This window comes from Jiella sonneratiae, assembly GCF_017353515.1.
Lineage (GTDB): Bacteria > Pseudomonadota > Alphaproteobacteria > Rhizobiales > Rhizobiaceae > Jiella > Jiella sonneratiae.
In genome coordinates this window covers 1-56,823 of sequence record NZ_JAFMPY010000016.1, presented here as the reverse complement: position 1 = coordinate 56,823, position 56,823 = coordinate 1, and the positions used below count along the sequence as shown (strand labels likewise).

The 56,823-nt window shown below is 69.4% G+C and carries 49 protein-coding genes; 9 read left to right on the top strand and 40 right to left on the bottom strand.

Features of this window, described 5'->3' with window-relative positions; all coding sequences use genetic code 11:
- The first annotated feature begins 111 nt into the window (after positions 1-111).
- Both fabB and fabI read left to right on the top strand, forming a co-directional pair.
- On the top strand, positions 112-1,344 hold the full coding sequence (gene fabB / locus J1C47_RS15000) for a beta-ketoacyl-ACP synthase I (protein ID WP_207351591.1): 1,233 nt from the start codon (positions 112-114) through the stop codon (positions 1,342-1,344).
- Between the two features lie 17 nt (positions 1,345-1,361).
- Positions 1,362-2,210: an enoyl-ACP reductase FabI gene (gene fabI / locus J1C47_RS14995; RefSeq protein ID WP_207351590.1), complete on the top strand. Its 849-nt coding sequence runs from the start codon at positions 1,362-1,364 to the stop codon at positions 2,208-2,210.
- Positions 2,211-2,439: 229 nt separating this feature from the next.
- Here the strand turns inward: fabI and J1C47_RS14990 are convergent, their stop codons facing one another.
- The 3 genes from J1C47_RS14990 to J1C47_RS14980 form a co-directional block, all read right to left on the bottom strand.
- Complete coding sequence (locus tag J1C47_RS14990) at positions 2,440-3,210, bottom strand: Bax inhibitor-1/YccA family protein (RefSeq protein ID WP_207351589.1); 771 nt, start codon at positions 3,208-3,210, stop codon at positions 2,440-2,442.
- Between the two features lie 216 nt (positions 3,211-3,426).
- Positions 3,427-6,027: an ABC transporter permease gene (locus J1C47_RS14985; RefSeq protein ID WP_207351588.1), complete on the bottom strand. Its 2,601-nt coding sequence runs from the start codon at positions 6,025-6,027 to the stop codon at positions 3,427-3,429.
- Entirely contained in the window at positions 6,024-6,797 is a 774-nt protein-coding gene (locus J1C47_RS14980; protein ID WP_207351587.1) for an ABC transporter ATP-binding protein, read from the bottom strand. Before J1C47_RS14980 ends, J1C47_RS14985 begins: the two co-directional genes overlap by 4 nt.
- A 97-nt stretch (positions 6,798-6,894) precedes the next feature.
- Here J1C47_RS14980 and J1C47_RS14975 point away from each other — a divergent pair, with 97 nt between their 5' ends.
- A complete protein-coding gene (locus J1C47_RS14975; protein WP_207351586.1) occupies positions 6,895-7,638 on the top strand; it encodes an arylesterase in 744 nt (247 codons plus the stop codon).
- Positions 7,639-7,662: 24 nt separating this feature from the next.
- On the opposite strand, the gene J1C47_RS14970 is transcribed toward J1C47_RS14975, so the two are convergent.
- Positions 7,663-8,613, bottom strand: coding sequence for a DMT family transporter (locus J1C47_RS14970; RefSeq protein WP_425354565.1), 951 nt, complete (start codon positions 8,611-8,613; stop codon positions 7,663-7,665).
- A 194-nt stretch (positions 8,614-8,807) separates the two neighbouring features.
- Positions 8,808-11,129, bottom strand: coding sequence for a xanthine dehydrogenase family protein molybdopterin-binding subunit (locus J1C47_RS14965; protein ID WP_207351585.1), 2,322 nt, complete (start codon positions 11,127-11,129; stop codon positions 8,808-8,810).
- 263 nt (positions 11,130-11,392) lie between these two features.
- Here J1C47_RS14965 and pepN point away from each other — a divergent pair, with 263 nt between their 5' ends.
- Positions 11,393-14,047 carry an aminopeptidase N gene (gene pepN / locus J1C47_RS14960; protein ID WP_207351584.1) on the top strand — a complete coding sequence of 885 codons (2,655 nt, stop codon included), beginning with the start codon at positions 11,393-11,395 and terminating at the stop codon, positions 14,045-14,047.
- A 171-nt stretch (positions 14,048-14,218) separates the two neighbouring features.
- Entirely contained in the window at positions 14,219-16,600 is a 2,382-nt protein-coding gene (locus J1C47_RS14955) for a sensor histidine kinase (RefSeq protein WP_342591994.1), read from the top strand.
- A gap of 11 nt (positions 16,601-16,611) precedes the next feature.
- Here the strand turns inward: J1C47_RS14955 and J1C47_RS14950 are convergent, their stop codons facing one another.
- The 31 genes from J1C47_RS14950 to J1C47_RS14800 form a co-directional block, all read right to left on the bottom strand.
- Positions 16,612-19,569, bottom strand: a complete 2,958-nt coding sequence (locus tag J1C47_RS14950) for a bifunctional [glutamine synthetase] adenylyltransferase/[glutamine synthetase]-adenylyl-L-tyrosine phosphorylase (protein WP_207351582.1) — start codon at positions 19,567-19,569, stop codon at positions 16,612-16,614.
- Positions 19,562-20,980 carry a sensor histidine kinase gene (locus J1C47_RS14945; RefSeq protein ID WP_207351581.1) on the bottom strand — a complete coding sequence of 473 codons (1,419 nt, stop codon included), beginning with the start codon at positions 20,978-20,980 and terminating at the stop codon, positions 19,562-19,564. Before J1C47_RS14945 ends, J1C47_RS14950 begins: the two co-directional genes overlap by 8 nt.
- Before the next feature lie 91 nt (positions 20,981-21,071).
- Entirely contained in the window at positions 21,072-21,788 is a 717-nt protein-coding gene (locus J1C47_RS14940; protein WP_281065529.1) for a response regulator transcription factor, read from the bottom strand.
- A 166-nt stretch (positions 21,789-21,954) separates the two neighbouring features.
- On the bottom strand, positions 21,955-23,490 hold the full coding sequence (locus J1C47_RS14935) for a Do family serine endopeptidase (protein WP_207351580.1): 1,536 nt from the start codon (positions 23,488-23,490) through the stop codon (positions 21,955-21,957).
- 255 nt (positions 23,491-23,745) lie between these two features.
- Positions 23,746-24,240 (bottom strand): cytochrome c-type biogenesis protein, encoded by a 495-nt coding sequence (locus tag J1C47_RS14930; RefSeq protein ID WP_207351579.1) that lies wholly within the window; start codon positions 24,238-24,240, stop codon positions 23,746-23,748.
- Positions 24,241-24,244: 4 nt separating this feature from the next.
- A complete protein-coding gene (locus J1C47_RS14925; RefSeq protein ID WP_207351578.1) occupies positions 24,245-26,230 on the bottom strand; it encodes a heme lyase CcmF/NrfE family subunit in 1,986 nt (661 codons plus the stop codon).
- Positions 26,227-26,721 (bottom strand): cytochrome c maturation protein CcmE, encoded by a 495-nt coding sequence (gene ccmE, locus J1C47_RS14920; RefSeq protein ID WP_207351577.1) that lies wholly within the window; start codon positions 26,719-26,721, stop codon positions 26,227-26,229. The genes J1C47_RS14925 and ccmE overlap by 4 nt, the downstream gene beginning before the upstream one ends.
- Positions 26,718-27,980, bottom strand: a complete 1,263-nt coding sequence (gene ccmI, locus J1C47_RS14915) for a c-type cytochrome biogenesis protein CcmI (protein WP_207351576.1) — start codon at positions 27,978-27,980, stop codon at positions 26,718-26,720. Before ccmI ends, ccmE begins: the two co-directional genes overlap by 4 nt.
- A gap of 275 nt (positions 27,981-28,255) precedes the next feature.
- Positions 28,256-28,657 (bottom strand): hypothetical protein, encoded by a 402-nt coding sequence (locus J1C47_RS14910; protein WP_207351575.1) that lies wholly within the window; start codon positions 28,655-28,657, stop codon positions 28,256-28,258.
- 326 nt (positions 28,658-28,983) lie between these two features.
- Positions 28,984-30,312 carry an ATP-binding protein gene (locus J1C47_RS14905; protein ID WP_342591996.1) on the bottom strand — a complete coding sequence of 443 codons (1,329 nt, stop codon included), beginning with the start codon at positions 30,310-30,312 and terminating at the stop codon, positions 28,984-28,986.
- 113 nt (positions 30,313-30,425) lie between these two features.
- On the bottom strand, positions 30,426-31,097 hold the full coding sequence (locus tag J1C47_RS14900) for a response regulator transcription factor (RefSeq protein WP_207351574.1): 672 nt from the start codon (positions 31,095-31,097) through the stop codon (positions 30,426-30,428).
- A gap of 234 nt (positions 31,098-31,331) precedes the next feature.
- A complete protein-coding gene (locus tag J1C47_RS14895; protein ID WP_207351573.1) occupies positions 31,332-31,655 on the bottom strand; it encodes a hypothetical protein in 324 nt (107 codons plus the stop codon).
- A gap of 243 nt (positions 31,656-31,898) precedes the next feature.
- Positions 31,899-35,777, bottom strand: a complete 3,879-nt coding sequence (locus tag J1C47_RS14890) for a baseplate multidomain protein megatron (protein WP_207351572.1) — start codon at positions 35,775-35,777, stop codon at positions 31,899-31,901.
- Positions 35,778-35,780: 3 nt separating this feature from the next.
- Positions 35,781-36,212 (bottom strand): NlpC/P60 family protein, encoded by a 432-nt coding sequence (locus tag J1C47_RS14885; protein ID WP_207351571.1) that lies wholly within the window; start codon positions 36,210-36,212, stop codon positions 35,781-35,783.
- Complete coding sequence (locus J1C47_RS14880; protein ID WP_207351570.1) at positions 36,209-37,099, bottom strand: DUF2163 domain-containing protein; 891 nt, start codon at positions 37,097-37,099, stop codon at positions 36,209-36,211. Before J1C47_RS14880 ends, J1C47_RS14885 begins: the two co-directional genes overlap by 4 nt.
- Positions 37,096-37,731: a DUF2460 domain-containing protein gene (locus tag J1C47_RS14875; RefSeq protein ID WP_207351569.1), complete on the bottom strand. Its 636-nt coding sequence runs from the start codon at positions 37,729-37,731 to the stop codon at positions 37,096-37,098. The genes J1C47_RS14880 and J1C47_RS14875 overlap by 4 nt, the downstream gene beginning before the upstream one ends.
- Before the next feature lie 2 nt (positions 37,732-37,733).
- Positions 37,734-38,306 carry a phage tail tape measure protein gene (locus J1C47_RS14870; protein WP_210382333.1) on the bottom strand — a complete coding sequence of 191 codons (573 nt, stop codon included), beginning with the start codon at positions 38,304-38,306 and terminating at the stop codon, positions 37,734-37,736.
- Between the two features lie 39 nt (positions 38,307-38,345).
- Positions 38,346-38,594, bottom strand: coding sequence for a rcc01693 family protein (locus J1C47_RS14865; protein WP_425354567.1), 249 nt, complete (start codon positions 38,592-38,594; stop codon positions 38,346-38,348).
- A complete protein-coding gene (locus J1C47_RS14860; protein ID WP_207351567.1) occupies positions 38,591-38,953 on the bottom strand; it encodes a gene transfer agent family protein in 363 nt (120 codons plus the stop codon). The genes J1C47_RS14865 and J1C47_RS14860 overlap by 4 nt, the downstream gene beginning before the upstream one ends.
- A 1-nt stretch (position 38,954) precedes the next feature.
- On the bottom strand, positions 38,955-39,368 hold the full coding sequence (locus J1C47_RS14855) for a phage major tail protein, TP901-1 family (RefSeq protein WP_207351566.1): 414 nt from the start codon (positions 39,366-39,368) through the stop codon (positions 38,955-38,957).
- A 151-nt stretch (positions 39,369-39,519) separates the two neighbouring features.
- On the bottom strand, positions 39,520-39,924 hold the full coding sequence (locus tag J1C47_RS14850) for a GFA family protein (RefSeq protein WP_207351565.1): 405 nt from the start codon (positions 39,922-39,924) through the stop codon (positions 39,520-39,522).
- A gap of 42 nt (positions 39,925-39,966) precedes the next feature.
- Complete coding sequence (locus J1C47_RS14845; protein ID WP_207351564.1) at positions 39,967-40,377, bottom strand: DUF3168 domain-containing protein; 411 nt, start codon at positions 40,375-40,377, stop codon at positions 39,967-39,969.
- Between the two features lie 146 nt (positions 40,378-40,523).
- Entirely contained in the window at positions 40,524-40,745 is a 222-nt protein-coding gene (locus J1C47_RS14840) for a hypothetical protein (protein ID WP_207351563.1), read from the bottom strand.
- A gap of 2 nt (positions 40,746-40,747) precedes the next feature.
- A complete protein-coding gene (locus J1C47_RS14835; RefSeq protein ID WP_207351562.1) occupies positions 40,748-41,080 on the bottom strand; it encodes a phage head closure protein in 333 nt (110 codons plus the stop codon).
- Positions 41,080-41,637: a head-tail connector protein gene (locus tag J1C47_RS14830; protein ID WP_207351561.1), complete on the bottom strand. Its 558-nt coding sequence runs from the start codon at positions 41,635-41,637 to the stop codon at positions 41,080-41,082. The genes J1C47_RS14835 and J1C47_RS14830 overlap by 1 nt, the downstream gene beginning before the upstream one ends.
- A gap of 75 nt (positions 41,638-41,712) precedes the next feature.
- A complete protein-coding gene (locus J1C47_RS14825) occupies positions 41,713-42,963 on the bottom strand; it encodes a phage major capsid protein (protein WP_207351560.1) in 1,251 nt (416 codons plus the stop codon).
- A 39-nt stretch (positions 42,964-43,002) separates the two neighbouring features.
- Complete coding sequence (locus tag J1C47_RS14820; protein ID WP_245396585.1) at positions 43,003-43,485, bottom strand: HK97 family phage prohead protease; 483 nt, start codon at positions 43,483-43,485, stop codon at positions 43,003-43,005.
- A complete protein-coding gene (locus J1C47_RS14815; protein ID WP_207351559.1) occupies positions 43,469-44,683 on the bottom strand; it encodes a phage portal protein in 1,215 nt (404 codons plus the stop codon). Before J1C47_RS14815 ends, J1C47_RS14820 begins: the two co-directional genes overlap by 17 nt.
- Before the next feature lie 334 nt (positions 44,684-45,017).
- Complete coding sequence (locus J1C47_RS14810) at positions 45,018-46,364, bottom strand: DNA-packaging protein (protein WP_207351558.1); 1,347 nt, start codon at positions 46,362-46,364, stop codon at positions 45,018-45,020.
- Complete coding sequence (locus tag J1C47_RS14805; RefSeq protein ID WP_207351557.1) at positions 46,354-46,833, bottom strand: hypothetical protein; 480 nt, start codon at positions 46,831-46,833, stop codon at positions 46,354-46,356. The genes J1C47_RS14810 and J1C47_RS14805 overlap by 11 nt, the downstream gene beginning before the upstream one ends.
- A 144-nt stretch (positions 46,834-46,977) precedes the next feature.
- Positions 46,978-47,502, bottom strand: coding sequence for a YcgN family cysteine cluster protein (locus J1C47_RS14800; protein WP_207351556.1), 525 nt, complete (start codon positions 47,500-47,502; stop codon positions 46,978-46,980).
- A 167-nt stretch (positions 47,503-47,669) separates the two neighbouring features.
- Here J1C47_RS14800 and J1C47_RS14795 point away from each other — a divergent pair, with 167 nt between their 5' ends.
- From J1C47_RS14795 to J1C47_RS14780, 4 genes are all read left to right on the top strand, one after another.
- Positions 47,670-49,844 (top strand): transglycosylase domain-containing protein, encoded by a 2,175-nt coding sequence (locus J1C47_RS14795; RefSeq protein ID WP_207351555.1) that lies wholly within the window; start codon positions 47,670-47,672, stop codon positions 49,842-49,844.
- A 27-nt stretch (positions 49,845-49,871) separates the two neighbouring features.
- Complete coding sequence (locus tag J1C47_RS14790) at positions 49,872-50,456, top strand: DUF1214 domain-containing protein (RefSeq protein ID WP_207351554.1); 585 nt, start codon at positions 49,872-49,874, stop codon at positions 50,454-50,456.
- Positions 50,449-51,087, top strand: a complete 639-nt coding sequence (locus tag J1C47_RS14785) for a DUF1254 domain-containing protein (protein ID WP_207351553.1) — start codon at positions 50,449-50,451, stop codon at positions 51,085-51,087. The genes J1C47_RS14790 and J1C47_RS14785 overlap by 8 nt, the downstream gene beginning before the upstream one ends.
- Before the next feature lie 133 nt (positions 51,088-51,220).
- Positions 51,221-51,961: an SDR family oxidoreductase gene (locus tag J1C47_RS14780; protein ID WP_207351552.1), complete on the top strand. Its 741-nt coding sequence runs from the start codon at positions 51,221-51,223 to the stop codon at positions 51,959-51,961.
- A gap of 115 nt (positions 51,962-52,076) precedes the next feature.
- Here J1C47_RS14780 and J1C47_RS14775 read toward each other — a convergent pair whose 3' ends face one another.
- Genes J1C47_RS14775 through J1C47_RS14760 form a run of 4 tightly spaced genes read right to left on the bottom strand, consistent with a single transcriptional unit; the run spans position 52,077 to position 56,670 of the window.
- A complete protein-coding gene (locus tag J1C47_RS14775) occupies positions 52,077-53,183 on the bottom strand; it encodes an autoinducer 2 ABC transporter substrate-binding protein (protein ID WP_207351551.1) in 1,107 nt (368 codons plus the stop codon).
- A gap of 49 nt (positions 53,184-53,232) precedes the next feature.
- Positions 53,233-54,183 carry an ABC transporter permease gene (locus tag J1C47_RS14770; protein WP_207351550.1) on the bottom strand — a complete coding sequence of 317 codons (951 nt, stop codon included), beginning with the start codon at positions 54,181-54,183 and terminating at the stop codon, positions 53,233-53,235.
- Positions 54,184-54,199: 16 nt separating this feature from the next.
- Positions 54,200-55,150: an ABC transporter permease gene (locus J1C47_RS14765; RefSeq protein ID WP_207351549.1), complete on the bottom strand. Its 951-nt coding sequence runs from the start codon at positions 55,148-55,150 to the stop codon at positions 54,200-54,202.
- Positions 55,147-56,670 (bottom strand): sugar ABC transporter ATP-binding protein, encoded by a 1,524-nt coding sequence (locus tag J1C47_RS14760; RefSeq protein ID WP_207351548.1) that lies wholly within the window; start codon positions 56,668-56,670, stop codon positions 55,147-55,149. The genes J1C47_RS14765 and J1C47_RS14760 overlap by 4 nt, the downstream gene beginning before the upstream one ends.
- Between the last annotated feature and the right edge of the window lie 153 nt (positions 56,671-56,823).

Here is a 56,823-nt window from a genome sequence, read left to right as displayed (position 1 = left end):
CGCGGGCCGGGTTTCGGCCGCCCCGCCGCAGCACGCACGAGCTCTTCCCGGACGAGACGGATCGACCATCGTTCGAGGCGCGTTTTCGCGAGACAGAAAAGGACGCACGCGATGAGACGGGTCGTCGTCACGGGCATGGGGATCGTCTCCCCCATCGGAAACGATGTCGAGGAAGTCGCCCGGTCGCTGCGGGAGGCGAAGTCGGGCATTTCCTTCGCCCCGGAATATGCCGAGCTCGGCTTCCGCAGCCATGTGCACGGCAAGCCGAGCCTCGATCCGACGACGGTCCTCGACCGCCGGGCGATGCGCTTCCACGGCGGCGGCACGGCCTGGAACCACGTCGCGATGGATCAGGCGATCGCCGATGCGGGCCTTGCCGAAGCCGACGTCTCCAACGAGCGCACCGGCATCGTGATGGGGTCGGGCGGCTCCTCGACGATCTCCATCGTCCAGGCGGCCGACATCACCCGCGAGAAGGGCCCGAAGCGGGTCGGCCCGACCATGGTGCCGAAGGCGATGGCCTCGACCGCCTCGGCAACGCTCGCCACCTGGTTCAAGATCAAAGGCGTCAACTATTCGATCTCCTCGGCATGCTCAACGTCGAGCCACTGCATCGGCAACGCCGCCGAGCAGATCCTGATGGGCAAGCAGGACGTGATGTTCGCCGGCGGCTGCGAGGATCTCAACTGGTCGCTCTCCAACCTGTTCGACGCGATGGGCGCGCTCTCCTCCGACTTCAACGACCGGCCCGAGGTGGCCTCGCGCGCCTATGACGCCGCCCGCGACGGCTTCGTGATCGCCGGCGGCGCCGGCGTGCTGGTGCTCGAGGAATACGAGCGGGCGAAGGCGCGGGGCGCGACGATCCACGCCGAGCTCGTCGGCTATGGCGCGACCTCCGACGGCGCGGACATGGTCGCCCCCTCTGGCGAGGGCGCGGTGCGCTGCATGCGCCAGGCGCTCGCCGGCTTCGACGGCAGGCGCGGCAACGCCCCGATCGACTACATCAATCCGCACGCGACCTCGACGACGGTCGGCGACCGGATGGAGATCATCGCGATCCGCGAGGTCTTCGGCGAGGCCATCCCGCCGATTTCCGGCACCAAGTCGCTGACCGGCCACAGCCAGGGCGCCACCGGCGTCCACGAGGCGATCTACTCACTCCTGATGATGCGCGACGGCTTCATCGCCGAAAGCGCCCACATCGACGAGCTCGACCCGGAATTCGAGGGCATGCCCATCGTCCGCAGCCGGAAGGACGACGTGCGCCTCGACCGGGTGCTCTCGAACTCCTTCGGCTTCGGCGGGACCAATGCCTGCCTGGTCTTCCAGCGCGTCACCGACTGAAGAAGAGAGAGACCGCCATGGGCGATCTGATGCAAGGCAAGCGCGGGCTCGTCATGGGCGTCGCAAACCACAACTCGATCGCCTGGGGCGCCGCCAAGGCGCTCGCCTCGCAGGGGGCGGAGATCGCCCTGACCTATCAGGGCGATGCCTTCGGCCGCCGGGTGAAGCCGCTCGCCGCCGAGATCGATTCGCGGCTGGTCCTGCCCTGCGACGTCGAGGATCCTGCCTCGCTCGACGCGGTCTTCGACACCCTGAAGCGTGAATGGGGCTCGATCGACTTCGTGCTGCACGCCATCGCCTTTTCCGACAAGAGCGAGCTGAAGGGCCTCTACGCCGACACCACCCGCGAGAACTTCACCCGCACGATGGTGATCTCCTGCTTCTCCTTCACCGAGGTGGCGAAGCGCGCCGCGGCGATCATGGGGAACGGCGGCTCGATGGTGACCATGACCTATGGCGGCGCCGTGCGCGTCATGCCGAACTACAACGTCATGGGCGTCGCCAAGGCGGCGCTGGAGGCCTCGGTGCGCTATCTGGCGGCCGATTTCGGGCCGCGCAACATCCGCGTCAACGCCGTTTCGGCGGGACCGGTCAGGACGCTGGCGGGCGCCGGCGTCTCGGATGCGCGGCTGATGTTCAACTACCAGCGCCGCAACGCGCCGATGCGCCGCAACACCACCATCGAGGAGGTCGGCGGCGCCGTCCTCTATCTGATGTCGGAACTCGCCAACGGCGTCACCGGCGAGATCCACTACGTCGATTCCGGCTACAACATCATGTCGATGCCGGCGCTCGACGAGTTGAAGGAGCAGGAACGCCGCAAGGTGATGGTCGAGGGCGAGGACGACGGCGAAAGCCGCGACTGAGGTCAGCCTCCGGCGTTTCGCCAGCGCGGCATCCCCTCGGGACGCCTCCGGCCCGCGGCCCTCGCCGCACGCCACCCGCCGTCCTTCTTCCCCGTCCCGCTTCAGGTGCCGTTCCGCGACAGACCGGGACCGTTCCCCGAAAGCCGCAGGGATCATCACGCTATGCGCATGAAAAAAGGGCGGCCGCGCGGCCGCCCTTTCGTCGTTTCCCGAACCTTTCGGCTTCAGCTCAGTTGCGGTTGCCGAAGAGCTGCAGGATGAACAGGAACATGTTGATGAAGTCGAGATAGAGCCGCAGCGCGCCCATCACGGCCTTGCGGCCCATGACGGCCGAGCCGTCGCCCTCGTAGTACATCTCCTTGATCTGCTGCGTATCGTAGGCGGTGAGGCCCGCGAAGACGAGCACGCCGATCACCGACACGGCGAAGGCGACGGCGCCCGAGCCGATGAAGATGTTGACGATCGAGGCGAGCACCACGCCGATCAGGCCCATGAACAGGAACGAGCCCCAGCCCGAGATGTCCCGCTTCGTCGTGTAGCCCCAGAGCGACAGCGCGCCGAAGGCCGCGGCCGTGATGAAGAACACCTGGGTGATCGATTCCTGCGTGTAGACGAGGAAGATCGTCGACAGCGACAGGCCGACCATCGCGGCATAGGCCCAGAACGTCGCCTGTGCGGCCTGAACGCTCATGCGGTGCACGCGGAACGACAGGAAGAACACCATCGCCAGCGGCGCCAGCATCAACACCCACTTCAGCGGCGACACGAAGACCGTGTAGCCGAGGTCCGTCAGGAAGAGGTCGGGGCGGACCTGGTAGGCCGTCGGCTCGGTGGTGACCGACATGGCATAGAGCGCATAGGCGGCGATGCCGGTCAGCGCGAGGCCGCCCGCCATCAGGTTGTAGACCTTCAGCATGTAGCTGCGAAGGCCCTGGTCGATGTCAGTCCGGGTACCGGCAGCGGGTACGGACCGCACGCTGGCATTCCGATAGTCAGCCATGGATCGAATTTCCTTTCTGCGTGTCCCGTCCGGTGTCCGCGCCCGGGTTCATGCGGGCGGGGAGGCGCCGCTGGCGGGACGCCCAGCAGTCCTGGCCACAATATGCGGTTTGTGGATTTGCCGCACAAGGGCGCGGGAGGTGGCGAGCGCCGAAACTCCGGCAATTGGGATTAATTCTGCGTTATCTGGGCGGCCTCGCCGCCGCCCGGCGGGCGCTCAGAGATTGCGCAGCACCGGCGCCGCCTTCTGGCCGAGGATGCGCCAGGTGCCGAGGAGGCCGAAGCCGACGGTGAGGACGAGCGAGACGACGAGCGTCGTCAGCGCCACCGTCCAGTCGAAGACGAAGGGCAGCGTCATGATCGTGTCGACGACGAACCAGGAAGCCGCGGCGCCCGCCGCGACGGCGAAGACGCCGGTGGCGAGGCCGAGGAGCAGGTATTCCGTGGCGAAGGCCCGCACCAGCGTCGCGCGCGTCGCGCCGAGGGTCTTCAGCACCACCGCGTCGTGCATGCGGCCGCGATTGCCGGCGGCGAGCGCGCCGGCGAGCACCAGCACCGAGGAGACGAGCGCCACCGCGGCGGCGACGCGGACCGCCAGGGCAAGCTGGGCGATCAGCTGGTTGACCGCGTCGAGCGCCTCCTTGACCCGCACGGTCGTCACCGCCGGAAAGGCGTTGGTGACGCCGTTGACGACGCGCTTTTCGGCCGCCTCGCCGTCGGCGTCGATCGACAGCGTCGCGAGATAGGAATGCGGCGCGCCGGCGAAGGCGTTCGGCGAGAACACCATGATGAAGTTGATGCCGAGATTCTCCCACTCGATCTGCCGGAAATTGGCGATCTTCGCCGTGATGTTGCGGCCGAGCACGTTGACGGTCAGCGTGTCGCCGATCGTCAGGCCGAGTTCGTGGCCTTCCTCCGCGGCGAAGGAGACCAGCGGCTCGCCGGCATAGTCCTTCGGCCACCACGTTCCCTCGGTGACGCGGGAATTTTCCGGCACGGCGTCGGCATAGGTGATGCCGCGATCGCCCCTCAGAACCCAGCCGCCCTTTTCCGGCGGCTTCATCTTGGCGACGTCCTCGCCCTTCAGCCGGACGATCCGCCCCCGCAGCATCGGCACGGCGTCGAGCTCGGACCCGGGGGCGAGCTCGTCGACCTTCTGGCGGAACGGCGCGATCTCCTGATTCTGGATGTCGAGGAAGAAGAAGTCGGGGGCGCGGTTGGCCAGCCCGGTGCCGATCTCGCGCCGCAGGTCGAAGTCGATGATCGCCAGCGTGACGAGCAGCGTCAGGCCGAGGCCGAGCGACAGCACCACCGACGGCGTCAGGGCGCCGGGACGGTGGATGTTGCCGACGGCGAGGCGCAGCGGCGTCGAGCGTATCTTCGGCGCCCGGCGCGCGGCCCAGGCGATGCCGGCGGCGACCAGCCGCAGGATGACGAAGGCCGCGGCGGTGCCGGCAAGGAAGATCAGCGCCACCTTGCGGTCGCTCGCCATCAGGAGGGCCAGGCCGGAAATCACCGCGGCAAGACCGATGGCAGCGCCGAGATAGCTCCAGCGCATCGCCGCGCCGCCGCCGGTGCCGGCCTCGCGGAACAGCGCCGTCGCCGCGACGTCGCGGGTCCGCCCGAGCGGGATCAGGGCGAAGGCGAGCGCGGTGAGGAAGCCGAACAAGGCGGCGAGAAGCAGCGCCCCCGGATAGACCGAGGCGCTGGCGGCGACCGGGATGACGCTTACGAGGAAGCGGGCGGTGAGGAAGGGCGCGACGACGCCGAGGCAAAGGCCGAGCAGGATGCCGAGGCCGGCCAGCGTCATGATCTGCACGAGATAGACGGCGACGACGAAGCGGCCGCTCGCGCCGAGGCTCTTGAAGGTGGCGATCACCGCGCGCTTCGAATCGAGATGCGCCCGCACGGCGTTGGCGACGCCGACGCCGCCGACGATGAGGGCGGTCAGGCCGACCAGCGTCAGGAACTGGGAGAAGCGGTCGATGTTGTCGCGCAGCGACGGCGAGGCGTTCTTCGCCGTGCGCACCTGGAAACCGAGCGGCGGGAAGTGATCGTTGGCGGGCCGCGCGGCGTCGTCCGGGTCGACGCCGGCCGGCAGCTTCACCTTGTAGGCATATTCGACGAGGCTGCCGGGCTGGACGAGGCCGGAGGCTTCAAGCGCCTGTCCGGAGATCATCAGCCGCGGCGCGAAGGCGAGGCCTTCGGCGAGAAGGTCGGGCTCGCGGTCGAGCACCGCCGTCATCGTCAGCGTCAGGTCGCCGAGCCGGAGCCTGTCGCCCGGCTTGACGCCGAGGCGGTCGTAGAGGCTCTGCGCGGCGACCGCGCCGTAGCCGTCCGGCGTCTTGCGCAGAAGGTCGGCGAGCGGCTTTACGGGTGTCGTCGCGAGGCTGCCATAGAGCGGATAGGCGGCGTCGACCGCCTTCACCTCGGCGAGCGACTGGTCGCTGCCGTCCTCGCGCCGGACCATCGAGCGCAGCGACTGGGTCGCGGAGACCTCGCCGAGCCCCGCCATGAACTTCATCTCGTCCGGCGTCGCCGGGCGCTGGTTCAGGGCGAAGCGCAGGTCGCCGCCGAGGATCGCCTTGCCCTCGTGCCGGATACCCTCCGACATCATGCCGGCGACGGAGTTCACCGCCGCGATCGCGCCGACGCCGAGGGTGATGCAGGCGAGGAAGATGTAGAAGCCCGAAAGTCCGCCGCGCATCTCGCGCAGGGCAAAGCGGCAGGCGAGGCGGAGCCGCGCCGCCCGGCCACCGGCATCTCCACCCGAAGAACGCCGCTCGGCGCGGGCGAAGCCGTCGGTGGTCGCGGTCATCGCGCCACTCCGGCAGGACCGGCCGGCGCCGCGCCCTCCGCGCCGCGCGCAACGGGCGCCAATGTGGACGCGACGGCTGCGGCCGCCCCGTGCCGACGGTCGTCGTGGATGACGCCGCTCCTGACCGCGATGGTGCGGCCGCAGCGGGACGCCAGCGACGGGTCGTGGGTGACGAGGACGAGGGTCATCTGCCGCCGCGCCTGCTCGGCGAAGAGGAGGTCGGCGACCTGCCGGCCGGTCTCCTGGTCGAGATTGCCGGTCGGCTCGTCGGCGATCAGGATCGCCGGCTCCGGCGCCAGCGCCCGGGCCATGGCGACGCGCTGCTGCTCGCCGCCGGACAGTTCGCCCGGATAGTGGCTCGCCCGCTCCCGCAGCCCGACATTGGCGAGTTCCCGCGCCGCCCGCTCGAAGGCGCCCGGCTGACCCGCCAGTTCCAGCGGCACGGCGACGTTCTCGAGCGCGGTCATGTTGGGGATGAGGTGGAAGGACTGGAAGACGATGCCGACATTCCTGCCCCTGAAGGCGGCGAGCGCGTCCTCGCTCATGCCGTGAAGGTCGGTGCCGGCGATCTCGACGAGGCCCTCGTCCGCCCGCTCGAGCCCGGCGAGCACCATCAGCAGCGTCGACTTGCCGGAGCCCGACGGGCCGACGATGCCGACCGACTCGCCCCGCTCGACGGAAAGATCGACGCCCTTCAGCACATGGACGACGCTGCGCCCGGTGCCGAGGGTCAGCTGCACGTTTCGTAAACGGATCGCCGTTTCCGCCAAGGTCTTCGCTTCCTATCTGAGAGCCCGAATGGTGTTCGCGGGTCTTTTTCTGCGGCCTCGCAAGGGCCGGCCGATCCGGCTGGCATATGGGTGACGAATGCAACGCTTCCAACCGCCCCGCGGCCGATGGACCGCGATCCTCACGGCCTTGTCATGGAGCCTCGTCCCGTGGCTCCTCGTCGCGCTGGCCGCTCCGGCGATCGCACAAGCCGCAGCCGCCGGCTCGAAGGACGATCCGATCGAGATCGTCGCTTTCGGCGACAGCCTGACCCAGGGCTACGGCGTCGCGCCCGGCAAGGCGTTCCCCGAGCGGCTCCAGGCGGCGCTGCGCGCCGACGGGCTGAACGTTTCGGTCGACAATGCCGGCGTCTCCGGCGACACGACCACCGGCGGCCTGTCACGCCTCAACTGGTCGGTGCCCGCCTCGGCCGATCTCGTCATCGTCGAACTCGGCGCCAACGACGCGTTGCGCGGCATCTCGCCGGAGATCACCCGTAACAATCTCGACGCGATCCTCAAGCGGCTGACGGAGCGCGGCCAGAAGGTCGTCTTCGCCGGCATGCTCGCGCCGCCGAACATGGGCGAGGACTATGCCGGGGCCTTCAACGCCATCTATCCGGCGCTCGCGAAGAAATATCCGGTCACCTTCTACCCGTTCTTCCTCGAGGGCGTCGCGGCACAGCCCGGCCTCAACCAGGCCGACGGCATGCATCCGAACGAGGAGGGCGTCGACAAGATCGTCGCGGCGATGAAGCCGATGATCGAAACGGCGCTCGGCGCGAAGGCGGCCGGCGAAACGCAGTCCAAAGACGCCGGAACGAACGGCACCGCCTCGAACTGAGGATCCGCCCCAGCCGCAAGAGGCTCAGCTTCCGCCGGGAGGCGAGACCCGCCGCGCCTTGCGCCGCTCGATGCCGAGGCGATGCTCCCGCCAGATGATGAAGATGCCCGCCGAGACGACGATCAGCGCGCCGAGGATCGTCGTCCACTGCAGCGGATCGCCGAACAGGAACACGCCGATCGTAATCGCGAGGACGAGCGAGGTGTATTCGAAGGGCGCGATGGTGGAGGTGTCGGCATAGCGGTAGCTCGCGGTCAGCAGCAGCTGCCCGACGCCGCCGAGGAGGCCCGCCGTGACGAGGATCGCCACATCCTGCGCCGGCGGCAGCACCCAGCCGACAGGCAGCGAAAACAGCGAGATCAGCGACGAGGTGAGCGAGAAGTAGACGACGATCGTCGCGGTCTTTTCCCGCTGCACCAGCCGGCGGATCTGGATCATCGCGACGGCGGCGAAACAAGCCGAACCGAGCGCCGCCAGTGCGCCGAGCGCCTCGCCGCTGGCAAGGCCGCCCTCGGAAAGCAGGCTGAGATTGGGCGCCGTCACGACGGAGACGCCGACGAGGCCGACGGCGACCGCCGTCCACCGATAGGCCCGCACCGTCTCCTTCAGGAAGATCGCCGCGAAGACCACGGTCAGAAGCGGGGTGCCGTAGGAGATCGAGATCCACTCGGGATAGGGAAGGCGCGGCAGCGAAAAGAACGAGAGCATCATCGAGGACACGCCGACGAGGCCGCGCAGCATGTGTCCAGGCAGGTCCTCGGTCTTCAGCGACTGTGCGAGATCGCCGAGATAGGCGAGGTAGACGATCACCGGGATCAAGGCGAAGAAGGAGCGGAAGAACACCACTTCGCCAGCCGGGATCTCGTCCCCGACCGATTTGATCATGGTCTGCATGCCGACGAAGACGACGACCGAAACGCATTTGAGGCCGATCCCGAGGGTGGGGTTCGAGTCGGCCGGCGGCGACATCGCCATCTCATCATCCCTGTCCGCGGCGAGGCGCTCGGGCGCGGACCCATGCTGGTCGAAGGAAAGGGTGGCGCCCGGCGAAAGGGCGGTATCGGGGTGTCCGTGCCGGGCGCAGTCGAAACTGATACGATTTGGTTACGATATTCCTGACGGTCGGCAAATTCCCGGCGGCGACGTGCCCTGCCCCGCACTAAAGGCCCTCACGACGGGCCTCGTCCCTCGCCCGCCGCGCCCTGGAGCGCGTTCCAGACCCTCGCCGGCGTCGCCGGCATGTCGATATGCGCGACGCCGGCGGCGCGGAGGGCATCCGCCACGGCGTTCATCACCGCCGGTGCCGCACCGATCGTGCCCGCCTCGCCGGCACCCTTGATGCCGAGCGCGTTGGTGGTGGAAGGCACGTTGCGGGTGCGGAAATCGAACATCGGCAGGTCCCAGGCCCGCGGCATGGCATAGTCCATGAAGCTCGCCGAGACGAGCTGGCCGTCCGCCGCATAGACCGTGTCCTCGAGGAGCGCCTGGCCGAGGCCCTGCGCGACGCCGCCATGGATCTGGCCGGCGAGAAGCGTCGGGTTCACGGTCACGCCGAAGTCGTCGACGATCGTATAGGCGACGATCTCGGTCGCGCCGGTCTCGCGATCCACCTCGACCTCGCAGACATGGGTGCCGTTCGGATAGGTGCATTCGTCCTGCTTGAATTCGCCCATCGCCTTGAGATCGTCGGGGCTCTTGGCTGCGGCGGCGAGCGCCGCGAAGTCGATCGTCCGGTCGGTGCCGGCGACCCGCGCGACACCGCCTTCGAGCTCGATGTCGGCGGCGGCGGCCTCGAGTTCGTCCGAGGCGAGCTTGCGCAGCTTTTCGGCGAGCGCCTGGCTCGCCCGGCGCACCGACACGGCGCCGAGCGGGATCGAGCGCGAGCCGCCGGTGCCGCCGCCTGTCGGGGTCTCGTCGGTGTCGCCCTGGCGCACGTCGATCCTGTCGTAGTCGAGCTTCAGCGCCTCCGCGACGAACTGGGCGTAGGCGGTCGCATGGCCCTGCCCGTTCGACTGGGTGCCGATCTTCAGCGTGACGCGGCCGTCGCTGCCGAGCTCGGCATAGGCCGGCTCGGAGCCCGGGAAGGCACAGGCCTCGACATAGGTCGCCATGCCGATGCCGCGCAGCCGGCCGGCGGCCGCCGCGCTCTCGCGCCGCGCCTCGAAGCCGGCCCAGTCGGCCCGGCGCATCGCCTCGGCCATGTGGCCGGCGAAGTCGCCGGTGTCGTAGAGCCGGCCGAAGGCCGTCCTGTAGGGCAGCTGGTCCGGCCGGATGAAGTTGCGGCGGCGGATCTCGTCGCGCCCGACGCCGAGCTCGGCGGCGCATTTGTCGACCAGCCGCTCGATCAGATAGGCCGCCTCCGGCCGCCCTGCCCCGCGATAGGCGTCGACCGGCACGGTGTTGGTCAGGTAGAGCGCGCAGGACACGTCGATCGCCGGAATGTCGTAGAGACCGGTGGCCATCGACATGCCGAACCAGGGGATCATCGGCCCATATTGCGAGGTGTAGGCGCCGAGATTGGCGGCGATGTCGATCCGCAGGCCGGTGAAGCGGCCGTTCGCGTCGATCGCCATCTCGCCGCTGACGCGGTTGTCGCGGCCGTGGGTATCGGTGACGAAATGTTCGCCCCGGTCCGACGTCCACTTCACCGGCCGGCCGAGCTTGCGGCCGGCAAACAGCACCAGGGCGTATTCGCGGTAGAGGAAGGCCTTGGTGCCGAAGCCGCCGCCGACGTCGCGGGTGACGACGCGGATCTTCGAGGGCTCGACCTTGAACACGACGTTGGCGAGGATGTCGCGCAGGCCGTGGACGCCCTGGCTGCCGGAAGTCAGGAGATAGCGGCCCTCCTCCTCGACGAACTCGCCGACCGCCGAGCGGACCTCCATGTAGTTGCAGACCAGCCGGTTCTGGACGAGGTCGATCCGCACGGTGCGGGCGGCGGCCTCGAAGGCGGCGTCGGTGGCCGCCTTGTCGCCGACATGCATGCGCCCGGCGACGTTGCCGCCGGCCTCGGGCCAGACGGCGGGAGCGCCCTCGGCCATCGCCGCCTTCAGGTCGGCGACCGCCTCCGTCGGCTCGTATTCGACCTCCACCTTCTCGGCGGCGTCCCGGGCCTGCGTCGCGGTATCGGCGACGACGAAGGCGACGGCGTCGCCGACGTGGCGCACCACGTCTTTGCAGAGCACCGGCGCGTTGCGGGCCGTGAAGCCCGCGCCGTCGGCCATCGCCGGCTTGCCGAGGCAGGGAATGTCACCGAGTTCGGCGACGTCGGCGTGGGTCAGGACGAGCTTCACGCCCGGCGCCGCCTTCGCCGCCTCGACGTCGGTGATGGTGAAGCGGGCGCTCGCATGCGGCGAACGCACCACGGCGGCATGCAGCATGCCCGGGCGGTTCTCGTCGTCGGTGTAGCGCCCGGCGCCGCGGACCAGCCGGTCGTCCTCGAGCCGCAGGACCGAGGCGCCGAGTCCGAATTTCGGTGTCATGATCGTCATGGTGGACATTCCCTGTTCGGAAGACGCGCGAGTCGTTTCGATCCCGTCCGGACGAATGCCACGGCGCGGCCGGCCCGCCAATCGAAGACTTGCCGGCAAGTCTCCGACCTATGGACGCATGCAACAAATATTGCGCAGGTCGGCGAGCGTCGAGGGTCGCGGCCGCCGGCGCGTCCCTTCCGAAGCCGGCCCTTGCGCTTGGCGCGTCCGAAGGCCATTCCAGATTGCCGAGCGAACGACAGATCCGAGGAAGGAACGCGACGATGCAACGCACCGAAGAGGGCCAGACCGTCAGGCTCGCCGACTACCGGCGGACCGATTTCGTCCTGCGTGGCGTCGACATGACGCTGAAGCTCTTCGAAGGCCGCACCGAGGTCCTCACCCGCCTTTCGCTCGAGCGGCGGCCCGGCGCGCCGGCGAACGCCGCGCTCGAGCTCGACGGCGACGAGCTCATCCTCGAAAGCATCGCCGTCGACGGCGCGATCCTCGAACCCGGCCGCTACGATGCGACCCCGGAGTCGCTCAGCGTCACCGGGCTCCCGGAGACTGGCCCGTTCGAGCTTGCCATCGAGACCCGGATCGCGCCGGAGGACAACACCAAGCTGATGGGGCTCTACCGCTCGAACGGCATCTGGTGCACCCAGTGCGAGGCCGAGGGCTTCCGCCGCATCACCTATTTCCTCGACCGGCCGGACGTGCTCGCCCCTTACCGGGTGCGCATCGAGGCCGACAGGGCGGCGGCGCCGGTGCTGCTCTCCAACGGCAATCCGGTGGAGAGCGGCGACCTCGGCGACGGCCGACACTTCGCCGTCTGGGACGATCCGTTCAACAAGCCGTCCTATCTCTTCGCGGTCGTCGCGGGCGACCTCGACGCCCTGAGGGACACGTTCCTGACGATGAGCGGGCGGACGGTCGAACTCGGCATCTACACGGAAAAGGGCCGCGCCCGGCAGGCGGCCTACGCCATGGACGCGCTGAAGCGATCGATGGCCTGGGACGAGCGCCGCTTCGGCCGCGAATACGATCTCGACGTCTTCAACGTCGTCGCCATCGCCGACTTCAACATGGGCGCGATGGAGAACAAGGGCCTCAACGTCTTCAACCACAAATACGTTCTGCTCGATCCCGACATCGCCACCGACGCCGACTATGCCGGCGTCGAGACGGTGATCGCCCACGAATACTTCCACAACTGGACGGGCAACCGCATCACCTGCCGGGACTGGTTCCAGCTCTGCCTCAAGGAAGGGCTGACGGTCTATCGCGACCAGGAGTTCTCCGCCGACGAGCGGGAGCGCACGGTGCAGCGGATCGGCTCCGTGCGGCGGCTGAAGGCGCACCAGTTCCCCGAGGACCAGGGCCCGCTGCAGCACCCCGTCCGGCCGGGCGAGTACCGGGAGATCAACAACTTCTACACCGCCACCGTCTACGACAAGGGCGCCGAGGTGGTGCGGATGATCGCGACGCTGCTCGGCGAGGCGGATTTCCGCAAAGGCATGGACCTCTACTTCGAGCGGCACGACGGCGAGGCCGCGACCATCGAGGACTTCGTCGCCTGTTTCGAGCAGGCCGGCGCCGTCGACCTGTCGCAATTCGCCCTCTGGTATGCCCAGGCGGGCACGCCGACGCTGACCGTCACCGAGGCCTGGGACCCGCAGGAGCGGCGCCACACCGTGCGGCTGCGGCAGTCGCTGGCGCCGGGCGCCGCCCGCACCGGCACCGAACCGATGGTGCTGCCGATCCGCTTCGGCCTCGTCGGCGGCAATGGCGAGGAACGGCGCGCCGAGGGCCGCGTCGCCGGCGGCGCGCGGCTCGACGGCGACCTCATCGTGCTCGACGGCCGGGAGGCGACGGTGACCTTCGCCGGCCTTTCCGACCGCCCCTATCTCTCGGTGCTGCGGGATTTCTCCGCCCCGGTGACGCTCGAACACGACCAGGCCGAAGCCGACCGGCTGGCCCTCGCCCGGCTCGACCGCAACCTCTTCAACCGCTGGCGGGCGCTCGACGATCTGCTGTCAGGCGGCCTGACCCGCGCGGCGCGGCGCCCGCTCGGCGACACCGCGCCGAGCCTCGACGGCGCGGTCGTCGACGCCCTCCTCGCCTCGGCCGGCGACGAGGAACTCGACCCGGCGTTTCGCGGCCAGGTGCTGACCCTGCCGGGCGAGGCCGAGATCGCCCGCCAGCTCGGCGAAGGCGTCGACCCCGACCGCGTCCATGCGGTGGTCGAGGACGCCCGGGCGGTGATCGGCAGGAAGGGGCTTTCAACCTTCGCCCGTCTCGCGGCCGCCGAAGGCTCCGACGTCCCGTTCACGCCCGACGCGGCGAGCGCCGGCCGCCGCGCCCTGGCGAATGCCGCCCTCGCCTATCTCGCCGCCGCGCGCAACGACCCGGCGGAGGTCGCGGCCCGCTACCGGAGCGCCGGCAACATGACCGACCGCATCGCCGCTTTGGCGATCCTCGGGCACCGCTTTCCGCAGAGCGACGCGAGCGAGGAGGCGCTCGCCGACTTCTACCGGCGCTACGAGACGGACGAACTCGTGCTCGACAAATGGTTCGCGCTGCAGGCGACGGCGCCGTTCCACGACGCGCTCGCAGCGGTCGAGCGGCTGGCCGGCCACCCGCGCTTCACCATGCGCAACCCGAACCGCGTGCGTGCCCTCGTCGGCAGCTTCGCCGCCAGCAACCAGGTCGCCTTCCATCGGCCCGACGGGGCCGGCTACCGCTTCGTGGCGGAGAAGCTCGTCGCCCTCGACCGGATCAACCCGCAGATCGCCGCAAGGATCGCCACGACCTTCCGGGCATGGCGCAGCTTCGAGGCCGGACGCCGCGCAAAACTGGAGGAGACCCTGCGTCAAATAGCTGAAACTAAAGGGCTTTCAAAAGATCTCGGGGATATCGTCGACCGCTCGCTGAAATAAACGTCCGATTTATTGAAAAATTTACCTGATGGATTCCGCCAGCTATGGACAAGGCGATTCGTGTCTGATCAATTCAACCCGATTCGGTAATGCGGATACCGGATCGGCGATGCGGCAACGAGGGGTTCATCGATGCGAGCGGACGCGTCCAGCGCACCGAACGGGGGAGGTGTGCTCGAACGGCTGATGTCGGCACGGCGGTTTCGCCGGACCGATGATGCCGGGTCATCCCTGCAGCGAGACGACCTGTCGAAGGGCGCGGGCGAAGAGACGCCCGAACTCCTGCTTTCGCGGAAAGTCGTTCCCACCCTCGTCCTGATGTTCCTCCTCACCCTCGCGGCAGCGCGGCTGACGATGACGCTCGGCGACCGGTCGTTCCACGCCGAGGACGCCGAACGGGACCTTGCGACCGTCAGCGCCTACCTGAACGCCAAGATCAAGCTGGTCGAGGCCAGCGCTTCGGACTTCGACGGCAAGAGCCTCGTCGACGAGCTGGCGGCCAGCGACCTCCTGCCCGACGACGTGATTCTCTTCGTCACCGACCGCGACGGCATGATCGTCACGATGGTCCCGCCGCAGGCCGACAAGATCGGCACCAGCATCTACGACCTGATCGACGATCCGCGCGACCTGATGGGCCTCGATGCGGCCGAAAAGATCCACGATCTCGATTTCATGGGCGGCAACGCCATCGCCAGCACCGCCGACCTCCCGGTCGACGGCGGCCGGATCGACCTGATCTGGCCGGAGGCCAGCTACCTCGCGGACTGGCGCCGGCAGACGGCGATCAGCGTCTCGCTGTTCGTCCTGACCGGGGCGATCCTGCTTCTCGTCCTCAAGGCGTATTTCCGCCAGTCGCGCCGGGCCGAGGACTTCAGCGCGCTCTTCACCGAGGCGCACGAGCGGATCGACATCGCGCTGTCGCGCGGCAAATGCGGGCTCTGGGACTGGGACATCGGCCGCGGCCAGATGTACTGGTCACGCTCGATGTACGAGATCCTCGGGATGGAGGCGACCGACGGCGTCATGCCCTTCGCCGACGTCTCGCCGCTCCTGCATCCCGACGACGGCGGCCTGTTCGAGATCGCCCGCGGCGTCGCCGAGGGCGATCTGGATCACCTCGACCGGATCTTCCGCATGCGGCGCGTCGACGGCGAATATGTCTGGATCCGCGGACGGGCCAACGTCACCCACGGCAAGGACGGCGACATCCACCTGATCGGCATCGCCGTCGACGTCAGCGAGCACCGGGAACTCGCCCGCCGCACCGACGAGGCCAATCACCGCCTGCAAAACACGATCGAGACGATTTCCGAGACCTTCCTTCTCAGCGACCGCGACGGCAAGGTGGTGATCTGCAATTCGATCTACCGCAAGACCTTCGGCCTCGACGAGGCGGACGTCGTGCCCGGCACCCCGGTCGACAAGGTGCTGCGCAAGGCGCGGCGGCCGATCCGCTCGATCACGCTCGCCCAGGACGAGCGCCCGGCCGGCGAGAGCGCCGTCGAGGCCCAGATGCCGGACGGGCGGTGGCTGCTGATCTCCGAGCGCCGGACCACCGACGGCGGAACCGTCTGGATCGGCACCGACATCACCCAGATCAAGCATCACAAGACGCTCACCAAGGACTCCCGGCAGAAGCTGCTCGCGACCATCGCCGAGCTCGAGGAAGCCACCGACGACGCCGAGCGCAAGGCAGCGCAGCTGAGCGACCTCAACCTGCGCTACGCCGCCCAGCGGGAGCGCGCCGAGAGCGCCTCGCGGGCCAAGACCGCCTTCCTCGCCAACATGTCCCACGAGCTGCGCACGCCGCTCAACGCGATCCTCGGCTTCTCCGACATCATCCGCCAGCGCACCTTCGGCGAGATCGGCGAGAAATACGGCGAATATGTCGACGACATCTTCATGAGCGGCACGCATCTCCTGACGATGATCGACGACGTGCTGCAGATGGCGACGATCGAGTCCGGCCGGCTCGAGCTCTTCGCCGAAGAGATCGAGTTGAGCGCCATCGTCCGCGAGAGCGCGGCGATGATCGAGCCCCTTGCGAGGAAGAAGCACATCGCCCTCTCGATCGAGACGCCGGACCGGCTGACGATGATCTCCGACCGGCGCGCGACCTCGCAGGTGGTGCTGAACCTCCTGTCCAACGCGGTGAAGTTCGCCGCCGAAGGCGGCACCGTCAAACTGCGTCTGCGCCAGGTCGGCGGCTCGGCGACGCTGTCGATCGCCGACGACGGCCCGGGCATCCCCAAGCCGGCGCTGGCTTCTCTCGGCATGCCCTTCGCCCAGGCCGGCAGCGAGCTCGTGCGCTCGAAGTGCCGCGGAACCGGCCTCGGCCTCGCCATCTCCATGGCCCTCGTCAGCCTGCATGGCGGCCGGATGCGGATCGGCTCCCGGCTGGGCGACGGCACCATCGTCAGCCTGAAGCTTCCGATGACGGCGGAGAATGGACGCCGCCACGACGCCGGCGGCTGCGACGCCCGCCTGGCCCCGGTTTCTTCGCCGCTCCGTGTAAGGGCCGAACGGACGGCCGACCGCGCCGCGGCCTGACAGCCTCAGCCTCAGCCTCCGTCGCCGAGAACGCCGATGAAGGCCGCCCGTACGGCGGAGGTCTCGGCATCGAGCCAGGGCTCGATCGCCTCCGGTCCGCCGAGATCGAGGCTCGCCGCGACCGAGCGGGCGAGACCTTCCGGAACCGCGTCGGCGGTCCGCGCCCCGCCGGGCCCGAGCCGCAGGAGCTGGACGATCCGGGTAAAGCAATTCATCGTCGCCGCCAGCGCTTTGCCGTCCGCCGCCGGTGCGAGATCGGCCGCGGCGAGAACCGCGCCCGACGGCGCGCCGACGAGATCGAGATCCGCCCTGCCGGTCAGGAGTGCCCACTGGGCAATGAATTCGAGGTCGATCACCCCGCCCGGCCGAAGCTTGAGATCGAGCGGGCCGCGCGCCGGCTTGCCCTCCTCGATCCGCTGGCGCATCGCCGCGACGTCCTTCGTCACGGTTTCCGGCTCGCGGCGCTCGGCGAGGATCGCCCGGATGGTCGCTTCGACCTCGGCGGCGAAGGCTGCATCGCCCGCCACGACGCGCGAACGCGTCAGCGCCATCCGCTCCCAGGTCCAGGCCTCGGTCTCCTGATATTTCCGGAAGGCGCCGAGATGGGTGGCGAGCGGCCCCTTGTTGCCCGACGGGCGAAGGCGGAAGTCGACTTCGTAGAGCACCCCTTCGCGCATCGGCGCGGTCATCGCCGCGATCAGACGCTGCGTCAGCCGCGCGAAATAGGCGCTCGGCGCGAGCGGCCTTCGGCCGTCCGAGGCCTCGGCCGTCTCGTCGTGATCGTAGAACAGGATGAGATCGACGTCGGAGCTGGCGGTCAGTTCCCGGCTGCCGAGACGGCCCATGCCGAGCAGCGCGATCCGGGCGCCGGGCACCCTGCCGTGGCTCGCCGCGAACTCCGTCTCGACGGCCGCGAGCGTCTGTTCGAGAACGACGTCGGCGATGTTCGAAAAGGCGGCGCCCGCCTCGTCGGCCTCGACCACGCCGCCGAGCATGCGCGCGCCGACGAGGAAACGCTGCTCGGAGGCGAAGATGCGCAGCCGGCCGAGCGCATCCTCGTAGTCGCGCGAAAGGTCCATGAAGACCGACAGGCGCTCGCGCAACAGGTCGAGGCTCGGCACCTCGCCGAGAAACGCCGGATCGAGCAGGGCGTCGAAGACGTGCGGACGCGCGGCGATGGTCTCGCGCAGCGTCGGCGCCGCGGTGATGATCGCGGCGAGCAGATCCAGCACCTTCGGGTTGGAGGCGATCAGCGAGAAGAACTGGATGCCGGACGGCAGACCGGCGAGGAAGCGGTCGAAGGCGGCGAGAGCGGCGTCTGGATCGTGAGCCTTGCCGAAGGCCGAAAGCAGCGTCGGCAGGACGTCTGCGAGCCGGCTGCGGGCCGCGGACGTCTGGGTCGCGCGGTAGCGGCCGAGCGACCAGCCATGGACGATGCGGGCGATGTCGCCGGCCCGCCCGTAGCCGAGGCCGGAAAGCGCCGCGAGCGCGCCTTCGTCCTCGGCGGAACGGGAAAGCCTGGACAGCGCCTCGGCGTCGGGCTCGGTTTCGGCGGCGCTGCGCGCCTCGCTGAACAGCCGGCCGTAGCGCCGGTCGACCCGCTGCAGACAGGGCAGCAGCGTCGCGCGAAGCGCCGCCTCGTCCTTCAGGCCGGCGAGCCGGGCGACGACGCGCAGCTTCACGGCCTCCTCGGGAAGCGTGTGGCTCTGCTCGTCCGCGACCATCTGGATCGCATGTTCGACGCGGCGCAGCAGCCAGTAGTCCTCGGTGAGTTCGCCCGCCGTGCCCGCATCGATCCAGCCGCCGTCAGCAAGCTCCCGCAGCGCGTCCTCGGTGCGGCGCTGCCGCAGCTCCGGCGCCCTGCCGCCGGCGATGAGCTGCTGGGCCTGGGCGAAGAACTCGATCTCGCGGATGCCGCCGCGGCCGAGCTTGACGTTGTGGCCTTCGATGCCGACGTCCTCGAAGCCGCGATGCCGGTCGATCCGCTGCTTCATGTCCTTGATCGCGGCGACGGCGGAGAAGTCGAGATATTTGCGCCAGACGAAGGGCTTGATCTCGTCGAGGAACAGATCGGCCGCCGCGCGGTCGCCGGCGATCGGCCGGGCCTTGATCATCGCCGCCCGCTCCCAGTCGCGCCCCGACCCCTCGTAGTAGGTCAGCGCCATGGCAACGGATATGGCGAGCGGCATCGCGCTCGGATCGGGCCTCAGGCGCAGGTCGGTGCGCGCGACGTAGCCTTCGCCGGTGCGCTCGCCGAGAATACGGATCATCCGGCGCACCAGCCGCGACAGCGTCTCCGGCGCGTCCAGCGGATCGGGGACGAGCGGCTTCCTCTCGTCGTAGAAGACGACGAGATCGATGTCGCTGGAATAGTTCAGCTCCTCGGCGCCGAGCTTGCCCATGCCGAGAACGAAGAGGCCGCTGTCCCGCTCGGGATCGGACGGATCGACCAGCGTGACCTTGCCGCGCCGCTTGAGGTCGAGGAGGCAGAAGCGCAGCGCAGCCCCGACCGCCGCCTCGGCGAAGGCCGAGAGCACCCGGCTGGTCTCGGCTGGGGTGGATGCCCCGAAGACGTCCGAAAGCGCCGAGAAAAGGGCGATGCGAAGCCGTGCCTGCCGGAGCGTCGTCATCAGCGCCGCCTCGCCCGTCCCGTCTTCAGGAAGCCGCGCGGTGGCGGCGATCGTTTCGGCGGCGAGATCGGACGCCGGGTGCCCGGTCAGTTCCTCCAGCCATTCCGGATGCTTCAGCGCGATGGCGTTGAGATGCGGCGACAGCTCCAGCACCGCGACGAGCCGATCGGCATCGGGATGGGTCGAGGCCAGGAGAGCGCCGAGCCGCGTCAGGCCGCGCTGTTCGGCCAGGCGTTCGAGATCGGTCCGCCAGCCCCGCGCCGCGTGATCGTTCGACGGCAGCGGGTGGTTCTCCCCGCCGATCCGCAATCCTCCCGCCGCCATTCGTTCCTCAGCCATCGTCCCGGTCGCCCGTCCGCCCTTCCTCCTTCGGAATCTCGAGACAAACACTAAGGCCGGGGCCGGCATCCTCAAGCAGCAGGCGGCCGCCGTGGATCCGGGCGATCGCCTGGACGAGCGACAGGCCCAGCCCCGAGCCCGGCATCGAGCGGCTCTTGTCGAGGCGATAGAAGCGTTCGAGCACCCGCTCGCGCATGTCCGCCGGAATGCCCGGCCCGTCGTCGCCGACGCTGAGGCGCCAGATGCCGCCGGCCTCGGAGAGCGTGACGCGGACATTCGTCTTGCGGTCCGGCGCGGCGGCGTATTTCAGGGCGTTGTCGATGAGGTTCGACAGCGCCTGTGCGATCAGTTCGCGGCTCGCGAAGACGACGAGTTTCGGCGGCGCGTCGAGGATGAGTTCGGCCGAGGCGTCCTCGGCCAGCGGCTCGTAGAGATCGACGACGTCGGCGACGATGGCGGCGAGATCGATCTCCGACTTCATCGCCCGGTCGGAGCCGGCCTCGACGCGCGAGATCATCAGGAGCGCGTCGAAGGTGCGGATCATCTGGTCGCAGTCGGCGATCATCTGGTCGAGCACCTCGCGCGCCTCGCCGGCGTCCGGCGGAGCGGCCAGCGCTGCCTCGGCGCGGGTGCGCAGGCGGGTCAGCGGCGTGCGCAGGTCGTGGGCGATGTTGTCCGACACCTCCTGCAGGCCGACCTGCAGCAACGAGACGCGGGCGAGCAGCGTGTTGAGATTTTCCGACAGCCGATCGAACTCGTCGCCGGCACCGGTCACCGGCAGGCGTTCCGAAAGGTCGCCGGAAAGGATCCGCGCACTCGATGCGGTGACGCCGTCGAGCCGCTTCAGCGCGCTCCGCCCGACGAAGAACCAGGCGATCAGCGCGGCGACGCCCATCAGCGCCAGAGCGAGGATCAGGGCGCTCTGCACCACCCCGCGAAAGCGCATCTGCTCGCTCTGGTCGCGGCCGACCAGCACCCGCATGCCGTTTCTGAGCGCCACCACCTCGGCGATCGCGAGATGGTAGCGCTCCCCGGTCTCGTCGGCATAGCGCTCGTAGGAAAAGGCGTCGGGCGTCTGGCCGCGGTCGTCGAGGACGCCGGCCTGCAGGCTCGCGACGTTGCCGGCGAGGATCCGGCCGGCGGGATCGGTGACGAGATAGAGCGAGGCGCCGGGCTGGCGCGAGCGCCGGTCGATCGTCCGGACGAGGCCGATGATGCCGCTCTGCTGGTAGACCTGCTCGAGGTCGGAGAGCTCCTCGGAGATCGCCCGGCGGCTCTGTTCCTCGACGATCGAGGAGGCCGTGCCGGTGACGTAGACGACGAGCACGACGGCGCAGATCGCGAAGAGCAGGAAATAGACCGCCGAAAGCCGGACGGCGGTCATGCGCATCAGTGAGCGGAAACGTCCCATGCGGCCGAGATATGGACAGGAGGATGGAAGGCGAGCCGGCGGCGGGCTGCGGTGTCGAGGGTCCGGCGGCTCGCACGGCCGGGCGGCGGCCCTATTCCTCGGCGCGCATGATGTAGCCGGCGCCGCGGACGGTGTGGAGGATCGGCGTCGCGAAGTCGCGTTCGATCTTCGAGCGCAGCCGCGAGATGTGGACGTCGATGACGTTGGTCTGCGGGTCGAAGTGATAGTCCCAGACGTTTTCGAGCAGCATCGTCCGGGTCACGACCTGATTGGCGTGCTTCATCAGATATTCGAGCAGGCGGAACTCCCGCGGCTGCAGGATGATCGGCTTGCCGGCCCGCCGCACCTCGTGGGACAGCCGGTCGAGTTCGAGGTCGCCGACGCGGTAGGAGGTCTCGACGTCCTTCGTCCCCCGGCGGCGTCCGAGCACCTCGATGCGGGCGAGCAGTTCGGAGATGGCGAAGGGTTTCGACAGGTAGTCGTCGCCGCCGGCCCGCAGTCCCTTGACCCGGTCGTCGACCTGTCCGAGCGCCGAGAGGATCAGGACGGGCGTGCGCCGCCCGTTCTCCCGCAGCCTGGCGATGACCGAGAGCCCGTCGAGCCGCGGCAGCATCCGGTCGACGATGATGACATCGTAGTCGCGCGTCTCGGCGGCATGCAGCCCTTCCTCGCCGTCGCCGGCATGGTCGGCCACGTGGCCGGCCTCCTTCAGGGCCTTGACGAGATAGGACGCCGCTTCGCGATCGTCTTCGATGATGAGGATGCGCATGGACTCCGTCGGCAGGGTGGCGGATGCGGCTGCTGTCATGGTTCAAGCCCCTAGATCGACGTTCCGGACCGAAAATCAATGCTCCGGCCGGACGATCCGCGAACGCGAAGAGCCCGGAAGAGCCGCGATCGGCGTGCGAGGATTTCTCCCGCCCGGCAGGAAGAGCGGGGAGCGCCGGGCGCTCCCCGCTCAGAGACCGGGTCGATCAGCCCTTGGAGAGCGGCAGGGCGACGAAGCGGTTCTGGTCGCCCTGGCGGAGCTGGAACAACGCCGCCTTGCGGCCGGACTTTGCCGCGTCGGACAGCGCCTCGCTGACGTCCTTGCGGTTCTGGACCGCCTTGCCGTTCACCGAGACGATGACGTCGCCCGGCTGCAGGCCCTTCTCGGCGGCGGTCGAATCCGGGTCGATGTCGGTGACGACGACGCCGCTGCCGTCCTCGGACGGGGTGAGCGTCAGGCCGTAGCCCGAGAGCGACGACGGATTGGTCGGGACCCGCTGGTTGCCGCGGTCGTTGGCCGAGGCCGCCTCGTCGAGGCTGGCGAGATTGCCGAGCGTGACGTCGAGCGACTTCGCCTGGCCGTCACGCCAGACGGTGACATCGACCTTGGTGCCCGGCCGCTCGTTGCCGATGACGCGGGCGAGTTCGCGCGGCCCGTCGACGGTCTCGCCGTTGACGGCGGTGATCACGTCGCCGGTCTTGATGCCGGCCTTCGACGCCGGCGTCTCGTTGTCCGGCAGGGTGACGATCGCGCCGTTGGAATCCGCCAGGCCCACCGCCTCGGCGATGTCGTCGGTGACCGGGGCGATCTGGACGCCCAGCCAGCCGCGTTCGACCGAGCCGTGCTCCTTGAGCGACTGGATCACGTCCTTGGCGACCGAGGCGGGGATCGCGAAGGCGATGCCGACGCTGCCGCCCGACGGCGAGAAGATGGCAGTGTTGATGCCGACCACCTGGCCGTTGAGGTTGAAGTCGGGGCCGCCCGAATTGCCGCGATTGACCGCCGCGTCGATCTGCAGGAAGTCGTCGTAGGGGCCGGCGCCGATGTCGCGGCCGTGCGCCGAGACGATGCCGGCGGTCACCGTGCCGCCGAGTCCGAACGGATTGCCGACCGCCACGACCCAGTCGCCGACGCGGACCTTGCTGTCGTCGCCCCAGCCGACATAGGTGAACTTGTGGTCGGGAGCGTCGACCTTCAGGAGCGCGAGGTCGGTGCGCTTGTCGGTGCCGATCAGCTTGGCGCCGTATTCCTTGCCGTCATCCATGACGACCGTGTATTTCGAGCCGCCGTCGACGACGTGGTTGTTGGTGACGAGATAGCCGTCTTCGGAGATGAAGAAGCCCGACCCCTGGGCGACGGCGTGGCGCGGCAGCTGCCGGCCGTGGGGCATGCCCGGAGCGCCCGGAAAACCCGGACCGCCGGGAATGTCGAAGAAGCGGCGCAGCGGATGATCTTCCGGCAAATTGTCGAAGGGATTCTGCATCTGGCCGTCGCTGCCGTCGTCGGCGGCCGGCTTGATGTCCTCGTCGACACGCACCGACACCACCGCCGGCGAGACCTTCTCGACGAGGTCGGCGAAGGTCGGGATCTGCTGCGGCGCATCGACATGCACGGGGTCCGCGAGGACCGGCAGCGTGTTGACGGCGAGGCCGCCGGCGAAAGCGGCGCCGGCGACGCTCGCCGCGAGCGCCCCGGCAAGAATGCGGCTGCGCTTGGTGCGCGGTTGATCGTGGTTCTGCATCGTGGTTCCTTTCGAACTCTTCAAGAGATCTTTGAGACAGGGAAGGCGTATCCGCCTCGCCGCTTCCATCCGATGCATCGGAACCTAAGGGCCGGCACGTTACGACAGATTTTCTTCCGGATGAAACCTCGGTAAGGTTTCGGCGATCCGCCCGGCGCCTCGATCATCGCGGCACGGCTGGATCGACCGCTCGATGCCATGCCGGACCGGCTTTCGAACGGAGTTCAGAGCGGCCCGAGCGCCCCCTCCGAACGCCTAGCGCCGCTCGCCGGCAATCCTTGCGATGGCCGCTTCCTCGGCCGCCGAGAGCTCGGGCGCCGCGGCCCGCCGCCGCCTGCCCGCGACGGTGATTGCCGCGAGCAGGCCGCCAGCGAGAAGCACGACCAGCGGCGTCGCCCAGAGCGCGAGATTGGCCCAGTCGAACCGCGGCTTCAACAGCACGAACTCGCCGTAGCGCGAGACGAGATAGTCGACGACCTCTTGGTCGGTGTCGCCGGCGTCGATGCGCTGGCGGACGAGAAGGCGGAGATCCTTGGCGAGGTCGGCGTTGGAATCGTCGATCGACTCGTTCTGGCAGACGAGGCAGCGCAGCCCTTCCGAGAGCTTGCGGGCGCGCGCCTCGAGCGCCGGGTCGGCGAGCATCTCGTCGGGATTGACGGCATAGGCCGGCGTGACGACGAGGCTCGCCGGCGCTGCCGCGAGGAGCGGGACGAGCGCCGCGAGGGCGAGCGCGGAGCGGCGGACCGGCATCGGATCACGCCCCCGCCGGGGCGGCCTGCGCCCGGCTGCGGCGAGCCGGCGCGCCGACCCGCAGCCGCCGGTCCGCCAGGGACAAGAGGCCGCCCGCCGCCATGACGACGGCGCCGAGCCAGATCAGCGTCACCAGCGGCTTCCACCAGATCCTGACGACGATCGACCGGTTGTCCGGCGAAGGATCGCCCAGCGAGACGTAGAGCTGCGAAAAGCCGTGGGTCCAGATGCCGGACTCGGTCGTCGTCATCTGGCGGGCCGGGAAGAACCGCTTGGAACTCTCGATATTGGCCTCGACGACCCCGCCCCGGCGGATCGAGAAGGCGGCGGCCTGGGCCTCGAAGTTCGATCCCGGCCGCTGCTCGATGCGGTCGAAGGCGAGGGTGTAGCCGGCGATCTCGGCGGTCTGGCCGGGCGCCATGGTGGTGATCAGCTCCCCCTGGAAGCTCGACACCGAGACGATGCCGAGCAGCGTCACGCCGAGGCCGAAATGCGCGAGCGTCGTGCCGAAGGCCGAGCGCGGCAGGCCGAGGAGCCGCGAGACGCCGGTGCGCCACCCGGCCCGCAGGAAGGCTGCCCGCAGGAAGAGGTCGGTCAGGCTGCCGGCGAGGATCCAGAAGGCCAGCGCGAAGCCGAAGGCGGTGAGGATCCTCGTGCCGCCGGTATAGGCCAGGACGCCGATGAGGACGGCGAGCGCAGAGCCGGCGGCGAAATACAGCCGCTGCGCCGCGCCGAGGAGGTCGCCCCGCTTCCAGCCGAGCAGCGGCCCGAACGGCACCGCGAAGAGCAGCGGCAGCATGACCGGGCCGAAGGTGAGATCGAAGAACGGCGCGCCCACCGAGATCTTCTTGCCGGCGAGGACCTCGAGGATCAGCGGATAGAGCGTGCCGACGAGGACGGTCGCAGCAGCGGTGGTGAGGAAGAGGTTGTTGAAGACCAGCGCCCCCTCGCGGCTGATCGGCGCGAAGAGGCCGCCGCCTTCGAGCGCCGAGGCCCGCCAGGCGAAGAGGCAGAGCGCGCCACCGATGAACAGGCCGAGGATGCACAGGATGAAGACGCCGCGCGTCGGGTCGGTGGCGAAGGCGTGCACTGAGGTCAGGACGCCCGAGCGCACCAGGAAGGTGCCGAGCAGCGACAGCGAGAAGGTGAGGATCGCAAGAAGGATCGTCCAGATCTTCAGGGCCGAGCGCTTTTCCATCACGAGCGCCGAATGGAGCAGCGCCGTGCCGGCCAGCCAGGGCATGAAGGATGCGTTCTCGACCGGATCCCAGAACCACCATCCGCCCCAGCCGAGCTCGTAATAGGCCCAGTAGGACCCCATGGCGATGCCGAGGGTGAGGAAGATCCAGGCGATCAGCGTCCACGGCCGCACCCAGCGCGCCCAGGCCGCATCGATGCGCCCGTCGATCAGGGCGGCGATGGCGAAGGAGAAGGCGACCGAAAAGCCGACATAGCCGAGATAGAGGAGCGGCGGATGGATCGCGAGGCCGATGTCCTGCAGCACCGGGTTGAGGTCCTGCCCCTCCATCGGCGCCGGGTCGAGCCGCTGGAACGGATTGGAGGTCAGAAGGATGAAGAGCAGGAAGGACGTGAGGATCCAGGCCTGAACCGACAGGACGTTGGCCTTGAGGCTCGCCGGCAGGTCCCGGCCGAACAGCGCGACCAGCGCGCCGAAAAAGGCGAGGATCAGCACCCAGAGCAGCATCGAGCCCTCGTGGTTCCCCCAGGTCGAGGTGAACTTGTAGAGGAGCGGCTGTTGCGAGTTCGAGTTCTCGAAGACGTTCAGCACCGAAAAGTCGGAGGTGACGTAGGCGGTCATCAGCGCCGCGAAGGCGATGGCGATGAGCAGGAAGCCGCCGGTCGCGGCGATCGTCCCCGTCTCCATCAGCCGCTCGTCGCCCCGCCGCGCCCCGAGGGCCGGCAGGACAGACTGGACGAGCGCCACCGAAAGCGACAGGACGAGGGCGAAATGCCCGATCTCGACGATCATGAGCCCGCCCCCGCCGGCGCTGCCGAGACGGTCTTCTCGGGCTTCTGGACGAGGCCCTTGCCGTCTTCCCAGAGGCCGCGGGCCTTGAGGTCGTCGACGACCTCCTTCGGCATGTACTTCTCGTCGTGCTTGGCGAGCACGGTGTCGGCGACGAAGACGCGGTCGGGCCCGAGCGTGCCCTCGGCGATGACGCCCTGGCCTTCGCGGAACAGGTCCGGCAGGATGCCGGTATAGGTGACCGGCACGCTGTCGACGCTGTCGGTCACGCGGAAGGTCACGTGGGACGAGCCGTCGCGCTTCACCGACCCGTCCTCGACGAGACCGCCGAGCCGGATGCGCTGGGCGGGGCCCGGCTGGTTCTTCACAAGATCGGTCGGCGACTGGAAATAGGCCACCGAACTCGACAGGGCCGTCAGCACCAGCCCCGCCGCCGCCCCGACGACGAGAACCATGGCGCCGATCGAATAGAGTCGCTTGGCCTTGCGGGTCATCGGGACGTCGCCTCCTCCTTCCCGGGAAGACCGATCTCTGCGGCAAAAGCGGCGATTTCGCGAGCGCCGGCAGAGGCTTCGGGAAAGGCCTTGCGGGCATCGGCGAGAGCTGTCTGCGCCTCGTCGGTCTTGCCGAGTACCGTATAGGAGCGGATCAGCCGCTTCCAGCCCTCGACGTCGTCGGGATGCTGCTTCAGCCGCGCGGCGAGCTGCGCGACCATGCCCTCGATCATCGCCTGGCGGTCGCCTGCGGCCATTTGCGAGGCGGCCGCGACCGTCGCGGCATCCGGGCCCTCGAAGCCGCCGGGGCTCCCCTCGCCCTCTGCCACCGCCGCGCCGCCGGGCGCCGCCGCTTCGCCTCCAACTGTCGCGGCATCACCGACCGCCGTGGCGGCGGCCGGCTTGCCGAGCCGCTGGCGGGCGTCGGCAAGGCCCGCCTCGGCGATCTTCAGCCACGGCGCGTCGGGCGGGCTCTCCGAGATCAGCGCGCTCCAGCGGGTTTCGGCATCTGCGGCACGCTGTTCCTGCGAGGCGTCGAGGGCGAGGAAGAATTTCGCCGGCAGATAGGCCGGGTTGATGGCGAGCGCCTTGGCGAAGGCCGCCTTGGCCGCGTCGGTGACCTCGCCGCTGGCGGCGTCGGTCAGCGCCTCGCCGAGGCCGCCGAAACGCGCCGCCGATTCGCCGTTGAGGGCGATCGCCTTGCGAAAGGCCTCGGCGGCGTCCTCCGGCCGGTTCATCCGGAGATAGATCGGCGCGAGCACGTCCCAGCCGTTGCCGTCCTTGGGGTTCTCTTTCAACCGCGCCTCGGCCTTCCCGACGAGGCCGGCAAGGTCGAAGTCGTCCTGCGGCTTCGGCTGTTGGCGGAACGCGAGCGGCTGGTCGGGAAGCGCCGGCGCCCCCACCGTCTCGTAAAGCGCGAAGGAAAGGCCCGGCAGAAGGACGGCGACGCCGGCCGCGGCAGCGAGCACCGCCGGGCGGCGGAAGGAGCGTCTCGTGCCGTCCGTCAAGGCTTCGCGCCGCGCCTTTTCCGAGGCCCGCAGCAGCCGGCGGCCCACCTCCGCCCGGGCGGAGGCGGCTTCCGCCTCGGCCATCGTGCCGCGCGCCACGTCGCCGTCGAGTTCCCGCAACTGCGAGAGATAGACCTCGACGTCGTGATCGGCGGCAGTGTCGACCTCCGCCTGGCCCCGGCGCAGCAGCGGCCAGACGATGGCCAGTATGGCGGCGGCCGTCATCGCGGCGGCTACGATCCAGAAAACCATTCGCAACACCTACGCGCGCCGGTCGCCGCAGACAATGCGGTCGGCGGCGGCGTCCCTCCCCCGTTCGGCCCCGTGGCGCGACGCTGCGCGGCGATCCGCCCCGGATACCGGCGCCCCGCTTCGAACGCTTCCAGACGATTGGAGCCATTCCAGGGTCGATTAACAAAGGCGCGCGGCCTTGCCCATTCAATTCGTTCGGAGGTTTGTCGTCGGCGGGACTTCAGGGGGGGACGGCGCTACGGAGCTGCGGAACCGCCTGGACCGGAGGCCCCGCCTTACGCGACCGGCTTCCAGAGGCCGGCCGACGTCTTGCAGGCGACGCCGGTCGTCTTGAACGGCCTCGAGCCGCCCGACAGGACGTGGGAATAGGCCCGGCAGTCCTGCGATCCCACCCGGTAGACCTGCGTCGGCACGACCTCGCCGCTGAAGCCGTCCTCGCTCCAGCGCACCGGCTGCCCGGCCGGGCTGAACTGCAGCGCCTGGAACTCCGCCTCGACCGCCTTGGTCTTGGCGGCATCGGGCAGGCTCGCGGCGAACGCGCTCTGGCCGACGAGGCCGCCGCCGAGCGCGACGGCACCGGCGGAGATCGCGCTCGGGGTCGATGAGGCGCCGAAGCTCAGGCAACCGCCGAGCGGCAGGATGGAGACGAGGACGGGAATTGCTGCAGCCAGTCGCATCGAACGGGTTCATCCAGCCGGAGGGAACGCGGGAAAGAAGGATGGTCGTCCTGGATTTCTCCCTTACCCGGGCGATGTCAACCGGCGGGAGGCGCGCCGCGCGGCCCTGCCCGGCGCCGCCATGCCGCCTCAGAAAGCGCCGCGATCCCAGACATTTGCGGCGATACGGCCGGCGGCGCCGGCGCCGGCGGGCGGTCTTGGAGCCTGCCGCCCCGCCCCCAGCTTCTTCGCCTGTGCGGCAAACCGGACACACCCGTGGCGCCGCTGCCCGGGCCGCGGCTTTCGGGCCGGCCTTCATGTGAAGATCGCGACGGCGACGCCCGGCCCTACCGGATCCGCGGCAACACCACCCTTGCGGCAAGGCCGCCGAGGTCGGAGCGTCTCAGCTCCAGCATGCCGCGATATTCGGCGGTGATGTCGCGGACGATCGACAGGCCGAGGCCGCTGCCGGGCGTCGCCTCGTCGAGCCGCCGGCCACGCTTCAGCGCTTCGCGGATCTCCTCGGTGCTGAGCCCGGGTCCGTCGTCCTCGACGGTCACGGCAAAACGCTCCGCCCCCTCGGTCTCGTAGGAAAGCCGGATGCGGCTTTGGGCCCACTTGCCGGCATTGTCGAGAAGATTGCCGACCACCTCTTCCAGATCCTGCCTTTCGCCGGCGAAGACGATGTCCGGTCTCTCGCCCTCGAAGCTCACCTCAAGATGCGGATTGAGCTTGGCGATGACCCGCGCGATCCGTTCCAGCGCATCGCGGATCGGGGTCCGGAAGACGATGCTCTGGGTCTGCGCCGCCATGCGCGCCCGGTCGAGATAGTGCTGCACCTGCTGGCGCATGCGCGCCGCCTGCTCCTCGATCACCCGCGCCTTCTGCGGCTCGAAGGCGCTCGCCTCGTTGGTCAGGATGGCGATCGGGGTCTTCAGCGAGTGGGCGAGATTGCCGACCTGGGTGCGCGATCGCTCGACGATGCGGCGGTTGTTGTCGATGAGACCGTTCATCTCCACCGCGAGCGGTTCGATCTCGGCCGGAAAGCCGGTCTCCAGACGCTCGGCCCGCCCCTCGCGGACGTCGGCCAGAGACCGCCGCACCCGCCCGAGCGGGCGCAGCGCGACGAGAATGGCCATGACGTTGACGAGCACCGTGCCGAGACCGACGGTCCCGAGATAATAGAGGAGCGTGCGATCGAAGGTCTCGATGTCCGCCTCGACCGACGAGAGACTGCCCATCACGCGAAACCGCGCGGTGTGGTTGTCGCTGTCCAGGACGACCTCGGTCTCCAGCACTTGGAGCGTCTCGCCGTTGAGGCCCGGCTCCTGATAGGAGCGGCGATACATCTGGTCGAAGGGGGCCTCTTCCACCGTCGCCTGCGGGACGTTGAGGAGAACCAGCGAAGCAGAGGTCAGCCGGCCCTTGGTGTTGTCGGTCGCCGGCAGAACCTCCCAGTACCAGCCGGAGAGAGGGCGCGCGTAGCGCAGGTCGCCGAGGTCTGGATCGCCGCGCAATTCGCCGCCGTCGCCGACGCTGACGGCGTTGACGAGATTGTAGAGCTGGGCGCCGAGGAGGTTTTCGAAGCCCTGGCGCGCCGTGCGTTCGTAGAGGGTCGAGATCAGCGCGCCGGCGACGAAGAGCGCGAGGACCGACCAGAGGCTGGTGAAGAAGATCACCCGGGCGGTCAGGGAGCGCGGCAGGAGCGCGGCGCCGCCGAGCGCCTCGAACTCGCCGGCGGTCCGCCGCCAGAGCGGCAGCAGGCGGCGGCGCACGGAGCGCGAAAGCTTCAGCCCTCGCCTCCCGACGCCTGCATCCGGTAGCCCTGGCCGCGGATCGTCTCGATCAGATCGACGCCGAGCTTCTTGCGCAGACGGCCGATGAACACCTCGATGGTGTTGGAATCACGGTCGAAGTCCTGATCGTAGAGATGCTCGATGAGCTCGGTGCGGGAGACGACGGCGCCCTGGTGATGCATGAGATAGTCGAGCAGCCGGTGCTCGTGGGAGGTGAGTTTCAGCGGCATTCCGGAAACGGTGACGCGGGCCGTGCGGGTGTCGAGCCGGACCGGGCCGCAGAAGATCTCCGAGGAGGCGTGGCCCGCCGCCCGCCGGATCAGCGCACGTACCCTCGCCAGGATCTCCTCGACGTGGAACGGCTTGGTGACGTAGTCGTCGGCACCCGCGTCGATCCCGGCCACCTTGTCGCTCCAGCGGTCGCGGGCCGTGAGGATGAGCACCGGCATGGTGCGGTTTTCCCGGCGCCAGCGTTCCAGAACGCTGATCCCGTCCATCTGCGGCAGGCCGATGTCGAGGACGACGAGGTCATAGGGCTCGGTGTCGCCGAGAAAATGCCCTTCCTCGCCGTCGAAGGCGCGGTCGACCACGTAGCCGGCGCCGCTGAGTGCGTCGCAGAGCTGGCGATTGAGCGTCTCGTCGTCCTCGACGATCAGAATGCGCATCGTTCCGGCTCTGCTCCCCTTTGGCGGATCGACCGCGGCGTCCTAGAGATCATCGGCGCGACCACCGCATCAAACGGCGAACGCGAATGATCCGCCGCGAATTTCCTCCGTGCCGGTCGCCCGCGTTGCCTGCCCCGGCCGGCATCGTCGCACGAAACCCGGCCGTCACCGGCGATTTTCTGGCAACGCTGCAGGTTTGGGGCAAATTCCCGGCAAAAACAGGGCGGCCGGCGGTCACGGACGGATGGTGACGGTCTGCTTGCGCGGGCGCTGGTCTCCCTTGCCCGGAACGAGCACGGTGACGACGCAGACGGTCTGGCCGCCCTGCGTCTGGGTCGACACGGACAGGACCTGCCCGCCGGTCTGGCGCGCCGCCCGGCTCGCGGCCCCGGAGCAGTCGCCGGCCGCAAGGAGCAGCGGCCGTTCCGTCGCTGCCGCCCCGCGATCGAGACCGCCACCGGTCCCGATGCCGGAGCCGAGCGCTTCGTGAGCCCGGGCCGGACCGGCCATGAGGCCGATCGTCACTGCAAAAGCCAGGAGCGGGCGAAGCAAGGTCATTCTGGTCCAATCGAGCATGCGGCGGAGGTCTTCGCATCGACGGTGAATGTCTATCAGGGGCCGGCTGAATGACGAATGAATGTCGCAAACGGACGCCTCCTCCCGCAAGGATAGGGGGCAAAGGGTCATCGGCATAGGGCGGAGCGACAGTCGAGGGCCGATCTCCGGCCCGTTTCGACGAAAAATTGCAGCCGGCCCGAGGTGCTGTCCTGCACGAACCGGCATGTCCGCGACGCCGGGTCTTCAAGACGGCCGGGTGAAGGTCGCGCGACGGCTGGTGCCGGCGCCCCAGACCGGACTGACCTGCGCGACCGAGACCTGAAGCTGCTCCGGCAGGGCGCCGAATCGCATCGTCTGTTCGGCTGCGGTGAGATCGAGCTGCGGGGCCGTGACCTCGTAGGTCACGAGGGTCTCGCCGTCGCCGACCACGACACGGTACAGTTCGGCCTCCTCACCGAGCGGCACCTCGCGCGCCGCCCAGTTGTCGCCGCCGACGCGCGTCCGCCGCACCCAGCCGAGCGTGACGCCGCCGCCTTCGGCAAAGCTCGCGGCAAGATGGACCGGCGAGAGCGGCCGCACCGAGCGCGCGCCGAGCGCCGCCGTCCGGCTGATCACCGAAGCGTCGTCGCGGCTTCGGCCGAATGGCTGAATGCGGTAATCGAGGCTTCGGCCGACTTCCGCCTCGGTCAGCGCGATCGGCATGCTCGCCCCGTCGAGCAAAACGAACAGCGCCCCGGTGGAGGCGCCGGCCGCCATCGCATCCTCGGTGCCGCCCTGGGCCCGCAGGAGGCCGGTGAGACGGAACTCGCCCGCGGCGGTCTCCTCGGCGCTCGCGAACTGCAGGACCTCGAAGCCTCCGTCGTTCGAGGCGACGGCGCAGAGATTGGCACCGGCGAGCATCGCGGCGGATGACACCGAGGACAGCCTGCCGCGCGGCAGCGAGACGCAGACCGCAGCGGCCGGATCGATCCGGCCTTCCGGGCCCGGCAGAAGCGGCGCAGTCAGCCGGCCGAGTGTCGCCGGACGGCCGACGCTCGCGCGTCTCGTCAAAGCGCCGTCTGCCGAAAGGCTGGTCACCTCGTAGCCCGGAAACGGCGCGGCGCCGACCGCGATCCGCGCTCCGTCATAGCCGCTGCCGGCCGCCGGCAGCGGCAGGTCGAGGAAGGCTGCGAAGGGACGCGAGGCGAGGTTCGGCCGCGCCGACGACGTCGCCTGGACGGTGCCGCCGGCAGATGCACGGACCCGCCGCAGCGGCAGGCGCTTGGCGGTGATCCGGCTCGCCAGCCCGGTCTCGATCCGCGTCAGCAGCCAGTCGCCGCTGCGGCCATCGAGACCGACGACGTCGCCGATGCCGAGCCCGATCTCGCTCGCGGGCAGCGCGAATTCGGCCGTCTCGGTCGCCACCCCGAGGTCCGCCAGCATGGCCGCGGCGAAACCAGCCGCCTCCCCCTCGTCGATGACCGCGGGGACGCCGACGAGCTGCCGGCGCGGGGCCGCGACGCTCGCCCGCATCGCTTCGGCACTGCCGGGCTGATAGTCCCGCCAGGGATCGACGAAGCTCAGCGCCACCGCATCGACGGTCTCGGCGGCCTCGGTCCGGCGCAGCTCGATGCGCGGCTTCTCCGCGTCGTCGACGAACTCCTGCAGCAGGCGATCCGCCCGCAGCCGGCCCAGCGACCGGGCGACGAGCCGGCCCTCCTCGACGTGGGCGACGGCGCCGACGAGGCCGAAGAGATTCTCCAGCGTCTCGCGCGCCGATGCCGGACCGGTCTCGATCCAGCCCGTCACGATCGCCTCGAGGCCGCCGACGTCGCTGTCGCCGAGTTCGTGCGCGGCGAGGATCTCGGCGGCCAGCGCGTCGACGGGCGCGTTGCCGAGCCGTCCCGTCAGCCAGTGGCCGAGCCGCCAGTTTTCGCCGTCGCTCCACAGGTCGGTGCGGCCCGGAAAGGCGGGAAACGGCCGCGCATCCCAGGTCCACAGATGGATCGTGCCGGGATCGACCATCCGGCCGCCATAGAGCGGCGAGAGCGGGTTCGCCGCCTCGTCGAAGCCTTCCGCGCCAGGGCTCCAGTGGTCGAGTTGCGTCTCCAGGAAGCGTCGCTGCACGAGGTCGTCCCGCGTGCCCGTCGAAAAATGCGGAACGTCGCTCTCGGACGACTTGGCGTCGACGAAGAGGTTCGGCTCGTTCGGCCCCTTGTCGATCGCCGGGCAGCCGAGCTCGGTCAGCCAGATCGGCTTGGCCATCGGCACATAGGGAGAGGGCTCGGCGACCTCGGTCCCGCCCCGGCGGTCGAAATGCAGGTTCGCCCACCAGGAGACGAGGTCCTTGGCGCGGAACACCCAGGGCTTGCCGAGGGCGTCGTCGGTGATCGGCTGACGGCGCTTGTCTGCCCGGTCGGTTTCGTTCGGATAATACCAGTCGAAGTCCTCGCCGCCGGCGATGCCTGCCGCAAGGCCGTCGCGGTCGTAGATCGAGGCTGCGTCGGGCGCGTCCTCGCCGTCGCGCCAGTCGGCGATCGGCAGGTAGTCGTCGATGCCGATGGCGTCGATCGCCGGCGACGCCCAGAGCGGATCGAGATGGAAGAAGACGTCGCCGGAGCCGTCCTCCGGCCGGTAGTTCGAATATTCGCTCCAGTCCGCGGCATAGGTGACGATGGCATCGGGCAGGATCGACTTCACGCCCTCGGCGATCGCGATCAGCCCTTCGACGAAGCAGAACCGTCCGGCTTCGTCGCGGATGCGCGTCAGACCCCTGAGTTCCGAGCCGATGACGAAGGCGTCGGCGCCGCCGGCGGCCGCAAGATGCGCCTGGTGGAAGATCATCCGGCGGTAGGACCATTCGTCGGGGCCGGAATAGACGATGCGGCTGCCCGAGCGGGAGAAGTCGCCCGGACCGACGGTCCCGAGAAAGGCTTCGATCGCCGCGCGCGCGGCGGCGGTGCCGTCCTCGCTTCCTTCCCGCCCGACGGCGACGTCGAGGGTCAGCCGGCCCCGCCAGGGAAAGGCCGCCTGCTCCGCTCCACCATAGGGATCGGGAAGGCCGTTGCCCGGCGCAACGTCCATCAGCACGAAGGGATAGAAGGTGACCTTCAGCCCGCGCTGCTTCATCGCCTCGATGGCCCGGATGACCCCGGCGTCGCTCGGCGTTCCGCCATAGGCGGGGCCGCCGCCGAGGTTTGCCACCAGCCCGGCGTCGCCGCGGCCGAGATTGCTCACCCGCCAGTCCTCGTCCTCGTCGCGCTGCCCCGTCTCGACCTTCGGCCGGAGCGTGCAGCGGCCGGCACGCAGATCGTCCCCGAACCAGGAGACGACGAGCGCCGCGCGTTCGAGATCGGGGCAGAGCGCCGTCAGCTCGTCGAGCGAGGCAAGGATGTCGCTGTCCGCATAAAGGACGTTGCGGTTGACCAGCCGGTCCTCGCCCTCGGCGAGGCGCTCGCGCACCGGTATCGGGTCGAGCCCGTGCTCGCTCGCGCCGGGGATCACCGTGACGGCGCGGACCTGCCCTTCCAGCCGGCCGATCGGGCGCAGCACCTCGCAGCTGATCTGCGGGATGCGGTTGCCCCAGGTCTCGAGCGGCAGGCGCTCGAACACGAGATAGGCGAGGCCGCGATAGGCCGGCGCATTGCCTTCGCCCTGCTTCACCTCGATCAGCGGGTCGGGCAGTTGGTCCTCGTCGCCGAGATAGACCCTGTAGGAAACGTCGGAGAGATCCAGTTCCTCGCCGTCGGCCCAGACGCGGCGGATCGCGGCGATCGGGCCCTCGCAGAGGCCGACGGCGACATTGCCGAAATAGCTGTAGGTCGTCACCTCGGTCGCCGGCTCGATGCCCTTGCCGCCCTGCCGCTCGGTCTCGACCTCCTCCTCGAAGCGCGTCGTCCAGATCACCTGTCCGGCGACGCGGGCGGTGCCGTAGATGCGGGGGATGCCGGCGCCCTCGTCGGCGGTCATGATCCGCGCCGTCTCGAGACGCGGGCCTTCGTAGCGTCTGGTCTCGGAAAACACCGACCGGTCGATCGCCGAGCCGGCGAGCGCGCCGGCGGCGCGCCCGATCACCGCCCCGAGCGGGCCGCCGAGAATGCTGCCGAGGGCGGCCCCGGCCGCCTGAAGCACGATGGTCGCCACGATCTACTCCGGAAAACGGAAGGCGCCGGCGATCCGGCCCTGCCAGCCGCGCGGCAGCGCCGTCGAGACGACGGCCGCGCCTTGATAGGCGTGGATGATACGCCCGCCCTCGTCGATCACGGCGCAGTGGGTCGCCGGCGCGCCGCGGCGCCACCTGAACAGCAGCACGTCGCCCGGCCGTGCGGCGCTCGCCTCGATCGGCCGAAGATGGCGCTCGGCGGCGCAAAGCAGCCGGTCGGGCCCGGCGCGAAGGCTCCAGGTCTCGGCATAGGCGCCGGGCGCCTCGGGTTCGATGCCGTAGAGCTCGCGCCAGACGCCGCGCAGGAGGCCGAGGCAGTCGCAGCCGATGCCCCGCGCCGATCCCTGATGGCGATAGGGCGTGCCGAGCCAGCCGCGGGCCGCGGCGAGCGCCGTTTCGCGGGTCCGGTCGCTCATGGCACCACCGGCGAGCCGTCATTGGCGTTGCCGCGCCGGCCGACCGCCAGGCTGGCGTCGCTGCCCGGGATGTGCGGGAAGCCGCGGAAATTCGTCTGGTTGGCGAAGCGCCCGCGGCAGGTGGCGAAGCGCTTGTCGCATCCCTGAACGATCCGGAAGCCGTCGCCCGCTGCGATCTCGGCGACGATCGGCGACGCGATGGCGATGCGCACGGTACCGTTTGCCCGATCCGTGGCCGAGACGACGTCGCTGCCGAGACCGGCGGCCTCGCCGGTCAGCATGGTCAGCCGGCCGAAGGCATAGCTCTCGGGCGGCGCGCCGAGCGCCGTTGCCGTGTCGATCCAGCCGTCGCCGACGGCCGCGACCAGACATTCCACGGTGTATGGCGGCTGCGACAGGTCGAACCCGCAGCGCGCGTCGCCGAAAACGGCGTCGCAGCGGCGTCGGTAGATGCGCCCGCGCACGGCCTCGAGCCGGGCGGCGACGCTTCGCAGCTCCGCGGTGAAGGCCGTCTCGTCCCGGCGCACCTCGCCGAGATCGGAAACGTCGATGCGCACATGCGCCGCCGGGTTGCGCCAGTCGACGACGAAGGACTCGACCGTCGCCCCGTCGAAGCGCCCGGCCGCGACGTCTTCCTCCCTGATCGCCGCCGACGACAGGGCGCCCTCGACCTCCCCCGTCGTCGCCCCGAGGCCGAGGGCGGCCTCCGCCTCGCTGGCGGAGAGCCCGGTCGCGGCCTCGAAGCGGGTCCCGGCGAAGACCAGCGGCTCGTCGTGGTCGGTGAAGCCGAGGACGCTGCCGTCCTTGCGCGTCAGCCGCCAGCAGTTGGCAAGCGTCGTCACCGGGCCGGCGACCGCCGCGGCGAGTTCGTCTGGCAGCGTCCTCATGGGCGGATCTCGATGAGCTGGATGACGGGGATGTCGCCGGCCTCGAAGGCGGCGACGTTGATCGACAGCTGGTCGGTGTCGAAGCGCACCGGTACGTCGAACTGAAAGCCCGCGGTGATCGCCGCCCCGACGGCCGGGGGCGCGTCGAAGGCGAGCGTCCCGGTGAGGCTGTCGACGGCAAAGCCCGCGGCGATCTCGGCGCCGTCGACGGCGACGCGCACCGTCCCGGCGACGGGTTTTTCGATCGGCCGGACATAGGCGCCTTCGCCGCTGCCATAGGTCTTGGAAAGGCTGAAGCTCGTGGTCTCGCCGTCGCCGGTGCCGATCGCCTGGTCGAGGGCCGACACCGGATTGCCGAAGCGGCTGGAGGCGTTGTCGAGCGGATCGCGGAAGCGGAACCCGGTCAGCCTTCCGCGCATCGCCTCGAAGAAGTCGAGGATGAGCGAAAGATCGGCGAGGCTCTTCAGGCCCGATCCCGCGTCGTAGCGCCTGACCGAGCGGGCGAAACGCTGGTTGCGGGTCTCGAAGCCCGTCGAAAGCCGGACGATGTCGGTGCGCCGTTCCGGCCCGCCGCTGGTGCCGAAGGCGATCCGGAGCGGAAAGCGCTCCTCGCTGAAGGCGGTGATCGGCATGGTCAGACGCCCCGTCGTCCGCGCACCGCCGCGCGGGTCAGCATCGCCTGGATCTGGGCCTCGGCGCGGCGGAAGCTCGGCGCGTCCGGCGTCGTGACGTTGAAGACGATCTGCGGCGCGCTGCGCGCCTCGGGAGCGGCGAGGCCGAGCGTGCCGTCGGCGCCGCGCGACAGCGGCAGGATCGCCTCCGCACCCGCCTCGCCCATCAGCCCGAGTCCGCCGCCGGCCGGAAAGTAGCTCGGCGCGGCGACGACGCCGCCCTTGGCGAAGGGCAGCACCACGCCCGTCGCCGCCGTTCCCGCAGTGCCGCCGAAGGCCGCGACGATCTGGCCGATCGCGGTCGAGGCGAGGTCGCCGAGCGGCTTCAGCGCGGCGTCGAGGGCGATCGTCGAAAGCCGCAGCGCGAGTTGCCGGAAGACGTCGTCGAGCGACTTGCCGCCGGTGACCGCTCGCGACAGCGCCGAGGTCAGTGCCGTGCCGAAGCGGTCCGCCCGGTCCGACAGATCGGCGAGAGCCCGGTCGAGCCCGGTCGTGTCGGCCCTGATCGCGACGGTGAAGGTCTCGTCCTCGTCCATGAATCCTGTCCGTTCCGGTGGAAAGGCTCGCGGCACCCGTCAAGGGCCGCGAGGATCGGGAAAGCGCCGCATCATTTCGGAAAGGTCGCGGGCGCTCGGCGCCGGCGGGCGGGCGCGCTTCGGCGCGATTACGCTCGCGAGTTCGCGCGGCGTCATCGTCCAGAACGCTTCGGGCGTCAGCCTGAGGACGCCGAGACCGACGGCCATCACCTCGTCCCAGGGAAAGGGCGCCGCCGCGCCGCTGTTGCTCTCGCCTGCCGTCGCCTTCGCCGGGCCTGTCGCCGTCAGCCGCGGCGGTCGGTAGGGTTTGCGTCGCCCTGCCCGGCCGCCTCCCCGGTTCCGCCGAAGGCTGCCGCCAGCAGCTCGACGGCGATTGCCGCCGCGCCCGCCGCCGCGCCCTCGAAGCGCATCGCCGCCACCTCGGCGTCGGACACCTGTTCCCCCGCCCCACGAAGCCCGGCGGCGATGATCCGCGTCAGGTCGCGGGCGGAGAGCCGCCCGTCGCGGAAGCGTTCCGCCAGCGCCCCGAGATTGTCGGAGGAAAACGCGTCCTCGAGTTCGGCGAGGGCGCCGAGGGTGAGGCAGAGGCGCCGCTCGCGCCCGTCGATGATCGCCGGCACCTCGCCGCGCCTGCGGTTCGCGGCCATCTCAGATCGCCTCGAAGGTCAGCGCGCCGGCCGATTCCAGCGTCGCTTCGAAGGTCACCTCGCCATCGTGCTCGCCGCCATATTCCAGCGCCGTCACCTGAAACGGCCCGGTCACCCTGCCGAAGTCCGGAATGATCGCCTGGAAGGAGGCGACGCGCGATTCGAAGAAGATCTGCCGCAGGCTCGCATCCGCGGCGGCGTCCTTGAAGATGCCGGAGCCGGACAGGGCGGCGCGCTGCATTCCGGCGCCGCCGAGGAGTTCGCGCCATCGCCCGGCGCTCTCAGAGTCCGTGATGTCGACGGCCTCGGCATTGAAGGCGATCCGCCGGCTCCTCAGTCCGGCGATCGTCACGAAGCTGCCGTCCCCGTCCTCGTCGATCTTGAGGAGGAGGTCCTTGCCCTTCTGAGCGCTCATCCGTGCGTCCCATCTTCGCGTTTCATCCGGCGGCGGTCGCCCGCCGCAAACGAAAAAGGGCGGCCCGATGGACCGCCCGCCTTGGTAGTGTCTCAGTCTGCAGTTCGCCTTAGCGCGCGATCATCGCCGATGATCGTTGCGGAGCCGCGCTTCAGCCAATTATTCGCGGCTCCCGCACATAGCTGAAATCGGGTCCGCCCGACCACGCTCGTCCGTCAGGGAAGCGAAGTTCGATTCCGGCGAGATCGCTTTCATCCGCCAGACGCATATTGACCCCCGTCTGAACATTGCCGAATTTCGCTATGGCGCTCCGCGTCAGCGTGAAATGCGTCGTCGAACCACATCGGCCGCAGAAGTGGATCTCTGAGGCCGGATCGTCCTTGTCTTCGCGGCTATATCTGTTGGTCGCGCCCTCGACGCTGACGTCGGAGGGATGGAAATAGGACCAGCAGGCGCCAGCCTTGCTGCAGAGCGTGCAATTGCATTCGTTGATGAAGTCCGGCCGCTTGGCCACGCCGATGCGGACCTGGCCACAGAGACAGGCAAGTTTCAGCATACCGGTATCATGACGATGAACTGATCACGATCGTCGCCAGCCTCACGCCACCGGCTCGGTCACCGCCCGGAACCGCAGGATGCCGTGATAGGCGGAGGAATCCGCCTCGCGCCGGGCTTCGGCGAACTGCAGCCGCAGATTGACGAGATGGTGGCCCTCGAGTGCCAGCGCCGCGTCGTTCAGCCTGTCGGCGACCTTGTCCATGATCTCATAGGTCTCGGCCTTGCCGCCGCCCTTGGCCCAGACGTGCAGCGTCAGGATGTGCTCCGCGCCGTCCTCGGTGCCCGTCGACCAGTCGACGACGGCCGTCCGGCCGAGCGTGAGATAGGGGAAGCTCGCGCGCTCCGGCCGCCGGTCGAAGACCTTCGGCCCGCCGAGCAGCGCCGTTAGGGAGGCATCGGAGGTCAGAGCGGAAAAGATCGATTGCTGCAGTTCAGCGCTCGGATGCGCCATCGCTATCGCCCTCCTTTGCGATGCCGTCGACTTTCGCGACGCCGCCGACGACCGGACGCTTCACGCCGGTTGTCGGGATGAAACATAACTGGAAATGCTTTCCGCGTCCCGCTGTTCAACGGGGCAATCTTAACTTTTTCGCTATCTCACGATCGATCTGGTGCAAGCGATCCGGACGGCGGCGGGGCCTCCTCGAAACCGGTCATGATCGCCTGCGCATCGGCGCTCTTGCCGAGGTTCGAGGTGCGCGGCAGTCCCTCGATCCTCCTCGGCGGCAGGCCGGCCCTGGCGCGGGACAGCGCCTCGTCGACGAGCTGGCGGAAATTCTTGCGGGCGCGCCGGGTCTCGACCGATACGGAAATGCGCATGGTCAGCGCTCCTCCTCGCAGCGGCAGACGAGATAGCGCCCGCTCTCGTCCGGATCGTGCACCGAGAGGACAAGGAGGCGCCGTCCGCCGATCCTGAACGACATGCCGCGCTCGACGGCGGTGGTCGCGCGCAGCAGCACGCGATGCGTCACGGTCGCCTCGCGCTGGTCGAAGCGCTCGCGCGCGGCGACGGAGAGCGGCTCGATCCGCACCGACAGTTCCCGCACTTCCTGCCACTGCGTCGCGCCGCCGCCCGCTCCGTCCGGCACGATCGCCGGCTCGTCCAGCGCGACGCGGCGGCTGAAGAGCCCGGGGTCGAGAAACAGCGGGGCCATCAGATCCGCACCCGCCGGTGCGGGGCGATCAGGCGCTCGGCGATCGCCGGTCGCAGCGCCGGCTGCATCCCCGGCTCGACCAGCGCCCGCGCCTCGTAGCTCGCGGCGACGATCGCCTTGAGCGCGAGGATCAGCTCGGCGGGGCGGTCGGCGTCGCCGTAGCCGGCGACGAATTCGATCTCGACGCCGTTCGAAGCCGCGTCGAGCACGGCGGGCGCGAGCCGGAAGCCGTCCGTGCCGCGCGGCCGTTCGACGATGGCTTCGGCCGGTTCGAAAACACGCGGATTGCCGGCCGCGTCGTAGGCCGTGACCGTGTCGACCGAGACGAGTGGGCGCCTCGTCGCCTCGACCCAGCCGTCGCACGGCGCCGGGTCGAGGGTGAGGCGGAAGCTGCGGGCGACCAGCGCAAGCCCGGTGTCGCGCTCGATCGCCTCGCGCCCGGCCGCGATCAGCCGGGCGATGAGGCCGTCCTCGTCGTCCCGCTCGATCCGCGCCCAGATCTTGGCGTCGGCAAGCGTCAGCGGCTCGGCGACCGGGCCGAGGTCGATCGTCGTCATCATCCGTCTCCAGAAACGCAAAGACCCGGCTCGTCGAGCCGGGTCTCCAAGGGGTTTTCGTCGGCGTTCGGGCCGTCAGGCCGAGAAGTCGAGAAGCTTTGCCGCGTCGAAGTCCAGAATGCCGCCGCCGACCCGCTTGGTCGTGTAGAACAGGACGTAGGGCTTGGCGGAGTAGGGATCGCGCAGCACCCGCACGCCCTGGCGGTCGACGACGAGATAGAAGCGGGAGAAGTCGCCGAAGGCGAGCGCGCAGGCGCCCGTCGCGATGTCCGGCATCTCCTCCGCCTCGACCAGCGGAAATCCCATCAGCGTCGCCTTGGCGCCGGCGGCAGCCGGCGGCAGCCAGAGATAGTTGCCGTCCTCGTCCTTCAGCTTGCGCACCGTGCTCTGGGTGCGGCGATTCATGACGAAGCTGGCATTCTGCCGGTATCCGGCCTTGAGGGCGTAGACGAGGTCGATCAGCGCGTCGGCCGCCTCGCCCTCGGCGAAGCCGCCGTCGGCGCCCGTCCCGACCGTCCCGACCTTGCCCCAGGCCCAGGCGCTCTCGTCGACCCTGTCGTAGGTCATGAAGCCCTTCGGCATCGCGAGGCCGTCGCCGTTGACGAAGGCGGCGCTTTCCTGGGCCGCGAAGGCCTGCTCCACCTCCTCGCCGATCCAGCGGTCGATGTCGACGGCCGCATCGTCGAGCAGCGCCGCCGTGGCGGCCGGCATGGCGTAGAGCTCCATGGTCGGAAAGGTCAGTTCGGCGAGCTGCGGCGCGGCGGTCTGGTCGCGCACGGCTGTCTCGCTGACCCAGCCGCTCTCGGCGCCGGAGATCGCGAAGGGCTTCTTCAGCACCGCGGTCGACACCGTCCTGACGGCGGCGATCGAGCGGATCGGCGAGATCGCCGCGAGCCGCCGGCCGATTTCCGTCTCGGTCTCCTCTGGCACGAGGAAGCCGCCGTCCGCCCCGGTCAGGCTCGACATCGCCTTTTCCTCAAAGCGCCGGAGCGCCGCCTCGTCGCCCGCCCTGACATAGCGTTCGAAGGCGCTCTTGTGTTCGCTCGCCGGCGCGCCGAAGCGCGTCCGGTCCTGCCCGAGTGCCGGGCGCATCTCCTTCAGCGCCAGCCGCTCGATGCGCTGGTTCTGGGCGTCGAGCGCGGCGGCGATGCGATCGACCTTGTCGGTCGCCAGCGTGTCGGCGCTCATCCGCCGCTCCAGCTCCGCGAGCCGCGCGTCGTTCGCCTCGCGGAAGCTCTCGAAGGTCCGCATCATCTCGTCCTGCAGGCCCCGCGTCTCCGGGGTGACCGTCTTCGTCTCGAAGCCGGCGAGTGCCGTTTCGTCCATGTCGTCTCTCCTGTTGTCTCGGATGAAGATGTGCCGCCGTCAGGCGAAGAGGCTGAAGCGGGCCCGCTCCTGCATCGGGAAGGTGACGAGCGAGACCTCCCAGAGGTCGATCGTCACCAGCCGTCGCCTGGTGCCGCCGTCGCCGCGCCTCGCCAGCTTGGTGCGAAAGCCGATCGACAGACCGTCCACGGCTCCTGCCGCGGCGAGCGCCGCCGCCTCGCGGCCGCCGGCGGTGTCGAGGGCGAATTCGCCGAGGACCTTCAGCCCGGTCCGGTCCTCGGCGATGTCGATCCAACGGCCGATCGGGCGGGCGGGATCGTGCTGCCAGAGCATGCGCACGGCTTCCGGCCGCCGCGCGGCGAGCGAGGCCGCGAAGGCGCCGGGCTCGATCCTGTCGCCGGCGAGATCCGTCGCACCGAAGATCGCGGCATAGCCGGAGAACCGCGCCGGCAGCGGCAAGGGCGTCGCGCCGGCGGGCTGCAGCGGCGCCGCGACGCCGCGCATCTCAATCCTCGCTGCCATAGCCGACGGCCTCCCGCTTCTCGTCCCGGCTGAGGAAGTCCGCCGCGCCGACCCGCGTCCACAGGGCCTCGCGCTCGGCCGAAAGGCCCTCGACCGCGTCGAGATCGACGGAAAGCGACAGTTCCGGCTCCCCGAAATGAGCGCCGAGCCAGCCGCCGAGCGCGCCGGCGATCCGCTTGACGAGCGGCAGCACGGTCAGCCGGTAGAGGGCGCGGTTCGCCTCGGCGTAGTTCGCATAGGTCAGATCGCCGGGGATGCCGAGCAACATCGGCGGCACGCCGAAGGCGAGCGCGATGTCGCGGGCGGCGCCGTTCTTCGCCTCGACGAAGTCCATGTCCTTCGGCGAAAGCGCCATCGCCTTCCAGTCGAGGCCGCCTTCAAGAAGCAGCGGACGTCCCGCCCGGGCGGCGCCGGAATAGCCGGTCTCGAGCTCCGCCTTCAGCCGGTCGAACTGGTCGGGCGAGAGATTGCCGCCGCCTTCGGCCTTGTAGATCAGCGCCCCGGAGGGGCGGGCGGAATTGTCGAGGAGCGCGCGGTTCCAGCGCGCCGCCGCATTGTGCAGATCGAGCGCGCTCTGCGCCGCGCCGAGCGGCGGGTAGCCGCGATGATCGTCGAGCGGGTGGAACAGCGACAACTGCAGGATGCTTGCCGGCCCGCCGTCCGGCGCCTCGGCCGCAATCCGCCTCACCGTCGTGCCGGCCCGGTATTCGAAGGCCTCGGGCCATCCGTCCGTGTCGGCGATCAGCCGCACGCGGTCTGGCCGCAGGACGTGCAGCGCCTTCACCTCCCCGTCGAGGAGCGCCGCCTCGACATAGGCGTTGCCGGCGAGGAGCAGGTGGCCGCAGAGCGTCTCGACGAAGGCCGCACCGGCGCTCATCGGGTTCGGCCGGCGCATCAGGTCGAGTAGCCGGTGCGCTGCGACTTCGCTGGTCCCGTCATAGAGGACGAGCGGGATCGCCGCCGCCGCCTCGCCAATCAGCCGCACCGAGCGATAGGCGACCGGGTTCTGCATGAAGCCGGCCCGCGACAGGGCGGCATAGGACCGCTCGGTCCAGATGCCCTCGTCCCTGCCGGTGAAGACCAGCGTCCCCGCCACCGTGGCGGTGGATTTTTGCTCGGCGGGCGCTGCGGAGGCGCTCTCGCCCGGCGGCCGAGAGGCCGCACCGAGCCAGCCCGCGATCGTTCCCGCAAGTCCCATGCGATTGCTCCGATGTTCTGGAATGCGTTCGGCGATCCGGCCGTTTGCGCGGCCGGCAACCTGTCTGCGGCGGCGCCCGTCTCGCCCCCCTCTGTCCTCCTGAGCTTGTCGAAGGGCGGACATCTCCCCCACACGGGGGGAGATCGATTTCGCGCCGACGCCCCGCGCTCACGCGAGCGATGAAGCTTGCAGCATCGACAAAGATGAGGCGCCACCCGCCAAAGCTGCCGATCTCCCCCCTTGTGGGGGAGATGCCCGGCAGGGCAGAGGGGGGTGCCTCGGCGCAGACCTCAAGCGCTGAACCTTCGCCCCCCGCGTCCGAAGTCCGGTCAGCCTAAAGCCCCCTGATCCGCGGCGCCTCGCCGCCTCCCGCCAGGGCGTTGACCGCCCAGACCAGGGCGTCCAGCCGGTCCGGCGAGCGGCCGCCCGACAGGCCGTCCGGGCCGAAATCCGCCATCTCGTCCTCGAGTTCGGGAAACCGGCCGGCATGGCGCACCCGTCCGCGCTCGTAGAGCGCGGCGACGGGCTCCGCCCTCGCCCATTTGCCGCGGCTCGCCCTGACCGCCTGGAACGGCGTGTCGGGACTTGCCGCGCGGATCACCGCCTCGACCATGTCGCCGCCCTGGTTGACCTCGGCGACGATCCGGTCGGCCTTCAGCGCGTCGTAGAGCCCGATCGCCGCCCTCGCCCATTCATGCGGCTTGGCCTTCCGCCGGCTGCCGTCGGCGAGCACGTAGATCGTGCCGTCGCCGCCGCGTCCCGCCGCGACGATCCCGCAGGCGTCGGAGCGCTTCGTCGCGCTCGCCGGCGGATCGACCGCGACGACGATCCGCCGCAGCTCCGAGGGCGGATCGCAGCGGTCCCGCTCGATCTTCCCGATGTCGAACAGCGCGTCGTCCCGCGCCGAGAGGATTTCTCCGTCGAGTTCCTGCCGGCCGAGCCGCGTCCCGCCATAGCGCTCGCCCATCGCCGCGAGGAAGCCCGGGGCGAGGTTGGCGGCGTTCTCCGCCGTCGTCATGTGCGTCGTCGCCGTCCCGGGATCGGCGATCAGCCGCTTCAGCAGCGGGATCGGCCGCGGCGTCGTCGTGAACAGCGCGCGCGGGTTCTCTCCGAGCCGCAGCGCCAGCTGCAGATTGTCGAACGACGCGTCGCCGTGAACCCATTTCGCCAGCTCGTCGCCCCAGGCGAGATCGAACTGGTAGCCGCGCAGCGCGTCGGGATCCTCCGAGGAAAAGATCTGGGCGATCGCCCCGCTGGCGAAGACCAGCCGCCTGCGGCTCGCCTCGAACACCGGCCGCGGATGGCCGCAGACGGCGAGAAGGCCGCTTTCGCCGTCGATCATCACCTCGCGGGCATCCGCCAGCGTCTCGGCGAGAAGTCCGATGCGCATGTGCGGCCGACCGACGAAGGGGCTTTCGCCCGCCGCCATCGCCTTGATCCATTCCGCCCCCGCCCGCGTCTTGCCGGAGCCGCGCCCGCCGACGATCAGCCATTGCCGCCAGTTCCCCGGCGGCGGCAGTTGCGAAGGCCGGGCAAGGCTCGACCAGGGCAGCGCCGAGCGCTCCAGAACCCGTCCCTTCTGCCGCCCGACCAGCCTGTCCGCCCGGCTCCAGAACTGCACATCCGATAAACGGGTGTCGTCGTCCTCGAACCCGTCGTCGCCGTCGCCGCTATCGGCCATCGGCGCCCCGTTCCGGGCGTTTCGATCCGGCCGGCCGGCGGCGCGCCTTCGCCGCGCGCGCGGCGGCCGTCATTGATGCCGCCGGCTTCGTTGCCGTCTCGCCGCCGTCGGCGAAAAGCCGGGCACCGCCGGCGCGGCGCGCATCGAGGGCTCTCAGCCGGCGCATGAATTCGTCCCGCAGCCGCAGCGTCTCCGTCTCGTCGTCGCGGCCGCTTGTCGCCTCCAGCGACCGCAGTTCGAGGAGCTTTTCCAGCGTGCGGGTCAACAAGGCGAGTGCATCGGCCCGCTCCTTGAAGCCGGCCGCGCCGCCATTCTTCGTCCGCCTGACGCGGGGCTTCTCGCCGTCCGGCACGGTCTCGGCCGCAGCATGACAGCCATTTTCAGGATTATTATCCTCACCCTCGGCTTCCAGCCGCCCCACCTCGCGCATCAGCAGCGCGTAGAGCCGGTCCGACAAAAGCTCCGCCATCCGCTCTCCGAACCGCATCCGCCATCGAGCCGCGGAAGCAATCGCCCCACCGGCCCTGAAACGACGACGGCGGCTCCGGGTCGCCCCGACGCCGCCGACAGATTTTCGATGATGAATGAACCCTACCGAAGGACCGTCACGCAGTCAAGGAATTTTTTCATAATCTCCGGCTTCGGGTGACGTCGGCAGATCGGCGTCCACCTCCTCGCCCGGCCATTCCACCAGATGGTCCTCGTAGTCCTCGAGCTCCATCCCGACTTCGCTGACCGTCCGGTCCCGGACCGAGACGCCCGCCTGATGCACCGTGTCCCGGTCGCCGGAAACGAGGTGGTGCCACCAGTAGAGATCCCGGCCCTCGGCGACCAGCCGGTAGGCGCAGGAGGGCGGCAGCCAGGTCAGCGTCCGCACCGCTTCGGGCGTCAGCCCGACGCAGTCCGGCACCACCTCGTGGCGCGTCTCGTATTGCCGGCAGCGGCAGGCATGGCCGTCGAGCAGCTGGCAGGCGACGTTGGTCCAGGCGATCTCGCCGGTGTCCCAGTCCTCGAGCTTGTTGAGGCAGCAGCGCCCGCAGCCGTCGCACAGCCGCTCCCACTCCTCGGGCGTCATCTCTTCGAGCGCCTTCGCCCTCCAGTAGGGCACGGCATCGTGATCGGGCGCGGCATCGGACATCGGGAAACCATGCGGCAATTTTTGCAGATTTTTCCGGGCGGTCGGCCTATAACCGCAGCGGGGGACGACGTAGGATGTCACGGAAGGTCGCGCAAGTCGCGGCCGCGATTGATCACGTCCATCGCGGGGGCCCGAAAATGCTCGGCGGCCCGCGCCGATGGCGCCGAATGGTGAGCTGGCGCTTGGAGAATCAACCGAATCAACGCCGCAGGCGGCGACAGCCCTCGCGCCTCATTGAGGTCGACGCCTGGATCGATTCGAGCCTCTGGCGGCTCTACCACGCCTTTCTCGCCTGGTGGGAAAACGTCACCATCGTCTCGCGCAGGTTCCGGGCGCGGGGCTTCAACCGCGTTCTGGTGGAGATCGCCTGCGAGGGGCTGACCCTCGGCCTCGCCGGCTTCGTCCTGCTCTTCGCCCTCGCCCAGCCGGCGATCAAGATGACGCGCCACGGCCTGCCGCAGGAGAGCGACTATTCGGTGCTGTTCCTCGACAAGCATGGCGAGGAGATCGGCCGCCGGGGCATCCTGCGGGCCGCGGCGGTGCCGATCGACGAGATTCCCGACAATTTCGTCAAGGCGCTGCTCGCCACCGAGGACCGCCGCTTCTTCGACCATTTCGGCATCGACTTCCTCGGCCTCGTCCGCGCTCTGACGGTGAATGCCCAGGCGGGCGGCGTCGTCCAGGGCGGCTCGACGCTGACCCAGCAGCTCGCCAAGAACCTGTTTCTGTCGAACGAGCGCAGCCTCGACCGCAAGATCAAGGAAGCCTTCCTCTCCCTCTGGCTCGAATCGCACTACACCAAGCGCCAGATCCTCGCGATGTATCTCGACCGGGCCTATATGGGCGGCGGCACCTTCGGTGCGGCGGCGGCGGCCGAGTTCTATTTCGGCAAGAACATCCGCGACGTCTCGTTGGCCGAGGCGGCGATGCTGGCGGGCCTGTTCAAGGCTCCGGCGAAATACGCGCCGCACATCAACCTGCCGGCGGCGCGTGCGCGCGCCAACGAAGTGCTGACCAACATGGTCCAGGCGAACTTTCTGACCGAGGGACAGGTGATCGCCGCAAGGCGCCATCCGGCGACGGCGATCGACCGCTCCTCGTCCCCCTCCCCCGACTATTTCCTCGACTACGCCTTCGACGAGGTGCAGCGCATCGCCCAGCAGAACGGCATCAAGGACCGCAATTTCACGGCCCGGACGACCGTCGACCTCGACCTGCAGAAGCTCGCGGACGAATCCGTCGAATATCATCTCCGCCAGTACGGCAAGAACTACAATGTCGGCGAGGCGGCGATGGTGGTGCTCGCCTCCGACGGCAGCGTCAGGGCGATCGTCGGCGGCCGGGACTACGGCGTTTCGCAGTTCAACCGCGCGACAAAGGCGCTGCGCCAGCCGGGTTCCTCCTTCAAGGTCTACGTCTATGCGACGGCCATGCAGGAAGGCATGAAGCCCTCGGATACGATCGTCGACAGCCCGATCACCATCGGCAACTGGTCGCCCCAGAACTACGGCCGCTCCTTCTCCGGCCGCGTCACCCTCGCAAACGCCCTCGCCCGTTCGCTGAACGTGCCGGCCGTCAAGCTCTACCAGAAGGTCGGCTTCGACGACACGGTGAAGACCGCCAAGGCGATGGGCATCGAATCGAACCTGCGCGGCGACAAGACCATGGCCCTCGGCACCAGCGAGGTCACGGTGATGGACCAGGCGACGGCCTATACGGTATTCGCCAATGGCGGCATGAATTCCAACCGGCATGCGATCGAGCAGCTGACGGACGGCGCCGGCAAGGTCGTCTGGGATGCCCGGCACGACCTGCCGCCGCGCCACCAGGTGCTGTCCGAACAGGCGACGAAATACATGAACGAGATGCTGGTCGGCGTGAGCGAGCACGGCACCGCCCGCAAGGCGCAGCTGTCGATGACCCGCGTCGGCGGCAAGACCGGCACGACCCAGTCCTATCGCGACGGCTGGTTCGTCGGCTTCACCGGCAACTATGTCGGCGCCGTCTGGTTCGGCAACGACAGTTTCCGGCCGACCAACCGGCTGACCGGCGGCTCGCTGCCGGCGATGACCTGGCAGCGCTTCATGGAGGCGGCGCATCAGAACATCGAGCTGAAGCCGATCCCCTATATCGACGATCCCTTCCCGGCGAACTCCGGCAAGGTCGCGGAAGCCGGCGAGGAAGGTACCGGCCCGGCAGCGCCCGAGACCCTCAGCAAGAAGGCGCAGGACGTTCTGTCCCACATCGCCGAAGGTCTCGACGCGATGAAGCCGCTGGAGCCGGAGCATCTGGCGTCGGCGGACACCGCCGCGGCCGGCCCGGCGCCGGCCCGCAGCCAGTAACGCCAGCGAAGCCCTTCGGTCGAAGTGATGCGTTTCACGCTCCTCGTCATGGTCGCCGTTGCGATCGCCCTTTATCTCGGCGGCTGGTCGGCCAAATGGGCGGTCGATCATTCCTCCGAGATCGGCACCGTCACGGTCGGCCCCTGGCAGGCGACGCCGTTCGCCGGCGCCCCCGATGCCGACCCTTACTCCAAGGCGCGCCTCGCCACGGTCGGCAATCTCACGCTCGGAACCGGCGAGGGCATCCAGTTCCGCAGCGCGAGCGACGATACCGGCCGGGCGCTGCGGCGCGAATGCAGCTATCGGATCGGCGGCTCCACGCCCCCTGCCCGCGTCTTCACCCTCGCGGCCTATCTGCCCGACGGCGAGCTCATCCGGCCCGCCGACGGCCGGCCCGGCTGGCTCACCTCGAACAACCTGATGCGCAACGAAGACAATTCCTTCGCCCTCGCCGTCGGGCCCGAGGCCCGCGCCGGCAACTGGCTGGCGACGGCGGGCCGCGGCGAGATGATCCTGGTTCTCGCCCTCTACGACACGCCCGCGAGCGCCGCGAGCGGCGCATCGAGCCTCTCCCTCCCGACGATCCGGCGGGAGTCCTGCGCCAATGGGTAGGATCCTTCTGACCGTCATGATCGGCGTCGTCGGCGCCGGGCTCGTCCATATCGCCGTCATCTTCGCCATGCCGGACGTCGCGCGCCGCAACGGCTGGAGCCGGCTCGCCGAACTCGGCCAGGAGGACCAGCTGGTGCGCGTCGAGGCGCTCGAAAGCAGTCCCGAGCCCGCACCCGGCCAGGCCGCCCAGCAGAGCGGCGAATTCGCCTTCGTCGATCCGGCCTTCATCACCGCCGGGTGCCGCTTCTCGCTGGCCGACGGGCCGGTGCGCATCCGCGCCCTTCAGAGCAATCCGGCGTTCTGGTCTGCCTCAATCTACAATCGCAGCGGCGACAATCTCTACAGCATCAACGACCGGTCGGCGGTCGACAACGCCCTCGATCTTCTCGTCGGGACGCGCGACCAGCTCGTCGACCGGGCCGCGGCGGAGGACGCCCCGAAGACCCAGATTCCGGTGGAGGTGGAAATGACCGCCGGCTACATGACGATCCGCGTCCTCGTCGACGAGGAGAGCAAGCGGCCGGGCGTCGACGACTTCGTGTCGTCGATGCGCTGCGAGCCCGCCCCTGCCGACGATGCCGTCACCACCAATGCGATCGGCCCCGTCAAGCCGGCGGCAGGCGGCGGCTAGGATCGGGCATGATCCCGAAAGTCGGAACAGGCTTTCGAAAGGCACGGCGCGCCAAGGGATCGAAGCAGCCGCTCGGCCGGCATTTGCGCCGGCGGGCGGCGCCCGGCATTCTCGGTCGTCTGGGAGGAGACACATGAGCCTCGATAGAACCGAATTCGACGGCCATACCGTCGTCGTCACCGGCGCCGGCAAGGGCATCGGCCGCGCGACCGCCCGGCTTCTCGCCGGCCGCGGCGCCGCCGTCGTCGCCATTGCGCGGACCACGTCCGACCTCGAAAGCCTCAAGGCCGAGACCGGCTGCCGGACGATCGCCGCCGACCTTCAGGATCCCGAGACGGCGCGTGCCGCAATGCGCGAGGCGGGCACCGTCGACCATCTCGTCAACTGCGCCGGGACCAACGTGCTCGAAAGCGTGCTCGACATGACCGACGCCGGCTACGAGACCGTCCTCGGGATCAACCTCCGGGCGGCGCTGGTCTGCGCCCAGGAATTCGCCAGGGTCCGCATCGCGGCCGGCGGTGGCGGCGCGATCGTCAACGTCACCTCGATCGCCGGCCATCGCGGCTTTGCCAACCACCTGTGCTATGCCGCGTCGAAGGCCGGCCTCGAAGGAGCGACGCGCGTTCTCGCCAAGGAACTCGGACCCCACGGCATCCGCGTCAACGCCGTCGCACCCGGCATCACCCTGACCGAACTCGCGGCCGTCGCCTGGAGCGATCCGGAAAAGAGCCGGCCGATGATGGACCGCACGCCCGTCGGGCGCTTCGCCGAGGTCGAGGACGTTGCCGAAATGATCGCGATGCTGCTGTCGCCGGCCGCGGCGATGGTGACCGGCGCGGTGCTGCCGATCGACGGCGGCTTCCTCGGCGTCTGAAAGTTCCGCCGGCCGAAGACCACGCGCCCGGCAGGCCGCGCTGCCGGCAAAGGCTTGCCGGTCGCCGCCCGGTCCGATCGGCGGCGAGGCCCGCCCCGCCGCCGCGCTGAGAGCTTCAGAAGTCGAAGTCGTTGATGTCCGCCTTGGTGAAGATCTTCGGCTGGCCGAGCAGCACCTGGCTCTGGTTGACGATCGGCAGTTCGCCGAGCCGGCCGGCCTTCACCGTCTTGTCGCCGGGCTTCAGCGTCCCGTCCGCCACCTGCCGCATCACCTCGACCGCCGCATAGCCGAGATCGACGGTGTTCCAGAGGATCGTCGACTGGATGCAGTCGGAATTGATGTAGGGCTTCATGGCATTGGGGAGTGCGAGGCCGACCACCGAGACCTTGCCGCAGAGGCCGTTCTGCTGCACCGCCTCGGCGGCGGCGGGGGTCGCCACCGAGGTCATGCCGAGGATGCCCTTCAGCTCGTCGCCGTATTTGTTGATCAGCGTCTGCGCCTGGTTGAAGGACAGGATGTTGTCCTCCTGCGCCTCGACGGTCTCGAGGAACTTCAGCTTCGGATGGCACTTCTCGGTATAGGCCTGCATCTCGGAGATCCACCGCGCCTGGTTCGGCGTCGTGAAGGTCGAGGTGACGATGGCGAAGCTGCCCTCTTCGCCGATCTCCTTGGCGAGCTGGTCCATCATCGCCTTGGCGACGCCGTTCGGCAGCGCCTGGTTGACGAACCACTGCCGCGCGTCGGCCTGGGCATCGGCGTCGTAGCCGACGACGTTGATCCCCGCATCGAGCGCCTTCTTCAGGACCGGCGCGATCGCCACCGGGTCGTTGGCGGCATAGAGGATGCCGTCGACGCCGGAGGTGATGTAGTTGTCGATGAAGGTGATCTGCTCGTCGATGTTGGCGCGGGTCGGCCCGTCGGTCGAGACGGCGACGCTGCCGAGTTCCTTCGCCGCCTCCGCCATGCCCGACGAGGTGCTGGCGAAATAGCCGACGCCGACGAGTTTCGGAATGTCGACGACCTTGATGTCCTTGCCCTTGCGGTCGGGCGCGTTCGTCGGCGTGCCGCCGTTGTATTCGCCGGGCTCGGGTGCCGGCGATTCGCCGGAACAGGCGAGCGGGGTCGTCGGCTGGCCGTCGCCGCCAGTCCAGGCGGACTGCGCGAAGGCCGCCGGCGTCGTCAGAAGGCTGGCGCCGAGCAGCGCCGTCATCAGTCTCTTCATCGAATTTTCCTCCTCTGTTGCGGCGCCTTTCCGGCGCCCCTCCCGATCCTCAGTCGTTCGAGAAACGGCTGAGGACATTGCTGATCAGCACGGCGACGATCAGGACCGCGCCGATGACGACGGTGGTGCCGTCGCCGCGCACGCCCGAAAGCGACAGGCCGTTCTGAAGGATCTGCATCAGGCAAAGCCCGATCAGCGTACCGACCACCATGCCGCGGCCGCCGAAGATCGAGGTGCCGCCGAGGACGACGGCGGTGATCACCTCGAGTTCGATGCCGGTGCCCATGTCGGAGCGGGTCGTCGAAACGCGCGAGACGAAGACGATCGCCGCGAGCGCCGAGACGAAGCCGGAGGCGGTGTAGATCAGGAGTTTCGTGCGCTCGACGGCGAGACCGGAAAACTCCGCCGCCGCCTCGTTGTTGCCGATGGCGTAGGTCGTGCGTCCGAAGGTCGTGAAGCGCAGGATGAAGATGCCGACGATGGCGACGAGGGCGAAGAGCCAGAGCTGCGACGGAATGCCGAGCAGCTCGCCCTGGCCGAGGGTCGCGAACCACGCCGGATAGCCGCGGACCGAGCGCGCCTGGCTGATCCCCTCGGCAAGCCCGCGATAGAGTGCCAGCGTCGCCAGCGTGGCGATCAGCGGCGGCACCCTGAAGCGTGTGATGATGACGCCGTTGGCAAAGCCCGCCAGTGTCCCGGCGAGGAGCGACAGCACGATCGCCGCCGGCAGCGGCAGGCCGGCATTTTGCCAGAAAACCCCGACGAGAATGGCGCAGAGGCCGAGGATCGAGCCGACCGAGAGGTCGATGCCGCCGGTGACGATGACGAAGGTCATCGGGATGGCGATCAGCCCGACCTCGGTCATCAGCCGCGCCTGGTTGAGAAGGTTCGCCGTCGTCAGGAAGCGGTCGGACTGGGCGGCGAGGACGAACAGCGCGACGACGAAGAGGATCGCGAGGATCGCCTCGTGGCGGACGAGAACGCGGGTGACGGCGGTCATGGCTTCGTCCCTCCCCTCAGCCGGTTCGCCGGCGGCGGGCCATGTCGGCGAGGACCGTCGCGAGGATGAGCACACCCTGGACGGCCCTCAGCCAATAGGCCGAGACGTTGAGGAAGATCAGCGACGAACCGATCGCGGCAAAGAGGATCGCCGCCAGCGTCGAGCCGAACACCGTGCCGACGCCGCCGAGGATCGAGACGCCGCCGACCACCGAGGCGGTGATGATGACGAGTTCGAGCCCGACCGGCACCGTCGACTGGATCACCTGCAGCTGCGTCGCGAAGAGCACCGCCGCGACGCCGCCGATGGCGCCGTGGATGGCGAAGACCTTCACCACCGTCGCCGCGTGGGAGATGCCACTGGCGCGGGCCGCTTCCGCATTGCTGCCGACGGCGTAGACGGACCGGCCGAAGGCGGTGTAGCGCATCAGCAGCGCCGCGAGGATCGTCATGCCGATCATGAACCAGACCGGCGACGGCACGTCGAGAAGCCGGAACTGGGCGAGCTGGTAGCCGGCCGGGAGACCCGAGATCCATCGCCCGCCGGTGAAGGTGATGAGCCCGCCGGAGAGGATCGAGAGCATTGCCAGGGTCGCGATGATCGACGGGACCTTGGCATAGGCGATCAGGCAGCCGACCAGCGTGTTGATTAGAGCGCCGAGGACGAGCGGGGCCAGCCAGGCGAGCCAGATCGGGTAGCCGTTGGTCGCGAGCAGCCCGGAGATCACGGCGAGAACGCCGATCAGCGCGCCGATCGAGACGTCGATGTTGCCGGAGATGATGACCAGCGACATGCCGATCGCCGCCACCGCGATATAGGCGTTGCCGACGAAGATCGAGGTGAGGTTGTGCTGCGACAGGAAGCGGGCGTTGACCGAGCCGACGACGGCAAAGAGCGCCAGGATCACCACGACGAGCAGGATCTCCTGGCCGAGCGTTCCGAGCGTGTGGGAGAGGCGCGACCTCATCGGCCCGCTCCTTCGGCGAGCGCCGGCTCGCGCCGCCCCTGCATCATCGCCGCGCCCACCGTATCGGGACTTGCATCCTTGCGGTCGATCACCGCCGACAGCCGACCCTCGCGCATGACGAGCACGCGGTCGCTCATGCCGAGCACCTCGGGCAGTTCGCTGGAGATCATCAGGATCGCCAGGCCCTTCTTGGCGAGTTCGCCCATCAGCCGGTGGATCTCGGTCTTCGCCCCGATGTCGATGCCGCGGGTCGGCTCGTCGAGGATGAGGATCTTCGGGTCGGTGGCGAGCCATTTGGCGAGCACCACCTTCTGCTGGTTGCCGCCGGAAAGCTGGCCGACGCGCTGGCGCGCGTCCCGCGCGCGGATCGAGAAGCGGCCGATCGCGTCCTTGGCGAGGCTCTGTTCGCGCGCAGTGTCGACGACGGAGAACGTCGTCAGCCGGTCGAGGATCGCCATCGAGACGTTCTCGCGCAGTGGCTGCGGACGCACCAGCCCGTGCTGGCCGCGGTCCTCCGGCACGTAGGCGATGCCGGCGGCGATCGCCTCGCGCACGCTGGCGATCGTCCGCGGCTCGCCGTCGACGAGGATTTCGCCGGCGGTCGCCGGCGTCACGCCGAAGATCGTCTGGGCGAGCTCGGTGCGGCCCGAGCCGACGAGGCCGGCAATTCCGAGAATCTCGCCGGCGTGAAGCGAAAAGGAGATGTCCTCGACGACCCCGGCGAGAGAAAGATGCCGCACTTCCAGCCGCGTCCTTCCTTGCGGAATCTCCTCCTTCGGAAAGAGCTGGTGGATGTCGCGGCCGACCATCATCGAGACGAGCGTCGCCTCGGTGACGTCGGCGACCGGCCGCGTGCCGATCGACTTGCCGTCGCGCAGCACCGTGACGCGGTCGGCGATCTCGAAGATCTCGTTCATCCGGTGCGAGACGTAGACGATGCCGACGCCGTCGGCGCGCAGGCGCCGCAACACTTCGAGGAGCCGCCGCACGTCCGCCTCGGCGAGCGCCGCCGTCGGCTCGTCCATGATCAGGACGCGGGCGTTGCGTGAGAGGGCCCGTGCAATCTCGACCCGCTGGCGGTCGGCGACCGAAAGCCGCGAGACCCGCTGGTCGACATCGAGATTGGGACAGTCGAGCCGGTCGAGCAGGTCGCGGGCCTCGCCGCGCATCTTCGCCCAGTCGACGAGACCGCCGCGCGTCTTCGGCTGATGGCCGAGGAAGACGTTCTCGGCGACGCTGAGCGCCGGAAACAAGAGAAGTTCCTGGTGGACGACGGCGATGCCTTCGGCCTGCGCTTCACGCGGGCCGGTGAAGCGGCGCACCTCGCCGTCGAGACGGATCTCGCCCTCATCGGCGCGATGGTCGCCGGCGGCGATGCGGATCATCGTCGACTTGCCGGCGCCGTTCTCGCCCATCAGCGCGTGGACCTCGCCGGCGAAAAGGTCGAAGTCGACGCCGGTCAAGACCTTCACCGGGCCGAACGCCTTCGAGATGTTCGTCAGTTCGAGGAGCGGTGTCATCGCTCCGGCATCCGGCGTTCTCCCGCGCCGGATGCTCCTCCCGTCCGTGCCTTCACCCACCCGCTCCCATCAAACCCTCCGCCATCTTGCCGGGGGGCGGCGGCCCCCCCCCCCCCCCCCCCGGCGGGCGCCCAGCGCGCCGCCCCCGGCGGG

Bases quoted from the DNA above. Each gene is read 5' to 3' on its own strand.
- fabB (WP_207351591.1), top strand. From the start codon at position 112: ATGAGACGGGTCGTCGTCACGGGCATGGGGATCGTCTCCCCCATCGGA.
- fabI (WP_207351590.1), top strand. From the start codon at position 1,362: ATGGGCGATCTGATGCAAGGCAAGCGCGGGCTCGTCATGGGCGTCGCA.
- J1C47_RS14990 (WP_207351589.1), bottom strand. From the start codon at position 3,210: ATGGCTGACTATCGGAATGCCAGCGTGCGGTCCGTACCCGCTGCCGGT.
- J1C47_RS14985 (WP_207351588.1), bottom strand. From the start codon at position 6,027: ATGACCGCGACCACCGACGGCTTCGCCCGCGCCGAGCGGCGTTCTTCG.
- J1C47_RS14975 (WP_207351586.1), top strand. From the start codon at position 6,895: ATGCAACGCTTCCAACCGCCCCGCGGCCGATGGACCGCGATCCTCACG.
- J1C47_RS14970 (WP_425354565.1), bottom strand. From the start codon at position 8,613: ATGGCGATGTCGCCGCCGGCCGACTCGAACCCCACCCTCGGGATCGGC.
- J1C47_RS14965 (WP_207351585.1), bottom strand. From the start codon at position 11,129: ATGACGATCATGACACCGAAATTCGGACTCGGCGCCTCGGTCCTGCGG.
- pepN (WP_207351584.1), top strand. From the start codon at position 11,393: ATGCAACGCACCGAAGAGGGCCAGACCGTCAGGCTCGCCGACTACCGG.
- J1C47_RS14950 (WP_207351582.1), bottom strand. From the start codon at position 19,569: ATGGCTGAGGAACGAATGGCGGCGGGAGGATTGCGGATCGGCGGGGAG.
- J1C47_RS14945 (WP_207351581.1), bottom strand. From the start codon at position 20,980: ATGGGACGTTTCCGCTCACTGATGCGCATGACCGCCGTCCGGCTTTCG.
- J1C47_RS14940 (WP_281065529.1), bottom strand. From the start codon at position 21,788: ATGACAGCAGCCGCATCCGCCACCCTGCCGACGGAGTCCATGCGCATC.
- J1C47_RS14935 (WP_207351580.1), bottom strand. From the start codon at position 23,490: ATGCAGAACCACGATCAACCGCGCACCAAGCGCAGCCGCATTCTTGCC.
- J1C47_RS14930 (WP_207351579.1), bottom strand. From the start codon at position 24,240: ATGCCGGTCCGCCGCTCCGCGCTCGCCCTCGCGGCGCTCGTCCCGCTC.
- J1C47_RS14925 (WP_207351578.1), bottom strand. From the start codon at position 26,230: ATGATCGTCGAGATCGGGCATTTCGCCCTCGTCCTGTCGCTTTCGGTG.
- ccmE (WP_207351577.1), bottom strand. From the start codon at position 26,721: ATGACCCGCAAGGCCAAGCGACTCTATTCGATCGGCGCCATGGTTCTC.
- ccmI (WP_207351576.1), bottom strand. From the start codon at position 27,980: ATGGTTTTCTGGATCGTAGCCGCCGCGATGACGGCCGCCGCCATACTG.
- J1C47_RS14910 (WP_207351575.1), bottom strand. From the start codon at position 28,657: ATGCGACTGGCTGCAGCAATTCCCGTCCTCGTCTCCATCCTGCCGCTC.
- J1C47_RS14900 (WP_207351574.1), bottom strand. From the start codon at position 31,097: ATGCGCATTCTGATCGTCGAGGACGACGAGACGCTCAATCGCCAGCTC.
- J1C47_RS14895 (WP_207351573.1), bottom strand. From the start codon at position 31,655: ATGACCTTGCTTCGCCCGCTCCTGGCTTTTGCAGTGACGATCGGCCTC.
- J1C47_RS14885 (WP_207351571.1), bottom strand. From the start codon at position 36,212: ATGAGCGACCGGACCCGCGAAACGGCGCTCGCCGCGGCCCGCGGCTGG.
- J1C47_RS14880 (WP_207351570.1), bottom strand. From the start codon at position 37,099: ATGAGGACGCTGCCAGACGAACTCGCCGCGGCGGTCGCCGGCCCGGTG.
- J1C47_RS14875 (WP_207351569.1), bottom strand. From the start codon at position 37,731: ATGCCGATCACCGCCTTCAGCGAGGAGCGCTTTCCGCTCCGGATCGCC.
- J1C47_RS14870 (WP_210382333.1), bottom strand. From the start codon at position 38,306: ATGGACGAGGACGAGACCTTCACCGTCGCGATCAGGGCCGACACGACC.
- J1C47_RS14860 (WP_207351567.1), bottom strand. From the start codon at position 38,953: ATGGCCGCGAACCGCAGGCGCGGCGAGGTGCCGGCGATCATCGACGGG.
- J1C47_RS14855 (WP_207351566.1), bottom strand. From the start codon at position 39,368: ATGAGCGCTCAGAAGGGCAAGGACCTCCTCCTCAAGATCGACGAGGAC.
- J1C47_RS14850 (WP_207351565.1), bottom strand. From the start codon at position 39,924: ATGCTGAAACTTGCCTGTCTCTGTGGCCAGGTCCGCATCGGCGTGGCC.
- J1C47_RS14845 (WP_207351564.1), bottom strand. From the start codon at position 40,377: ATGGCGCATCCGAGCGCTGAACTGCAGCAATCGATCTTTTCCGCTCTG.
- J1C47_RS14840 (WP_207351563.1), bottom strand. From the start codon at position 40,745: ATGCGCATTTCCGTATCGGTCGAGACCCGGCGCGCCCGCAAGAATTTC.
- J1C47_RS14835 (WP_207351562.1), bottom strand. From the start codon at position 41,080: ATGGCCCCGCTGTTTCTCGACCCCGGGCTCTTCAGCCGCCGCGTCGCG.
- J1C47_RS14830 (WP_207351561.1), bottom strand. From the start codon at position 41,637: ATGACGACGATCGACCTCGGCCCGGTCGCCGAGCCGCTGACGCTTGCC.
- J1C47_RS14825 (WP_207351560.1), bottom strand. From the start codon at position 42,963: ATGGACGAAACGGCACTCGCCGGCTTCGAGACGAAGACGGTCACCCCG.
- J1C47_RS14820 (WP_245396585.1), bottom strand. From the start codon at position 43,485: ATGGCAGCGAGGATTGAGATGCGCGGCGTCGCGGCGCCGCTGCAGCCC.
- J1C47_RS14815 (WP_207351559.1), bottom strand. From the start codon at position 44,683: ATGGGACTTGCGGGAACGATCGCGGGCTGGCTCGGTGCGGCCTCTCGG.
- J1C47_RS14810 (WP_207351558.1), bottom strand. From the start codon at position 46,364: ATGGCCGATAGCGGCGACGGCGACGACGGGTTCGAGGACGACGACACC.
- J1C47_RS14805 (WP_207351557.1), bottom strand. From the start codon at position 46,833: ATGGCGGAGCTTTTGTCGGACCGGCTCTACGCGCTGCTGATGCGCGAG.
- J1C47_RS14800 (WP_207351556.1), bottom strand. From the start codon at position 47,502: ATGTCCGATGCCGCGCCCGATCACGATGCCGTGCCCTACTGGAGGGCG.
- J1C47_RS14795 (WP_207351555.1), top strand. From the start codon at position 47,670: ATGGTGAGCTGGCGCTTGGAGAATCAACCGAATCAACGCCGCAGGCGG.
- J1C47_RS14790 (WP_207351554.1), top strand. From the start codon at position 49,872: ATGCGTTTCACGCTCCTCGTCATGGTCGCCGTTGCGATCGCCCTTTAT.
- J1C47_RS14785 (WP_207351553.1), top strand. From the start codon at position 50,449: ATGGGTAGGATCCTTCTGACCGTCATGATCGGCGTCGTCGGCGCCGGG.
- J1C47_RS14780 (WP_207351552.1), top strand. From the start codon at position 51,221: ATGAGCCTCGATAGAACCGAATTCGACGGCCATACCGTCGTCGTCACC.
- J1C47_RS14775 (WP_207351551.1), bottom strand. From the start codon at position 53,183: ATGAAGAGACTGATGACGGCGCTGCTCGGCGCCAGCCTTCTGACGACG.
- J1C47_RS14770 (WP_207351550.1), bottom strand. From the start codon at position 54,183: ATGACCGCCGTCACCCGCGTTCTCGTCCGCCACGAGGCGATCCTCGCG.
- J1C47_RS14765 (WP_207351549.1), bottom strand. From the start codon at position 55,150: ATGAGGTCGCGCCTCTCCCACACGCTCGGAACGCTCGGCCAGGAGATC.
- J1C47_RS14760 (WP_207351548.1), bottom strand. From the start codon at position 56,670: ATGACACCGCTCCTCGAACTGACGAACATCTCGAAGGCGTTCGGCCCG.